53 protein-coding genes (2 of these 53 only partly in view) are annotated in these 55,787 nt (G+C 68.1%); 22 read left to right on the top strand and 31 right to left on the bottom strand.

Annotated features, from left to right (window positions below; all coding sequences use genetic code 11):
- Positions 1–771: the 5' portion of a recombination-associated protein RdgC gene (locus ASF16_RS20520; RefSeq protein WP_056171606.1), read on the bottom strand. It extends 306 nt beyond the left edge of the window; the window shows 771 of its 1,077 coding nt (coding positions 1–771); its start codon is at positions 769–771; the stop codon falls past the left edge of the window.
- A 339-nt stretch (positions 772–1,110) separates the two neighbouring features.
- Here ASF16_RS20520 and ASF16_RS20515 point away from each other — a divergent pair, with 339 nt between their 5' ends.
- Positions 1,111–1,716, top strand: a complete 606-nt coding sequence (locus ASF16_RS20515; RefSeq protein ID WP_056171604.1) for a Spy/CpxP family protein refolding chaperone — start codon at positions 1,111–1,113, stop codon at positions 1,714–1,716.
- 1,195 nt (positions 1,717–2,911) lie between these two features.
- Here ASF16_RS20515 and ASF16_RS20510 read toward each other — a convergent pair.
- A complete protein-coding gene (locus tag ASF16_RS20510; protein ID WP_056171602.1) occupies positions 2,912–7,798 on the bottom strand; it encodes an EAL domain-containing protein in 4,887 nt (1,628 codons plus the stop codon).
- Positions 7,799–8,075: 277 nt separating this feature from the next.
- Here ASF16_RS20510 and ASF16_RS20505 point away from each other — a divergent pair, with 277 nt between their 5' ends.
- Positions 8,076–8,564 (top strand): MerR family DNA-binding transcriptional regulator, encoded by a 489-nt coding sequence (locus tag ASF16_RS20505; RefSeq protein ID WP_056171600.1) that lies wholly within the window; start codon positions 8,076–8,078, stop codon positions 8,562–8,564.
- A gap of 95 nt (positions 8,565–8,659) precedes the next feature.
- Positions 8,660–9,049 (top strand): PaaI family thioesterase, encoded by a 390-nt coding sequence (locus tag ASF16_RS20500; RefSeq protein ID WP_200912377.1) that lies wholly within the window; start codon positions 8,660–8,662, stop codon positions 9,047–9,049.
- Positions 9,050–9,089: 40 nt separating this feature from the next.
- On the opposite strand, the gene ASF16_RS20495 is transcribed toward ASF16_RS20500, so the two are convergent.
- From ASF16_RS20495 to leuA, 3 genes are all read right to left on the bottom strand, one after another.
- The gene (locus ASF16_RS20495; protein WP_056171595.1) at positions 9,090–10,190 is read right to left on the bottom strand and encodes a 3-deoxy-7-phosphoheptulonate synthase; all 1,101 of its coding nucleotides are present in this window, start codon (positions 10,188–10,190) and stop codon (positions 9,090–9,092) included.
- A gap of 190 nt (positions 10,191–10,380) precedes the next feature.
- Positions 10,381–10,905, bottom strand: coding sequence for a C40 family peptidase (locus ASF16_RS20490; protein WP_056171593.1), 525 nt, complete (start codon positions 10,903–10,905; stop codon positions 10,381–10,383).
- Positions 10,906–11,043: 138 nt separating this feature from the next.
- On the bottom strand, positions 11,044–12,732 hold the full coding sequence (gene leuA, locus ASF16_RS20485; protein ID WP_056171591.1) for a 2-isopropylmalate synthase: 1,689 nt from the start codon (positions 12,730–12,732) through the stop codon (positions 11,044–11,046).
- 444 nt (positions 12,733–13,176) lie between these two features.
- Here leuA and ASF16_RS20480 point away from each other — a divergent pair, with 444 nt between their 5' ends.
- Entirely contained in the window at positions 13,177–13,542 is a 366-nt protein-coding gene (locus ASF16_RS20480) for a YciI family protein (protein WP_056171586.1), read from the top strand.
- Between the two features lie 80 nt (positions 13,543–13,622).
- On the opposite strand, the gene ASF16_RS26300 is transcribed toward ASF16_RS20480, so the two are convergent.
- The 4 genes from ASF16_RS26300 to ASF16_RS20460 all read right to left on the bottom strand — a co-directional run bounded on the left by ASF16_RS26300 (position 13,623) and on the right by ASF16_RS20460 (position 19,831).
- Positions 13,623–14,165: a hypothetical protein gene (locus tag ASF16_RS26300; RefSeq protein ID WP_156372150.1), complete on the bottom strand. Its 543-nt coding sequence runs from the start codon at positions 14,163–14,165 to the stop codon at positions 13,623–13,625.
- 104 nt (positions 14,166–14,269) lie between these two features.
- Complete coding sequence (locus tag ASF16_RS20470; RefSeq protein WP_235507458.1) at positions 14,270–15,070, bottom strand: hypothetical protein; 801 nt, start codon at positions 15,068–15,070, stop codon at positions 14,270–14,272.
- Positions 15,071–15,156: 86 nt separating this feature from the next.
- Positions 15,157–15,714 (bottom strand): hypothetical protein, encoded by a 558-nt coding sequence (locus ASF16_RS26295; RefSeq protein WP_156372149.1) that lies wholly within the window; start codon positions 15,712–15,714, stop codon positions 15,157–15,159.
- A 148-nt stretch (positions 15,715–15,862) separates the two neighbouring features.
- Positions 15,863–19,831, bottom strand: coding sequence for a WG repeat-containing protein (locus ASF16_RS20460; protein ID WP_056171579.1), 3,969 nt, complete (start codon positions 19,829–19,831; stop codon positions 15,863–15,865).
- A gap of 242 nt (positions 19,832–20,073) precedes the next feature.
- On the opposite strand from ASF16_RS20460, the gene ASF16_RS20455 reads away from it, so the two are divergent.
- From ASF16_RS20455 to ASF16_RS20435, 5 genes are all read left to right on the top strand, one after another.
- On the top strand, positions 20,074–20,487 hold the full coding sequence (locus ASF16_RS20455; protein WP_056171577.1) for a YciI family protein: 414 nt from the start codon (positions 20,074–20,076) through the stop codon (positions 20,485–20,487).
- A 29-nt stretch (positions 20,488–20,516) separates the two neighbouring features.
- Positions 20,517–21,056, top strand: a complete 540-nt coding sequence (locus ASF16_RS20450; protein WP_056171575.1) for an SRPBCC family protein — start codon at positions 20,517–20,519, stop codon at positions 21,054–21,056.
- A 65-nt stretch (positions 21,057–21,121) separates the two neighbouring features.
- On the top strand, positions 21,122–21,529 hold the full coding sequence (locus tag ASF16_RS20445) for a VOC family protein (RefSeq protein ID WP_056171573.1): 408 nt from the start codon (positions 21,122–21,124) through the stop codon (positions 21,527–21,529).
- A gap of 19 nt (positions 21,530–21,548) precedes the next feature.
- Entirely contained in the window at positions 21,549–22,841 is a 1,293-nt protein-coding gene (locus ASF16_RS20440; protein ID WP_056171571.1) for an RNA polymerase sigma factor, read from the top strand.
- Positions 22,842–23,008: 167 nt separating this feature from the next.
- Complete coding sequence (locus tag ASF16_RS20435) at positions 23,009–23,533, top strand: GFA family protein (protein WP_056171569.1); 525 nt, start codon at positions 23,009–23,011, stop codon at positions 23,531–23,533.
- Positions 23,534–23,655: 122 nt separating this feature from the next.
- Here ASF16_RS20435 and ASF16_RS20430 read toward each other — a convergent pair whose 3' ends face one another.
- Together ASF16_RS20430 and ASF16_RS20425 are read right to left on the bottom strand one after the other, a co-directional pair.
- A complete protein-coding gene (locus tag ASF16_RS20430; protein WP_056171568.1) occupies positions 23,656–24,159 on the bottom strand; it encodes a reverse transcriptase-like protein in 504 nt (167 codons plus the stop codon).
- 55 nt (positions 24,160–24,214) lie between these two features.
- Entirely contained in the window at positions 24,215–24,484 is a 270-nt protein-coding gene (locus ASF16_RS20425) for a DUF3297 family protein (protein WP_056171566.1), read from the bottom strand.
- Between the two features lie 131 nt (positions 24,485–24,615).
- Here ASF16_RS20425 and ASF16_RS20420 point away from each other — a divergent pair, with 131 nt between their 5' ends.
- The 4 genes from ASF16_RS20420 (at position 24,616) to ASF16_RS20405 (ending at position 29,969) form a co-directional block, all read left to right on the top strand.
- Positions 24,616–25,137: a sigma-70 family RNA polymerase sigma factor gene (locus ASF16_RS20420; RefSeq protein ID WP_056171565.1), complete on the top strand. Its 522-nt coding sequence runs from the start codon at positions 24,616–24,618 to the stop codon at positions 25,135–25,137.
- A gap of 14 nt (positions 25,138–25,151) precedes the next feature.
- Positions 25,152–26,201, top strand: coding sequence for a FecR domain-containing protein (locus tag ASF16_RS20415; RefSeq protein ID WP_056171563.1), 1,050 nt, complete (start codon positions 25,152–25,154; stop codon positions 26,199–26,201).
- 87 nt (positions 26,202–26,288) lie between these two features.
- The gene (locus ASF16_RS20410) at positions 26,289–28,736 is read left to right on the top strand and encodes a TonB-dependent siderophore receptor (protein WP_082517062.1); all 2,448 of its coding nucleotides are present in this window, start codon (positions 26,289–26,291) and stop codon (positions 28,734–28,736) included.
- 15 nt (positions 28,737–28,751) lie between these two features.
- On the top strand, positions 28,752–29,969 hold the full coding sequence (locus tag ASF16_RS20405; RefSeq protein ID WP_235507457.1) for a PepSY domain-containing protein: 1,218 nt from the start codon (positions 28,752–28,754) through the stop codon (positions 29,967–29,969).
- Between the two features lie 18 nt (positions 29,970–29,987).
- Here ASF16_RS20405 and ASF16_RS20400 read toward each other — a convergent pair whose 3' ends face one another.
- Positions 29,988–30,632 carry a PolC-type DNA polymerase III gene (locus ASF16_RS20400; RefSeq protein WP_056171557.1) on the bottom strand — a complete coding sequence of 215 codons (645 nt, stop codon included), beginning with the start codon at positions 30,630–30,632 and terminating at the stop codon, positions 29,988–29,990.
- A gap of 226 nt (positions 30,633–30,858) precedes the next feature.
- On the opposite strand from ASF16_RS20400, the gene ASF16_RS20395 reads away from it, so the two are divergent.
- On the top strand, positions 30,859–31,140 hold the full coding sequence (locus tag ASF16_RS20395) for a hypothetical protein (protein WP_056171556.1): 282 nt from the start codon (positions 30,859–30,861) through the stop codon (positions 31,138–31,140).
- A 58-nt stretch (positions 31,141–31,198) separates the two neighbouring features.
- Here the strand turns inward: ASF16_RS20395 and ASF16_RS20390 are convergent, their stop codons facing one another.
- The 7 genes from ASF16_RS20390 to dinG form a co-directional block, all read right to left on the bottom strand.
- Positions 31,199–32,563 carry a PHB depolymerase family esterase gene (locus ASF16_RS20390; RefSeq protein ID WP_056171555.1) on the bottom strand — a complete coding sequence of 455 codons (1,365 nt, stop codon included), beginning with the start codon at positions 32,561–32,563 and terminating at the stop codon, positions 31,199–31,201.
- Between the two features lie 38 nt (positions 32,564–32,601).
- Entirely contained in the window at positions 32,602–33,030 is a 429-nt protein-coding gene (locus ASF16_RS20385) for a hypothetical protein (RefSeq protein ID WP_056171770.1), read from the bottom strand.
- A 177-nt stretch (positions 33,031–33,207) separates the two neighbouring features.
- Positions 33,208–33,471 carry a hypothetical protein gene (locus tag ASF16_RS20380; protein WP_235507456.1) on the bottom strand — a complete coding sequence of 88 codons (264 nt, stop codon included), beginning with the start codon at positions 33,469–33,471 and terminating at the stop codon, positions 33,208–33,210.
- Positions 33,472–33,541: 70 nt separating this feature from the next.
- Entirely contained in the window at positions 33,542–34,048 is a 507-nt protein-coding gene (locus tag ASF16_RS20375) for a pyridoxamine 5'-phosphate oxidase family protein (RefSeq protein ID WP_056171553.1), read from the bottom strand.
- A 118-nt stretch (positions 34,049–34,166) separates the two neighbouring features.
- A complete protein-coding gene (locus tag ASF16_RS20370) occupies positions 34,167–34,652 on the bottom strand; it encodes a macro domain-containing protein (RefSeq protein WP_200926941.1) in 486 nt (161 codons plus the stop codon).
- 6 nt (positions 34,653–34,658) lie between these two features.
- Positions 34,659–35,018 (bottom strand): zinc ribbon domain-containing protein YjdM, encoded by a 360-nt coding sequence (locus ASF16_RS20365; RefSeq protein ID WP_056171551.1) that lies wholly within the window; start codon positions 35,016–35,018, stop codon positions 34,659–34,661.
- Positions 35,019–35,067: 49 nt separating this feature from the next.
- The gene (gene dinG, locus ASF16_RS20360) at positions 35,068–37,248 is read right to left on the bottom strand and encodes an ATP-dependent DNA helicase DinG (protein ID WP_056171550.1); all 2,181 of its coding nucleotides are present in this window, start codon (positions 37,246–37,248) and stop codon (positions 35,068–35,070) included.
- Positions 37,249–37,409: 161 nt separating this feature from the next.
- On the opposite strand from dinG, the gene ASF16_RS20355 reads away from it, so the two are divergent.
- A complete protein-coding gene (locus tag ASF16_RS20355; RefSeq protein WP_056171548.1) occupies positions 37,410–37,697 on the top strand; it encodes a hypothetical protein in 288 nt (95 codons plus the stop codon).
- Between the two features lie 145 nt (positions 37,698–37,842).
- Here the strand turns inward: ASF16_RS20355 and ASF16_RS20350 are convergent, their stop codons facing one another.
- The 5 genes from ASF16_RS20350 to ASF16_RS20330 form a co-directional block, all read right to left on the bottom strand.
- A complete protein-coding gene (locus tag ASF16_RS20350) occupies positions 37,843–38,550 on the bottom strand; it encodes an HAD family phosphatase (RefSeq protein ID WP_056171546.1) in 708 nt (235 codons plus the stop codon).
- Between the two features lie 173 nt (positions 38,551–38,723).
- A complete protein-coding gene (locus tag ASF16_RS20345; RefSeq protein ID WP_156370406.1) occupies positions 38,724–39,389 on the bottom strand; it encodes a hypothetical protein in 666 nt (221 codons plus the stop codon).
- Between the two features lie 160 nt (positions 39,390–39,549).
- Positions 39,550–41,430: a radical SAM protein gene (locus tag ASF16_RS20340; RefSeq protein ID WP_056171763.1), complete on the bottom strand. Its 1,881-nt coding sequence runs from the start codon at positions 41,428–41,430 to the stop codon at positions 39,550–39,552.
- Between the two features lie 239 nt (positions 41,431–41,669).
- The gene (locus tag ASF16_RS20335; RefSeq protein ID WP_056171542.1) at positions 41,670–42,218 is read right to left on the bottom strand and encodes a gamma carbonic anhydrase family protein; all 549 of its coding nucleotides are present in this window, start codon (positions 42,216–42,218) and stop codon (positions 41,670–41,672) included.
- A gap of 99 nt (positions 42,219–42,317) precedes the next feature.
- Complete coding sequence (locus ASF16_RS20330) at positions 42,318–42,971, bottom strand: TetR/AcrR family transcriptional regulator (RefSeq protein WP_056171540.1); 654 nt, start codon at positions 42,969–42,971, stop codon at positions 42,318–42,320.
- A 139-nt stretch (positions 42,972–43,110) separates the two neighbouring features.
- On the opposite strand from ASF16_RS20330, the gene ASF16_RS20325 reads away from it, so the two are divergent.
- Positions 43,111–44,187 carry an MBL fold metallo-hydrolase gene (locus tag ASF16_RS20325; protein ID WP_056171538.1) on the top strand — a complete coding sequence of 359 codons (1,077 nt, stop codon included), beginning with the start codon at positions 43,111–43,113 and terminating at the stop codon, positions 44,185–44,187.
- 59 nt (positions 44,188–44,246) lie between these two features.
- Here the strand turns inward: ASF16_RS20325 and ASF16_RS20320 are convergent, their stop codons facing one another.
- Positions 44,247–45,110 carry a hypothetical protein gene (locus ASF16_RS20320; RefSeq protein WP_156372148.1) on the bottom strand — a complete coding sequence of 288 codons (864 nt, stop codon included), beginning with the start codon at positions 45,108–45,110 and terminating at the stop codon, positions 44,247–44,249.
- Positions 45,111–45,271: 161 nt separating this feature from the next.
- Positions 45,272–46,813 (bottom strand): PLP-dependent aminotransferase family protein, encoded by a 1,542-nt coding sequence (locus tag ASF16_RS20315; protein WP_235507455.1) that lies wholly within the window; start codon positions 46,811–46,813, stop codon positions 45,272–45,274.
- A 100-nt stretch (positions 46,814–46,913) separates the two neighbouring features.
- Here ASF16_RS20315 and ASF16_RS20310 point away from each other — a divergent pair, with 100 nt between their 5' ends.
- Together ASF16_RS20310 and ASF16_RS20305 are read left to right on the top strand one after the other, a co-directional pair.
- Complete coding sequence (locus ASF16_RS20310; RefSeq protein ID WP_056171534.1) at positions 46,914–47,399, top strand: OsmC family protein; 486 nt, start codon at positions 46,914–46,916, stop codon at positions 47,397–47,399.
- 1 nt (position 47,400) lies between these two features.
- On the top strand, positions 47,401–48,039 hold the full coding sequence (locus ASF16_RS20305; RefSeq protein ID WP_056171533.1) for an FMN-binding negative transcriptional regulator: 639 nt from the start codon (positions 47,401–47,403) through the stop codon (positions 48,037–48,039).
- A gap of 233 nt (positions 48,040–48,272) precedes the next feature.
- Here the strand turns inward: ASF16_RS20305 and ASF16_RS20300 are convergent, their stop codons facing one another.
- The 5 genes from ASF16_RS20300 to ASF16_RS20280 all read right to left on the bottom strand — a co-directional run bounded on the left by ASF16_RS20300 (position 48,273) and on the right by ASF16_RS20280 (position 53,330).
- On the bottom strand, positions 48,273–49,664 hold the full coding sequence (locus ASF16_RS20300; RefSeq protein ID WP_056171761.1) for a homoserine dehydrogenase: 1,392 nt from the start codon (positions 49,662–49,664) through the stop codon (positions 48,273–48,275).
- Between the two features lie 144 nt (positions 49,665–49,808).
- On the bottom strand, positions 49,809–49,940 hold the full coding sequence (locus tag ASF16_RS27020) for a hypothetical protein (RefSeq protein WP_255354974.1): 132 nt from the start codon (positions 49,938–49,940) through the stop codon (positions 49,809–49,811).
- A 320-nt stretch (positions 49,941–50,260) separates the two neighbouring features.
- Entirely contained in the window at positions 50,261–51,109 is an 849-nt protein-coding gene (locus ASF16_RS20290) for a DUF72 domain-containing protein (RefSeq protein WP_235507454.1), read from the bottom strand.
- A gap of 137 nt (positions 51,110–51,246) precedes the next feature.
- Entirely contained in the window at positions 51,247–52,572 is a 1,326-nt protein-coding gene (locus ASF16_RS20285; protein ID WP_056171528.1) for an ATP-binding protein, read from the bottom strand.
- Positions 52,569–53,330 carry a response regulator gene (locus ASF16_RS20280; protein WP_056171527.1) on the bottom strand — a complete coding sequence of 254 codons (762 nt, stop codon included), beginning with the start codon at positions 53,328–53,330 and terminating at the stop codon, positions 52,569–52,571. The genes ASF16_RS20285 and ASF16_RS20280 overlap by 4 nt, the downstream gene beginning before the upstream one ends.
- A gap of 178 nt (positions 53,331–53,508) precedes the next feature.
- Between ASF16_RS20280 and ASF16_RS20275 the strand changes: the two genes are divergently transcribed.
- The 4 genes from ASF16_RS20275 to ASF16_RS20260 all read left to right on the top strand — a co-directional run.
- Positions 53,509–54,063: a DUF2147 domain-containing protein gene (locus ASF16_RS20275; protein ID WP_056171525.1), complete on the top strand. Its 555-nt coding sequence runs from the start codon at positions 53,509–53,511 to the stop codon at positions 54,061–54,063.
- The gene (locus ASF16_RS20270; protein ID WP_082517060.1) at positions 54,060–54,800 is read left to right on the top strand and encodes a cytochrome c biogenesis CcdA family protein; all 741 of its coding nucleotides are present in this window, start codon (positions 54,060–54,062) and stop codon (positions 54,798–54,800) included. The genes ASF16_RS20275 and ASF16_RS20270 overlap by 4 nt, the downstream gene beginning before the upstream one ends.
- Before the next feature lie 26 nt (positions 54,801–54,826).
- On the top strand, positions 54,827–55,408 hold the full coding sequence (locus ASF16_RS20265) for a thioredoxin family protein (RefSeq protein WP_056171523.1): 582 nt from the start codon (positions 54,827–54,829) through the stop codon (positions 55,406–55,408).
- Between the two features lie 82 nt (positions 55,409–55,490).
- A protein-coding gene (locus ASF16_RS20260) for a serine hydrolase (protein ID WP_056171522.1) crosses the window boundary here: on the top strand, positions 55,491–55,787 show its start. It continues 1,026 nt past the right edge of the window; only the first 297 of its 1,323 coding nucleotides appear in the window; the start codon lies at positions 55,491–55,493; its stop codon lies off the right edge, out of view.

Here is a 55,787-nt window from a genome sequence, read left to right as displayed (position 1 = left end):
CACCGTGTCGAGGAACGACACCTTCTTGATCTGGAAGCCCTCGGTGAGCATGAACGACACGCGGTCGTCCCAGGTCATCGCGAGCTTGGTGGGCAGCTTGCCGGCGTCGATATGGGCCTGCACCTCTTCGATGTCGAGCGCGTGGCGGGCGTAGCGCACCACGGACTTTTCTTCGCTGGCGCTTTTGAGCTCGCACTCGCGGTCCACGGTGAAGCCCACGGGTGGCTCCTGCTCCTTGAGCCAGTGGGACATGGCCGCCTGCGGGCTGGTCTGGGTGTTGATGAGCGACACCGACAGGCCGGGCAGCGACTCGACCAGCAGCGTGACCACCTCATCGGCGCGGCCCTGGCTGGAGGTGTCGAGCACCAGCAGGCGGGACGCCGTGTCGATCCAGATCCACATCGAGCCCTGCTTGGTGAAGGCCATGGGCAGCAGGTCGAGCTTGGCCTCGTCCTTGAGCTCCTTGCTTTCCTTCTTGCCGGGCTTGCGGCCGGTTTCCTGCTCGATGCGCTCGGCCTTTTCCTTCACCCTGCGCGCCAGCACGCTGCCGGGCAGCACCTTGGACTCGACCATGAAACGCAGGATCCACTGGCCCCCGACCGATTCGGCCAGCGGGCCGTGGGCGTCGCCGCGCGGGGGCACCCAGCCCAGCGACTTTTCCTGCGTGGCGCCGCACTCCATGAAAGGCGCCTTGGCCAGCGCTTCCTCGACCTGGGTCAACTCCACCTGCCATTGGGGGGCAATGCGGTACACGATCATGTTCTTGAACACGGGACAACCTTCTTCTCTTCTAGGCGTTGAGCGAACAACGGGCAAACGGCGAATCCGCCATTGTCGGGGCTGTGGGCGCCGGTCTCGCGCCGCACCGCAGGCTTCGCAACATCCACACGCAGCACCGCTACAAATTCAATAGCTGCCAGCGCTGGATAGACAGGCGGTAGAGGCTGATAACACCTCAAAACCCGCTCCGCGTACGGAGCTTCTTGTCACAACTTTACACAGCCTCACCCAGTGGGCACGGCGGCGATACATGGCGGGCGGACACTGACTCTCAACCGCTGACCAGCCTGGGTGCAGCGGATACCAACCCCCTGTGAAAGGACTCACACCATGGCTTTCCAACTTCCACGCCGCTTTGTTGCCACCGCTGTTCTGGCTGCCCTGGCCCTGCCCGCTCTGGCGCAACAGGCACCTGCCAGCCCTGCAACCGCCCCGTCGGCCACCAGCGCCACCGCCCCTGAAGCCCGCCAGACCCGCCAAGCCGGCGAGCCGCGCCGGGACCACCACGAACGCCACCAGGCCCGTCAGGCCCACCAGGCAAAACGCATGGCCGCCTTGAAGGACCAGCTCAAGCTGACGCCTGCACAGGAATCGGGCTGGACCACCTTCACCACGGCCCTGCAACCCGGCGAGCGCACCGCACGCCTGGACCGCAAGGACATGGACAAGCTGACGACGCCCGAGCGCATCGACCGCATGCGGGCCCTGCGCGCCCAGCATGCCGCCGAGGCCGACCGCCGTGGCGAGGCGACCAAGGCCTTCTACACCACGCTGACGCCCGAACAGCAAAAGACCTTCGATGCACAAGCCAGCCGCCACCACCGCGGCGGCCCGCACGGCGACGGTGAAGGCCGCCGCCACGGCAAGGGCGGCGACCGCCACCACCATGGTGACGCCTCAGGCAAGCCAGCGCCCGCCGCTGCACCGGCCAAGTAACGCCCACCGCTGCCCACCGGCAGCCCACCCGGAGCCCGGGGTCCTGTCCAGGACCCCGGGCTTTTTTGCGGGGGTAGCCGGACCAGCGGTTTTTGCGGGTCAAGGGGTCGTCGGCGACAGCGCACAGGCCCCAGGCCCCACTGTGGATAAGTCTGGGGGCAGTTCTGGCACAACCGGGCAGTTATCCACACAAAAATGCCGCGGCCCGAAGTTGTTGTCTGCGAGCCCCGAAGTTCAAGGCCTGCGTCCCACAGTGTTTGAAGCGACGCAAGTGCGCGCCAGCATTGGGGAAACCAGCCTTGTCCACAGAAACAGGCCTGCTCTACTACTACTGCTATTTATAAATAGAACTATCAATGAATAACAAGACACCCTAAATCCGGGGCAATGCAGCCGTTGGGTGGACACGTTGCCTCGCCCTTCGGCCAGGCCGTAGACGCTGAACTTGGATGGGGATGAGCGATGGGTTTCTGCCGTCCGCGACTTCATGAACGGGGAGCCGACGCTGTCCACGGTGCCGAAACCCATCAGGAAAAAGGGGCCGTCACCGCGTCGCAGCGGCGTCGAAAACCAGTGTTTGCTACAAATTCAGTAGCTATTAACCTTTACCAGTCAAGCGGTAGACCGGGTTTTTATGCAGATGTTTGCGACACCATCTGCCGGTGCGTAAAACTGGGGATAGTTTTTGCACAACTACCCGGTTGTCCACAGGCAGCGACGATTCCTGGTTGTTGTCCCCGCCGGTGCGACAGCGGAAAGAGGGGCTGACCCACAGGGTTGGGCGGCGCGCAAGTGCTTGCCGTGTCTGGGAAAAAGGCAGTTGTCCACACCAAAAGCCTGCCTCTACTACTACGACTATGTATTTATAAAGAAAATAAAGAAGAAAACAGGGACAACTTCCCGAAGCCCTGGCCCACGCTGAAGCTGGCGCCGGATGGGTACTGCAAGGGGGAAGGGGTCGACGGAGCAGAAGCTTCCAGAAGGGGTGGCGTTCAGCAAAGGCCGCTGGACACAGCCTGAGAGGCCGTGAAGGCCGGTAAGCCCTGGGGCAGACCCCTCCCCCCCGCAAGACGAGCCAAGGGCCCGACATGAGGCTCTCAGTGCGCCATCGCACTCCCTGCCATGGGCGGCAGCGGACGCAAAACACGCATAGACGCCACCCAGTGCCCTGGGCAGCGTCTGAAAAAACTATGGATCAGCCCGCGGCGGGCTTGAGAAAGGTCGCCAGCACGTCGGCCGAGAGCGGCCGGCTGAACAGATAGCCCTGGTAGTGCATGCACCCCGCATGGGCCAGCAGCTCGCGCTGCTCGGGCGTCTCCACGCCTTCGGCGATCACCTGCAGGCCCAGGCTGCGCGACAAGCCGATGATGGTGTCCACGATGGCCGCGTCGTTGGGGTCGGTGAGCAGGTCGCGCACGAAGCTCTGGTCGATCTTGAGCTGGTCGAGCGGCATGCGCTTCAAGTAACTCAGGCTCGAATAGCCGGTGCCGAAGTCGTCCAGCGAGAACCCCACGCCGTAGCTGCGCAGCGCGGCCATGGTGGCGATGGTGGTTTCCATGTCTTCCACCAGCAGGCTCTCGGTGAGCTCGAGCTTGAGCAAATGGGCCGGTGCGCCGGTGATGGCCAGCACCCGGGCCACGTCGTCCACAAAGCTGGCATGGCGGAACTGGCGCGAGCTCACGTTCACCGCCATGGTCAGGTGGGCCAGGGCGGGGTCGTCCTGCCAACTCGACAGCAGCTTGCACGCGGTGTGCAGCACCCAGCGGCCCAGCGGCAGGATCAGCCCGGTTTCTTCGGCCAGCGGGATGAACTGCGCGGGCGAGACCATGCCGCGCTGCGGGTGGGCCCAGCGCACCAGCGCCTCCACCCCCACGCACAGGCCCGTCTGGTGCATCTGCGGCTGAAAGTGCAGCAGGAACTCCTCTTGCGCCAGGGCTGCACGCAGGTCGGTCTCCAGGCCCGCGCGGGCCGTCACCACCGCCTGCATGTCGGGGTCGAAGAAGCGCAGCGTGTTGCGCCCCGCCGTCTTGGCCTGGTACATGGCCAGGTCCGCCTGTTTGAGCAGCTCGCCCACGCTGGTCTGCTCGCCGGTGAACGGCGCAATGCCGATGCTGGGCGTGCTGCGGTACTGGTAGCCTGCCAGCGCATACGGCACGGCCAGCATGGTGAGGATTTTTTCGCCCACGCCGCGCGCGTGCAGAGCCAGTTCGTGCGGCTTGGCACTCAGCTCTTCCAGCATCACCACGAACTCGTCGCCACCCAGCCGCGCCACGGTGTCCACGCTGCGCACGCAGGTGTTCAGGCGCTGCGCCACCTGCTGCAGCAGCAGGTCGCCCTGGTCATGGCCCAGCGTGTCGTTCAGCGTCTTGAAGTTGTCCAGGTCGATGAACAGCAGCGCCCCGCCGTGGTGGCGGCGGTTGGCGTTGGCCAGCGCGTGGCCGATGCGGTCCATCAGCAGCATGCGGTTGGGCAGGCCGGTGAGCGCGTCGTAGAACGCCAGGCGCTGGATCTCGCGCTCGCTGGCCTTGCGCTGGCGGATGTCGGTGTTGATGGCCAGGATGGACTGCGGGTGGCCGTCGTCGCCGCGCACCAGCGTCCAGCGGCCTTCCACCTCGATGGTGCTGCCGTCGCGGTGGTACTGCACGATCTCGCCCGTCCACTCGCCCTGCTCCAGCACCGCCTGCGTGGCATGCCGAAAATGCGCGGGGTCGTCGTACAGCAGCGTCTCGATGGACTGGCCCAGCGCCTGCAGCTTCGACCAGCCGTACAGGCGCTCGGCGCTCTTGTTCCAGAAGATGATGCGGTGGGTCAGGTCGCGCACCAGGATGGCGTCCTGCGCCTTGTCCAGCAGCGACGCCTGGTGGCGGATGCGCGCATCGGCCAGCTGCCGGTCGATCTCGGCCGAGGCGCGCGCGGCAAAGATCTGCAGCGTGGAGGTGATGAAATCCGTCTCGGCGATGGGCTGGCGGAACAGCACGAACACGATGCCCACCACCTCGCCGTCACCGTTGCACAGCTGCTGGCCCGCATAGCCCTGCGCGCCCACCAGGCGCAGCATGGGCGCGGACGGAAACGCCTGCTGCACCTTGTCGGCCACCACGTACTCGCGCTGGCTGAGCAGCATCTGGCTGGGCGTGCCCTCCAGCATGTACTCGTCGTTGGACAGCATGTGGCCGTCGAGCACGGCCGCCAGCGTGGTCACCCGGTCGGGCTGACCTTCGCTGCCGGGCAGCAGCCGCACCACGCAGCCACCTTGAGCGCCCAGCGCATCGGCCATGTTGCGCACCAGCTGCACGAAGAACTCGGTGCCCGTGCTGGCCGACACGGCCGCCGCCACCTTGAGCACAGAGGCCTGCAGCCGCTGCTGCGCCTTGTGTGCGCGCAGGCTGGTGATGCCGAAGGCCACGTCGTTGGAGAGCTCCTGCAGCAGCGCGGCCTCCTGCGCGCTGATCTGCAGGATGTCGGGCGCATACAGGTACAGCAGGCCGAACGTGCGGTCCTGGTCGCGGTCGCGCTGCTGCAGCGGCAGGCAGATCACGCCATGGAACCCGTGCTCCAGCATGCGCTCTGTCCAGTCGGCGAAGTCGCCCTCGGCGCGGATGTCCTGCACGATCACCGGCTTGCCCGAGCGCACCGCCGTGCCCGCCGGGCCCCGCCCGTACGGGTCGTCGGCCGACCACGACAGGTGCAGGTTCTCCAGGTAGTTCTGGTTGTAGCCGGCATGGGCCACGGGCTCGATGGACTTGCGCTCGTCGTCGCGTGCAAAGCCCACCCAGCCCATGCGGTAGCCGCCGATGTCCACCGCGATCTGGCAGATGGCCTGCAGCAGCGCGGTTTCGGACGTGGCGCGCACCAGGGTCTCGTTGCAGGCGCTGAGCAGGCGCTGCGCGCGGCCCATGCGCGCCAGCTCGCGCTCGGTGCGCAGGCGCTCGGTCACGTCGGTGGCCAGCACCTGGCGCGCGGGGCGACCATTGAAGCTGATGCTGCCGGCCGTGATCTCCACGTCCATCATCGAGCCGTCCTTCTTGAGGTGGCGGCTCACCACAGGCCGGTTGCGCTGGTCCATCGGGATCGCATCGATGCTGGCCTTGATGGCTGCGCGGCGCTCGGCGGGCCACAGGTCGGTCATCTGCATGGCCAGCAGTTCGGCCTCAGCGTAGCCGTAGTGCGTCACCATGGACTGGTTCACCGCCTGCAGGCGCAGCGTTGCTTTGTCGTACACCCACATCGGGTGCGGGTGCTCGTCGAACAGCATGCGGTACTGCTGCTCGGACGCGCGCAGCTGCGCGGCCACATGCCGCAGCTGCACCATGGAGCCGAGCGACTCGGTCAGGATCTCGAGGTGGGCCACATCGCGCCGCGAGAACGCCTGGGGCTGGTCCGACGTGACCTTGAGCGAGCCCACCACGCCCTCGGCCGTGCGCAGCGGCACTGCCATCACCGAGCGCACGCCCTGGCGGTGCGGCAGCGAGGCCATGTCCCAGCCCGCGGCCTCGGTGTCGTTGCACACCACGGTGCGGCCCTCGCGCAGCGTGGGCCACAGCAGGCTCTGGTCCACCGGCAGCAGGTGGCCCACCGGGCGCACATGGTCGCCCGCTGCCGCCTGCGCCACCAGCTGCTGGTCGCGCAGCAGCTCCACCAGCGCGCCGCGTGCCTGGGTCTGGTGCAGCACCGTGTCGGCCACGAGCTGAAGCGCCTCGTGCAGCGGCAGTGCCATCGACGAGATGCGCTGCTGCACCTGCAGCAGCTCGGCGTGGTTCTGCGCATCGCGCTGCGCATCGATCTCGGCAAGCTTTTGCCGGCTGATGTCGGCCATGCCGCCCACCATGCGTACCGCCTTGCCGCTGCCGTCGCGGATCACGAAGCCGCGGTCCAGCACCCAGGCGTAGCTGCCGTCGTGGCGGCGAAAGCGGTATTCGCTCGACCAGTGCGTGTCGTTGCCGTCGATCACCGCGTGGATGCCGGTGGTCACCGCACCGCTGTCCTCGGGGTGCAGGCGTGACGTCCAGGAGCTGCTGTCGGCCTGCAGCTGGTCGGGCGGCACGCCGAACAAGGTCTGCATGCCCTCGTTCCACCAGATGTGGTCGGTGAACAGGTTCCAGTCCCACACCGCATCGGCCGTGGCACGCGAGACCAGGTGAAAGCGCTCCTCGCTCTCGCGCTGTGCCTGGTGGGCGCGGCGCTGGGTGGTGATGTCCTGGAAGGCGCCCTGGATGCGCAGGATCTGCCCTTCGGCACCGCGCACCGCCTGCCCCGCGGTGCGCACCCAGAAGTGCCGCTCGCCCGGCATCAGCGCCTCTGCCTCGATGTCGAACGGCGTGCCGTGCTGCAGGCAGTCGTCCAGCACCCGCTGCATCACGCCGCGGTAGGGCGGCGTGTACAGCTGCAGCACCTGCGCCAGGCCGCTTTGCCGCTGCGCAAGCCCGTAGGTGGCCGCGATCTCCTGCGACCAGGTCCACTGCTGGCCGGGCAGCTCCACCGTCCAGCCGCCGATGCGCGCGATGCGCCCGGCCGCGCGCAGCGCCTCGCCCTGGGCCACCATCTCGGCGTGCATCTGGTCGCGCTCGCGCACCAAGTGGGCCAGCAGCCGCTTCTGGCGGCGCAGCTCCAACTGCACCATGGCCTGGCCCGCCAGCATCTTGAGGGCGTCGATCTGTGCGTCCTGCAGCGTGCGCGGCACGGTGTCGACCACGGCCAGGGTGCCCAGGGCAAAGCCCTCGGGCGTGACCAGCGGCACGCAGGCATAAAAGCGCACATGCGGATCGCCCACCACCAGCGGGTTGCTGGCCAGCACGGGGTGCAGGGCGGCGTCGGGCACCACCATCGGGTCGCGGCGGCCGTCCAGCGCATGCGCGCAGAACGCGATGGCGCGCTCGGTCTGCTGAAACGCCAGGCCCACCGACGCCTTGAACCACTGGCGCTCGCCGTCGAGAAAGTTGACCACCGCGATGGGGCAGCCGCACACCTGCGCGGCCAGGGCCGCCAACTGGTCGAAGCCTTCCTCGGCAGGGGTGTCGAGGATCGCGTAGGACTGCAGTGCCAAAAGCCGCGCTGCCTCTTCGGGTGCGTGGGCTGATGACATGGTCAGGCAGCTATCGTGCAGCGACCCAGCGGCGCGCACCCCGTCCCGGCGCCTGGAGCGGCCTGGGTGGCATTGCCGTGGAGCTCAAGCATCGTCAAGGGTCTTCGCAGTGGGGATGAAAACCGTCGCCGCAGGCCGCAGTGCCCAGGCCAGGACGGTAAAAGGTGAATGCTACACCGCGACGCGCTCTGCCCGCGGCGCTGGGCATGGGGGTTTGCCCCAAAAGCAGTCGCACAGGCAACCTTCGTGCAGCGCCAGGCTTGCTAGGCTTTGCGCCATGCAGATCTCTGAACTGGCCCAGCGCACCTCGGTCTCGGTCCATGCCCTGCGCCACTACGAGCGGCTGGGGCTGCTCACCCCGCGCCGGCGCGCCAACGGCTACCGCGACTATCCCGTGGCCCTGCAGCGCGAGGTCGTGTTCATCGCCATGTCGCGCCAGCTGGGCTTCACCCTGCCGCAGATCGCGCCGCGCCTGGCCGCCTACCGCGCCGGCACGCTGTGCATCGACGCCATGGTGCAAGACCTGCGCGAGCGCGCCCTGGCGCTGGACCAGCAGATCGCCGGGCTGCAGGCCCAGAAGCAGCGCGTGCTGGAGCACGCGGCGTGGTTTCGGGCAAAGCAGGCCACGGCGCGGCGTGCCCAGGCCGCGGCACCCAAAGCCAAGGCCCCGTGGCCCCGCGTGCGGCCCGCCCCTGCGCCGGCCGCACCCGCACCGCCACCACCACCGGCTTCACGATCCCCCCGCCCCACCAGGAAAGCACCATGACCCCCTCTGCACCTGCCACTGGTCCCGCCACGGCGTCCATTTCATCAGTCCCATCCTCCACTTCATTGACCCAGCTGCAATCGCTGGTGCTGGCCATGCCCATGGCGCGCACGCTGGGCCTGCGCTTCGTGCGCGTCGAGCCGGGCGCGGTGGAGGTGGAAATCCCGGTGAGTGACGCGTTCTGCTTTCGCCCCGGCCAGCTGCAGGCCACGGCCGTTTTTGCGGTGGCCGACTTTGCCGCGGTGGGCGCGGCCGGCAGCGTGCTGCCGCCGGGCTGGGTCAATGCCACGGTGGACGCCACCGTGAAGCTCGTGGCCCCGGCACGGGGCGTGTGCCTGCGGGCACGCGGGCGCGTGATCGACGCGGCGCGGCTGCTCACGGTGTGCGCGTCCGACGTGTTTGCGGTGGATGCGGACGGCCAGGAAACCCTGTGCGCCACGCTGCTGGCCACAGCGCGCAACATCGACACCACGGCAGCGCGGTAGTTGCTGCTGTCGGCCCACCGCAGAGCGCAGGGCCGGAAGGTCAGCCGCGTGCGCGCCGCGCCCGCACCGCCGCCGCCAGGCCTTCGAGCACCGGAATGGTCTGCGCCATGCTGATGCAGGCATCGGTCACCGACACGCCGGGCGCGAGCGGCTGGCCGGGCACGATGTCCTGGCGGCCTTCCTGCAGGTGGCTTTCGATCATGAGGCCGGTGATGCGCTGGTCGCCCGCGGCGATCTGCTGGGCCACTTCGCCCGCCACGGTGATCTGGCGCTGGTGCTGCTTGCTGCTGTTGGCGTGGCTCACGTCGATCATCACCTGCTCGCGCAGGCCCGCCGCCTGAAGCATGGTGCAGGCGGCATCCACATCGGCCTTCTGGTAGTTGGGCTGCTTGCCGCCGCGCAGAATCACGTGGCAGTCCTGGTTGCCGCGCGTCTCGAAGATCGCGGCCTGCCCCATCTTGGTCATGCCCATGAACGCGTGCGATGCCTGCGCCGCCTGGATGGCGTCGCTCGCCACCTTCACGCCGCCGTCGGTGCCGTTCTTGAAGCCCACGGGGCACGACAGGCCGCTGGCCAGCTGGCGGTGGCTCTGGCTCTCGGTCGTGCGCGCGCCGATGGCGCCCCAGCTCACCAGGTCGCTGATGAACTGCGGCGACAGCAGGTCCAGAAACTCCGTGCCCACTGGCAGGCCCAGCGCCAGCACATCCAGCAGCAGCTGGCGTGCCAGCTCCAGCCCTTCGTTGATGGCAAAGCTGCCATCCAGGTGCGGGTCGTTGATGTAGCCCTTCCAGCCCACGGTGGTGCGCGGCTTCTCGAAGTACACGCGCATCACGATGAGCAGGTCCTGCTGCAGCGCATCGGCCTGCACCTTCAGCTGGCGCCCGTACTCCATCGCCTGGCCATGGTCGTGGATGGAGCAGGGCCCCACCACCACCACCAGCCGGTCGTCCTGCCCATGCAGCACGCGCGAGATGGCGGTGCGGCTGGTCTCCACCAGCGTCTGGGCGGCATCGGGCGCGGGCAGCCATTCCTGCAGCAAAGCCGGCGTGATGAGCGGCCGCACGGCCTTGATGCGCGTGTCATCGACGCGCGTCGTATCGTGGGTGGAAATCGGGGTGGCGGAGCGGTGTGCGTGGGTCATGGTGGCCCCGATTGTCGCGCGGCGCTGGACAGCCGCTGCTGGCAGATTCGGGCGAACACCTTTCTACCCATGGGCGACATTGGTAAAGACTGGCGCGCCCCAGGCGAGAGACGCCGAGCAAGGGCCGCCCCGCAGCAAGGGCGTCGTCCCCCTCAGGGGGAAGGCGCCGAAGGCGACTCAGGGGGAGCCGCTACGGTCTGCGGAACGCCGCATTCTGCCGCGACCAATGCCGCGACTGCAGCTGGTCGAGCCGCACCGTGCCGCCGGTGGACGGCGCGTGCACAAAGCGCCCTTCGCCCACATAGATGCCCGCATGGTTAGGCTGGCGGCCGGTGCCGAACACCACCAGGTCCCCGGCGCGCAGCTCGCTGCCGTCGATGGGATACCCCCAGCTGTTGAGCTGCGCCACCGTGCGGGGCGGCGGGGTGCCCACCTGGTTGCGGTACACATAGCCGATCAACCCGCTGCAGTCGAAGCCAGAGTCCGGCGTGTTGCCGCCGTAGCGGTACGGCGTGCCCACCAGGCCCAGCGCGTGGATGGCGATGTCGTGCGCCTGCTCCGCGGTCAGGGGCGGCGTGGTGCGCACCGGCGCCGACGACGATGATGACGAAGGGAACGAAGAAGACGAGGGGGGCCGCGAGGTACCGCAGCCCGCCAGGGCCAGCAGGGCGGCGGTGCAGGCGGCCAGGGCCAGTCTGTGAGAAACAACGCGCATGGCCCGAAGGGTAACGGATGGACCCCGGTGCCTGCCCGGACTCCGCCCGCGGCCTGGGGCTATTGGTCCGGATGGCCACCAGCGATGGAAGGACCAGCGCTGGCAGCTATCCTTTTTGCAACGGCCGCAACCACAAGGTTACGCCGCTGTCACCGTCCCCGTGGCGGCCACGCCCTGGCGCCGCTCGGCCAGCCGGTTGGCCACGCTCACGATGGCCAGCACCGACGCCGTCACGATGTTGTGGCTCATGCCCGCGCCAAAGGTGGAGCCTGCCACGCCTTCCATCGCAGCCTCCACGATGGCCAGCGCCTGGGCGTTGGCGCCCGTGCCGGTGGCGCGCTCTTCGTAGTGGTCCACGCGCAGCGGCAGGCCGAGGGCATCCACCGTGGCGGCGATCGGCCCGTTGCCCTGGCCGCGCAAGTGCTGGCGCGTGCCGTCGATGGTCACGTCGAGCTCGATGCCCTGCCCGTCTTCATCGAGCCGGTGGCTGTGGCAGATGATGGCCGCCTGGGCCGGGGCGCGCAGGTAGGTGGCCTGGAACAGGTCCCACAGTGCCTCGCCGCTCATCTCGCCCTCGCTCGCATCCGTCTGGCGCTGCACCACGGCGCTGAACTCCACCTGCATGCGGCGCGGCATCACCACGCCGTGTTCGCGCTCCAGCAAGAAGGCGATGCCGCCCTTGCCCGACTGGCTGTTCACGCGGATCACGCTGTCGTACGTGCGGCCCAGGTCCGCAGGGTCGATGGGCAAGTACGGCACTTCCCACAGCGCGCTCGGGTCCTGCGCGGCAAAGCCTTTTTTGATCGCATCCTGGTGCGAGCCCGAGAACGCGGTGAACACCAGGTCGCCCGCGTAGGGGTGGCGTGGGTGCACGGGCAGCGAGGTGCATTCCTCGGCAATGCGCGCCACCGAGGTGATGTCCGAAAAATCGAGGTTCGGGTGCACGCCCTGCGTGTACATGTTGAGCGCCAGCGTCACGATGTCCACGTTGCCGCAGCGCTCGCCGTTGCCAAAGAGGCAGCCTTCCACGCGGTCGGCACCGGCCATCATCGCCAGCTCCGCCGCGGCCACGCCGGTGCCGCGGTCGTTGTGCGGGTGCACCGAGAGCGTGATGTGCTCGCGGGGGGCGAGGCGCCGGTCCATCCATTCGATCTGGTCGGCGAACACGTTGGGCGTGGCGTTCTCCACCGTGGTGGGCAGGTTGATGATGATGGGGCGGCCGGGGCCGGCGTTCCAGGCCCCGATGGCCGTCTGGCAGGCCTTGAGCGACACGTCGAGCTCGGTGGCGCTGAAGGTCTCGGGCGAGTACTGCAGCGTCCACTGCGTGGCGGGCTGCGCGTCGGTGAGCTGCTTCAAATAGCCCACATGGTGCGCGATCAGCTGCATCACCTGCGTCACGTTCATGCCGAAGACGATGCGCCGCCAGGCAGGCGCGGTGGCGTTGTACAGGTGCACGATGGCGCGGGGAGCGCCGTTGACGGCCTCCACAGTGCGCGCGATCAGGTCCTCGCGCGACTGGGTCATGACCATGATGGTCACGTCGTCGGGGATCAGGTCCTCGTCGATGAGGCGGCGCACGAAGTCGAAGTCGGTCTGCGACGCGGCGGGAAAGCCGACCTCGATCTCCTTGAAGCCGATGCGCACCAGCTCGTGAAAGAGCTTCATCTTGCGCTCGCCGTTCATCGGCTCGAACAGTGCCTGGTTGCCGTCGCGCAGATCGGTGGAGAGCCACACGGGTGCGCGGGTGATGCTGCGGGTGGGCCACTGGCGGTCGGTCAAAGCGACCGGGGCGATGGGCTGGTACTTGGTGGCGGGCTTGGCAATCATGAGAGGCTCCACGAACGGTGTGTGCGGTGCGCTGAAAGAAAACAGGCGCGGTGCACGGGTCAGACGAAATGAATGAAAAAACAAAACGTGTGACATCCCCTGCAGCCCTTTGCGTGTGCAAAGGCTGGTTCGCGGGCCGGGGTCAGGGGGAGATCAGGTGTTGCGCTGAGCGAGTCAGGCAACGGTGGCGAACGCAGGCAGACCCCGGCCAAGCACTAGTAGGCTTAGCGATAGGGTGGATAGGATCATGCTGCGTTGCATAGGGTGCCTAAGATAGCACAGGCTTGCTGCAGTGCGCAAGAATACAAATGAAAATGGCCGCTACCGCTCGCTGGGCAAGCGCAAGCAGCTACTGAAACAATAGCAAATTACCGCTGTTAGCATGGCGCACTCCCGCCAGCACAGTCTGCTGCACGCCCCCGTCGTCATCTTTGGAGACCTTTCATGCCCTACATGCTGCTCATCATGGAACCCCACGGCCAACGCGCCGAGCGGGGGCTGGCCGGCGGGCAGCAGGCCTATGCGCGCATGGTGGAGTTTGGCGACAGCCTCAAGGCCCGCGGCCTGCTGCGCGCCACCGAATCACTGGCCTCCACCGACCAGGCCGTGCGCCTGCAGGTGCGCGACGGCCAGTCGCGCCTGGTGGACGGGCCGTTTGCCGAAACGAAGGAAATGGTGGGCGGCTTCTTCCTGATCGACTGCGCCACCCGCGACGAGGCTGTGGCCATCGCGCAGGCGTGCCCCGCGGCGGAGTGGGCGACCATCGAGGTGCGGGAAGTGGCGCCTTGTTCTCACGGGGCTGAGAGCTGAAATCCGGCCCACCGCGGCTGCCAAGCCTTGGTGGCCGAATGCCCTGAGCAGCTGCGTGCAAGCCCCGCAGCATCGAGACGTCAGCGCCTGCCCTTTCGCGGAGCCGTGATGGTCACGGTCCGGCCGGTCTTGTGGCATGCGCTCACGATGCGCTCGACCCAGGCGCGGTCCACCAAAAAAGTGCTGCCGGCGATTTGCTCTTCGGACTCGACGACGTCGGTGGCCAGATTGACTGACTTGGCAAGCGCCTCCGCTTGTCCCAGTGACGCTGCCTCGTCTCCGGTAGCAACACGGCCTCTACTGTTGAGTATTTCCCCCCCGTTGTGCCAGATCATCAACATGTTGCCCCTAGAACCTTGCAAGCCAGTACGGGGCGCAAGCTTTAGAAAGCAAAAGCGGTTGGTTTGCTGTGCATACCGGCTGTTTCGGACTTCATCTTTGGTACGCAGATAGGCCCGAAGTACGGCAGGAGAACTGATTTCCGCAAGCGATGGGCGGGAGATGGCTGCCTCAGGAATAGCAGCGGCAGGCTGTTCGGCAGAGACCGCTGATGCTGCGCTCGCGACACTGCATAGAGCAGCACAGGTTGCGGCCAGCCAGGTTCTGGCGTGAATGGTGTTCATGGGATTCACTTGGCGCCGTGGACTTATCGCATTGAGCGAGCAGCTTTGCGCACATGGAAAAAGCAGACAGCGACTGCCTCTACGCCCGGGCCGAAAGCGCGGGCTCAGTCCTTCTTCTTCAGCCGGGTGTGGGTGTAGAAATCGTTTCCTGCAGCCATCGCAAAGAGCTTGAACTCCGCGCTGGGTGAGGTGGCGCGTCTGGTCCGCCACGCGAACAGGCCGTTGGGTGAAGGGTCCATGGGCAGGGCTTCGTTGGCCACATCGATTGCGCTTTGTACGAACTGCGCATATGCCGCGCGCTTCGGATGCGTTCCGTCATTGGCGATCGATAGCGAGTCGTCTAGGTTCTTTGCGATCCCTTCTTCCAGACGAGGATATTGATTGAAGCCGTGAAACTGTACTGAGCCTTGGTCGTCAGCCCTGACGATGTCGACAATGCCGCTGGCACCTCGGGCCATGAACTCCTCCGGCTTGTCGCTGCGCAACCGGTTGACGATCACCCTGCGCATCCACTGCATGCCCTTTTTGACTTCCTCGGCCGTGGCACTGCCCATTTTTTCGGGAGAGCGACTTTCCGCAAGCAGGAGCCGCACCAGCATGCCCTCTTCGGTGTCGAGCGGCGGGAGTTTCATAGCCGCTTCCACCTGGATCGTGATGGCAGAGGGAGAGATCGACAGTGCGGAAGAGCCCTGGCTGGAGATGATGCTGATGCGCGCCAGGCCCGCCTGTTTGGCGATGAACTCGAATTGCCAACTATCGGCACGTGCGTTGTGTTTGGTATCGCCTGCTGCCACGATGGGCGGCTGGTCCACCAGGGTCTTCAGCACATAGGCTTTGGGAATGCCCTCCAGCTTCAATTTGAGCGTGTTGCCTTCCACCAGCGTGAGTACGCTCGGCGCAGTCATGTTGTTCGTGAATTTGAGAAGCGCGCTTGGCACTTAGGTTCCTTGATGTGATGCAAGCCTGATGTAGCGCACCGTGCAGGCGAGAGTCAGTGCCTGGTTTTTCGAAGTGGTGCAATGCTGACAGTGCGGCCCGTGGTTTTGCACGCATTGATAATGTTGTCCACCCAGGCACGGTCTATCAGAAAGGTGCTGCCAGCGATTTGTTCTTTGGACTCGACCACGTCCGTGGCCAGATTGATCGATTTGGCCAGCGCTTCAGACCGCCCCCGCAATGCCGCATCGTCTCCGGGCCCAATGCTTCCAGCGCTATCTAAAATTTCCCCGCCTTCGTGCCAAATCATCCACAGGCTGGCAGTGTCCCCCTCCACGTCGCTGCGGGGAGGTTGCTTGACGAAGCAAAAGCGGTTGGTTCGCTGCGCATACCGGCTGTGGTGTACCTCGTCCTTGGTCCGCAGGTAGGCTCGTAGCGTTGCGGGATTGCTGATCTCCGCCGTCGAAGGCCGTAAAAAAACGTTCGCTGAGCGGTGCGTGTCACCCGCTGACCTGGCCACGGCAGCTTGATCGCCTTGGGCTGACACTTCTGCCAGGCTGCTGGCTGCAAAGCAAACTGCAGTCAGCCATATTCTCGTGCGCGCGTTCTTCATTGAGTCCCTAAGAGCATCGGTTGGGGCTTGGAGCGCAAGGGATTATCCGGGCGGTGGTGTAACCCAACGCGCGGGTTGCAATGTCTTACTCCACCGTTGTGATGCCAGGGCGCCATGCCCAGACATGCGGACACGGAGCGTGCCAGGGTCAGTCTTTCTCCCCCCGCGCCGCATACGCCAGCCCCACGCGCCGGTACAGCCGCCGCCAGCCGAACACATACACCACGACCACGATGGCCGTCACGGCCAGTGCGGCGCTGGCGGGCGTGGCAAAGAGGAAGCGCCAAGCCCAGTACGCGTCGGCAAAGCCCATGAGTGCAAAGGTGAGCAGCCCCATCCACGGCCCTTCGGCGCGCCAGGCGGCCACCGACACGAAGGCGTGGCCGACCAGTGCGGCCAGGCCCAGCAGCAGGTTGGTCACCAGCGCCAGCACCGCGCGCTGCTCGAACCAGCCGGCCAGGCCGCGCAGCGTAGGCGGTTCGCTGGATCGGGCGGTCACGGCGGCCTGCACCATGAACGCGGCCACCATGCCCTTGTGCTGCAGGCGGCGTGCGGCGGTGTCCTGGCCCTTGAGGGCGGACTCGACGAGGCGGCGGCTCAGCCAGTGGCCGGCTCCGCTGGAGCGGGGGCTCTCGTCCTCATCCTCATCCCTGTCGCGCGGCAGGCGTGCGGCGGCTTCCTGGGCGTCGCTGCGCAGGGGTTCGGGCACATGCTCCAGGGCGCTGTGGCTGTCGCGCAGCGCATGGGCGCAGACCGCCACGGTGCGCAGCGCGGGCGGCACCTCGGCCAGGCGCCAGCCGCTGTCCTGCACATGCGCAATGCAGGCGTCCTCGCTCAGCATGTCGACAGGAATCTGGTCGAACGCTTTCACGCCCTGCCGCAGGGCTGCCGCGTACCGCGCGGGCGTCATCAGGCGCTTGGGCACGAAGCGCACCGTGTCTTCGTCGGCCGCCAGGGCGGCATCGACCATGGCGTGGGTGATGCGTTCGCGCGGCACGTCGGCCAGCGTGCGCGGGTGCGAGGCCAGCTGTGCGATCAGCGTGGCGTCGTCGGCCGCGTGGGCCTGGGCTTGGGCCAGGGACTGCAGCCAGCGAGTGTCCTCATCGCTGTCCCACTGCGCGCTGTAGGGCGACTGCAGCGACAGCACGGTCGAGGCTTCCAGGGCCGCCTCCTGCGTGCGGCCCAGTGCGCGCAAGGCGCTGGCCAGGATGTAGTGCGCATGCTCTGCGTGGCGCACGCGGCCTTGGCCCATTCGGGCGTCGGCCACCGCGCCTTCGTGGTCGCCGGCCCACAGCCGCGCCCAGGCGCGCTGCACGTGCCAGTGGCTGCCTTCGCGCGGCTCGCCATCCTGGCGCGCCTGCGCGAGGTCGTCGTCGATCAGCCGCGTGGTCACCGCCTCGCGCAGCGCATCGGGCACTGCGGGGAACATGTCCCAGCGGTCCTGCAGCGCGGCCACGCACACCTCGGTGGTGCGCAGCGCCGCAGGGATCTTGTCCAGCGACAGGCCGTTGGCGCGCGCCGAGGCCAGGCACAGCGCGGGCGTGAGCATGTCGGCGGGAATGTGCTCGATCAGGCAGCCGTAGTCGTGCCGCACGGCGCGCTCGGCGAGTGCGGGCGTGATCTTGCGCGGGTCGATGTAGCTGATGTTGTAGATGTCGGCCTGCAGCGCGGCCTGCTCCACCGCATCGGTGCGCAGCCAGTGCGCCAGGTCCTTGAGCGGCGCCTGGGCGCGCACGGCCTTGAGCGCCAGCTCGGGCGTGAGCAGGCAGCCCCACACGTCGCACAGGCTGTTGTGGTCCCAGGCGGTGGGGATGCGGCTGTTGCGCTCGTCGCGCCAGTCCCACTCGGGCTGGCCGGCATACAGGCTGCGGGCCAGGGCCAGCGCTTCGGCGGTCATGCATTCGGGCGGGATGTCCGCCGCCTCGCGCAGGCCGCGGCGCACCAGGGCTGCGAGCCGCGCGGGCGTCTGCCAGGCGGGGGGCACGGACTCCAGCGCCGCGACGTTCGCGGCCAGCGCGGCGTCCACCAGGGCGTCGTCCAGCCATTCAGCCGGCACGTGGGCGATGGCGTAGCGGTCGTCCTGCACGGCGCGCAGCCAGTCGCCGCGGGTCTGGGGCAGCGGCGTGCCGGGCTCGTCATCGTGCGGCTGGCTGTGCGGTAGCGCCGGGCCATCGCTGGCCGGGCTTTTACGCACGTCGCTCTGGGCGGGCAGCGCGGCCGGCGTGGCGGGGGCTGCCGTGCGGGTGCGCTGCGCCAGCTGCAGCGCATCGATGCTGGGCGCGGCCATGAGCCACAGCTCCCACCACACATCGCCGTCGCCCGAGTCCGAGTGCTTGTACAGCGTGAGCCATTGTTCGCGCGCTTCGTGCAGCGTGCCGCTGTCGCCCGGCAGCGGCTTGGCCAGCGCCACGGGCCAGGCCTGGGTGTACTCGCCCCGGCGGTGCCACGGGGCGGCGTGCTCCGGGTTGGGGTCCGCGGCGCCCAGGCGCTCGGTCAGCTGCTGCACCATGGCCACGCGGGCTTCGTCGACCGCGCGGTTGAGGTCGGTGCACAGGAATTCGTACGGCCCGTTGTGCGACTCGCTCAGGTAGGCGCGCATCACGCGGCGCACGACCACCGTCCGGTCGGCCTGCACCTGGCAGGGCTCCTGGTCTTCGTCGGAATCACCGTCGTCGCCATCGCCGTCCTCACCGTCCACGGGCCCGTCGGGCGCGAGTTCATCGCCCGCGGCCAGTCGGTGCAGCCGCGCCTCCGCGTCGGCCAGCAGGTCCAGTGCCAGGGGCACGATGCCGTCCAGCGTTTCCAGGTTTTCGAGGTGGTCGGTCAGCGGCGCGTTGAAGAACGGGCCCGGGGGCCAGCAGTTCTCGCGCACGCCGCTGCGCCACAGCGGTGTGCCGGCTGCATCGAGCAGCGCCACCTGCTGCCCGTCGTAGTGGGCGCGCCAGGTGATGGCCCCTTCGCCGTCGATGAAGGCCAGCTGCCCGTCGCGCGTGAGAAAAGGTACCAGCGGCGTGTCCGGCGGGTGCGCCACCATCCAGCCGTCGCCATCGGTCAGCGGCTCCAGCAGGTGCTCGGGCGCGGGCACGAAGCGGCCCTCGGGGTGCAGCAGGCCCCAGTGCGCCGGGGCGGTGGCACCGCTGCGGGCGGCGGCGGTGCGTGCCACGGCGTAGCAGCTCTCGGTCGAAAAATCCGTGCCGTAGCTCAGCGGCGGGGTGGGCAGCGGCGTGCCGTCCGCCATGAGGAAGCTCGTGCCGTCGTAGCTGTTGGCGGCCACGCCGCACGCCATGCGCGGCGAGAGGTGGCGCCCGCCCTTGACCACCACCTTGCCGCGTTCATTGAGGTAGCCGTGGCCGTTGTCCCAGGCGTTGGGTTCGTCGAAGAAGGCCAGGCCCTCGGCGTTGAAGGCGTCGATGCGCGGGTAGCGCGGCTGCAGTACCCAGTGGCCCTTGGCGTCGATGAGGCCGTAGAGGTCTCCGTCCAGCGTGGCCGCGGTCGTGGCCGACTCGCCGAAGGGCCGCGCGTCGCGAAATCGCGGCTCGATCACCCAGCGGCCCGTGCCGTCCACGAAGCCGTGGGTGCGTTCGTTGCGGGACTTCTTCCACAGCGTGGCGCGCGCCAAGCCGTTGGCACCGAAAGCGCCCAGCTCATGAAAGACCTCGTCGCAGGTGGTGCGGCCGGTGCGGTTGATGATGCGCCAGGCATCTTGCCCTACCTGCACCGCGCTCAGGCCGTGGCGAAACGGCTGGGCATTGTCGAAGGCGGGCGGGATGACCACCGCGCCGGTCAGGTCGATGAAGCCCCAGCGCCCGCCATCGCAAAAGCGCGCCAGGCCGTCTTCGGAAAAGCTGCGGGCGTTGTGCAGCGTGGGCGGCACGCGCCAGCGGCCCTCCCCGTCGATGTAGCCCCACAGCCCGTGGGCGGCCCGTGCCGCGCCGATCCATCCTCCGCGGCCGTCGGCCCAGAAACGCAGCACCTCGGCCAGGCCCTCGGGCGGCACCACCGCCCGGCCCGGGTGGACGATGAGCACTGCCAGGGTCTGGTGGCTGGGTTCCAGCGGAATGCTGGCCAGCCACGGGGGTGTCGGTTCGGTGTCGTTGTTGTTGCTGTCGCTGGTCATTGTTGGTGGGGGTCCCTCGCGGGGCATCCTAACGATGCATCCGGGTGCGGCCGGTAACCATTTGCACGGCTTGGCAGATACGCCACAGCAGCCCCTTGCGCAGGGGCGCGCAGAGTTTTTTTCTACGTAGAAACCCGCAATCTGCCGACAGCGTGTCGATCTGGCGCAGGTTCGTTCGTCGTGCAGATGAAGGCCAGCGATTCGCCGCGGCCCGCACCCCGAACCCTTGCCAGGAGAACCCCATGCGATTCATGATCATCGTGAAAGCCACCGCCGAGTCCGAGCGCGGCGACATGCCCACCGAACCCCTGATGGCCGCCATGGCCCGCTACCACGAGGAGCTGGCGCAGGCCGGCGTGCTGCTCGATGGCAGCGGCCTCAAACCCAGCGCGCAGGGCTGGCGCGTGCACTACGGTGCCGCCGGTGCACGGACCGTCACCGACGGCCCGTTCACCGAGACCAAGGAGCTCATCGCCGGGTACACGCTGATCCAGGTGCGCAACCGCGACGAGGCGCTGGAATGGACGCGCCGCTTCCCCAACCCCCGCGGCGAGGGCCTGGCGGCCGAGATCGAGGTGCGCCCCCTGTACGAGATGGAGGACTTCGCCGCCGTGCAGGGCGTGGAGCACTTTCGCGAACTCGAAGCCCGCGGCTGACACGACCCGCCAGCCCTGGAGCCATCACCATGATCAAGACCATCGCCCTCGTGCTGCTCGCCGCCCTGGCGCTGCTGCTGGCCTACGCTGCCACCCGCCCCGACACCTTCCGCGTGGAACGCAGCCGTGTGATCACCGCCCCGCCCGAGCGCGTGTACGGGTTGATCCACGACCTGCGCCAGTTCAATACCTGGAACCCGTACGAACGCAAAGACCCCGCCATCAAGGGCGAGTACAGCGCCACCACGGCCGGCCCCGGCGCGCGCTACGCCTGGCAGGGCGACAAGGTGGGTACCGGCAGCATGGAGATCGTGGAAGCCACGGCGCCCCGCCGCGTGGGCATGAAGCTCGACTTCGTCAAACCCTTCGAAGCCCACAACCAGGTCGAGTTCACGCTGCAGCCCGAAGGCGCGGGCGCCACCCGCGTCACGTGGGCCATGCAGGGCCCCGTGCCCTACCTCGCCAAGATCGCGCACCTGGTCTTCAACATGGACCGCATGGTGGGGCAGGACTTCGAGGACGGCCTGGCCAATCTGCAGGCCGTGGCGCTGGGCAAACCCGCAGCGTGAAACCCGCCACCCCTTTGCCAAAGCTTTCGTTTCCCTTTACCTTCACACCCCTTCAGGAGCCTCTCATGCACCAACAAATCTTCGTGAACCTGCCCATCGAGAACATGGCCCGCTCGCAGGCGTTTTTTCGCGCCCTGGGCTATGAGTTCAACCCCGACTTCACCAACGAACAGGGTGCCTGCCTGGTGGTGGGCGAGAATCTTTTTGTGATGCTGCTGGTCAAGGACTTCTACCAGACCTTCACCAGCAAGGCGATCGCCGATGCGCGCACCACGTCGGAAGTGCTGCTGTGCTTCTCGTGCGATAGCCGCGAAGAGGTCGACGCCCTGGTGGCCAAGGCTGTGGCGGCCGGCGGCACCTCGCCCCGCCCGGGGCAGGACCTGGGCTTCATGTACTCGCGCAGTTTTGACGACCTCGATGGCCACAGCTGGGAATTCGTGCACATGGTGGATGCCAGCAAGGCGCTGGGCTGAGCGTTCACCGAGGCCACCGATGCACGACCCCCGCAGTCCCGATGCCGATGCCCTGCACCGCACCATCGATGCCGTCTGGCGCATCGAGGCCGCCCGCATCATCGCCAGCGTGGCGCGCATGACGCGCGACGTGGGGCGGGCCGAAGAGCTGGCGCAGGACGCGCTGGTGGCCGCGCTGGAGCACTGGCCCGCCACCGGCCTGCCGGCCAACCCTGCAGCATGGCTCATGACCACGGCCAAGCGCCGTGCCATCGACCACCTGCGCCAGCAGGCCCTGCACGCGCGCGAGCACGAGGCGCTGGGCAAGGACCTGGAGGCGCTCGAAGCCCAGTACGCGCCCGACGTGGTGGACACACTGGTGGCCGCGCAGCAGGACGATATCGGCGACGACCTGCTGCGCCTCATCTTCACCGCCTGCCACCCGGTGCTGCCCACCGAGGCGCGCGTGGCGCTCACGCTGCGGCTGCTGGGCGGCCTGACCACGGCCGAGATCGCGCGGGCGTTTCTGGTGCCCGAGCCCACGGTGGCGCAGCGCATCGTGCGGGCCAAGCGCAGCCTGTCGGCCGCCCACGTGCCCTTCGAGGTGCCCGGCGAGGCCGAGCGCGCGCCGCGCCTGGCGTCGGTGCTGGAAGTCATCTACCTGGTCTTCAACGAAGGCTATGCCGCCACGGCGGGCGACGACTGGATGCGCCCCGCGCTGTGCGGTGAGGCCCAGCGCCTGGTGCGCGTGCTGGCCAGCCTGGTGCCCGACGAGCCCGAGGTGCATGGCCTGGTGGCGCTGCTGGAGATCCAGGCCTCGCGCCTGCCCGCACGCACCGATGGCGAGGGCAAGCCCGTGCTGCTCATGGACCAGGACCGCGCGCGGTGGGACCAGTTGCTGGTGCGCCGGGGCCTGGCCGCCCTGGACAAGGCCGAACAGCTGGCGCGCGCAGGCCATGCCTGGGGCCCCTACGCCCTGCAGGGCGCCATCGCTGCCTGCCATGCGCGCGCACGGCGCGCCGAGGACACCGACTGGGCCCACATCGTGGCGCTGTACGACGCGCTGGTGCAGGTGGCGCCCTCGCCCGTCGTGGCGCTGAACCGCGCCGTGGCCGTGGGCATGGCCGAAGGCCCGGCGGCCGCGCTGCGCCTGGTGGACGAGATCGCGGCCGACCCTGTGCTGGCCCAGTACCACTGGCTGCCCAGCGTGCGCGGCGACCTGCTGGCCAAGCTGGGCCGCGTGGCCGAGGCGCGCGCCGAGTTCGAGCGTGCGGCGGGCCTCACGCGCAACGCGCAGGAAAAGGCCCTGCTGCTGGCGCGCGCGGGCGGCTGACAGGCGTCGCGCTGCATGCGTCCATCCCAACCCCGCCCGTACGCACCTCGAACCCACCACGCAGGCGCTCAGCGGCGGTGGTGTCAGCGTGTGCGTTGACCGCGTGATTTTGTGGCGCGTTTTCGCCAGAATGGGGCCATCCCGGGCCACCCCATCATCGCTGCGCCATGACACACCCTGACACTGCGTCGTTCCCCCTGGAAGGCGGCTGCGCCTGCCGCCATGTCCGCTACCGCATGCTCACCGCACCGCTGTTCGTGCACTGCTGCCACTGCCGCTGGTGCCAGCGCGAGAGCGGCGCGTCGTTTGCATTGAACGCCATGATCGAGTCCGACCGCATGGCGCTGCAGGTGGGCGCGGTCGATCTGGTGGACACACCGTCGGACAGCGGCTTCGGCCAGAAGATCGCGCGCTGCCCGCACTGCCGCGTGGCGGTGTGGAGCCACTACTCCGGCGCGGGCCCGCTGGTGGCCTTTGTGCGCGTGGGCACGCTGGACGCGCCGGACCTGTTGCCGCCCGACATCCACATCTACACCCAGTCCAAACAGCCCTGGGTGGTGCTGCCGCCCGGCACTCCCGCCGTGCCTGAGTACTACGAGCGCGACACCCACTGGCCGCCCGACAGCCTGGCACGCCGCCAGGTGCTGCTGCCGAGGATCACGGCGTACCGGGAGGCGCTGGGGCTGGATTGAGGGGGCCTGGGGTTTCGCACACAGAACGTGTCACGCGGGACTTGTCTTCACGCTCTCTTCCCTTGCGGGAGAGGGAACAAGGCAGGGGCGCGTGCAGATGGCATGCGCCAGCCCCCGGCTCCTCACCGCCGCTTCTGTCGTTTCTTCTTCGTACGGGTGTGATGCCCCGTGGACGGCTTGGGCGCCAACCCCAGCGCCCCACGTGCCAGTGCATCGGCCTGACCGTTGCGATGGCGTGGAATCCACTGCACGCTCACATCGCCGCAGGCCTGCATCATCGCGCGCACTTCATCGAACAAGCCGGCCAGCCTGGCGATGGGAGGCACCCGCGGACTCCCGGCGGGGCGGGTGGTGCCCAGTTGCTCCACCAGCACGCTGTTGTCGCTGTAGGCCATCACGGCGCTGCCGGCAGCGCCACCCTGGCTTTGCAGCCAGCGCAGCGCCAGGGCCAGCGCCCGCAGCTCGGCCTCGTTGTTGCAGCCGGTGAAGGTGGTGGCCTCGGACAGCTGCTGCGCCACCGTGCCATCGGGCGCACACACCACGGCACCCAGGCCCATGCGCCCCGGGTTGGGCACCGCACTGCCGTCGCAATGGATCACCCAGGGTGCGGCGTTGTCGTCAGGCATGGAAAAAAAAGACGCGCGGCAGATCCCGGCGCGGCGCAGCCGCGCGGGCCCCGTGTCACTTGTAGAAAGCCTCGACCTTGCCTTTGAGCTTGATCATCAGCGGGTGGCCCTTGCGGTCCACCGTCTTGCCCGCAGGCACCTTCACCCAGCCCTCGCTGACGCAGTATTCCTCCACATCGGTGCGGTCCTTGCCGTTGAAGCGGATGCCGATGTCATGCTGGAACACCGCAGCCACGTGGTGCGGGCTGCGCGGGTCCACGCTCAGGTGGTCGGGGAGTGCGGGACGGCCGGTGGCGGTCGTGGCGGCTGGCGTGGTGTCGGTCATGCGGTGGTCTGGTTGCAAAGCAAAAGCGCGTATTTTCTTTGATTCGCTGGCGGGCCTGCGAGATGCCACATACCGTCGAGGGCATGGCGATACAATTGTGAATAATTCTCATTCGTTACAACACGGGCCCCATGCCAGCCGCCGAGCCTGCCCTGCAGCAGGAATTGCACGCTCTGTACAGCAAGCACCATGGCTGGCTGTTCGGGTGGTTGCGTGCGCGCATGGGCTGCGCGCACAACGCGGCCGACGTTGCGCAGGACACCTTCGTGCGCATCATTGCCTCGCGCGATGCTTTGACGGGCATGCGCGAGCCGCGCGCTTATCTCACCACCACCGCCAAGCGCTTGCTCGTAGACCGTGCTCGCCGCCAGCAGGTCGAGCAGGCCTACCTGGCCGAGCTGGCGCACGCCGCGGGTGCCGCAACCGGCCACCACTCCCCGGAAGACACGCTGATGGCGGTGCAGGCGCTGGTGCAGATCAGCACGGCGTTGCAAGGAACACCTGCCAAGGCGCGAGAAGCTTTTGTTCTGCATTACCTCGACGGTGAGAGCCATGCCAGTGTGGCGGCACGCCTGGGTGTGTCCGATCGCATGGTGCGCAAGTATCTGGTGCAGGTTCTGCTGCAGTGCCGTGCCAACGGTGCCCCGGTCTGATCGCGGGCATATCCATGCGCACCCCTATCCCTGATCCTGTCGCTCAGGAGGAGATGGCCCGCCAGGCTGCCGAGTGGATCGTTCAGCTCACGGCCGATGGTGCAGACGAGCGGGATCGGGCCCGGCGCGGTTTTGAGGCCTGGAAGGCCACGGACCCCCGGCATGCGGCCGCCGCGGCCGAGATGGAATCCCTGCTGGGCCAGGTCCAGTCTATGCGTGAACGTGCCGGTGGTTTCCCCCAGACCACCCAGGCTGCCAAGGCCGCCTTGCGCGCCGGCTTGGCACGCCCGCGCAGCGGTGCGCGGCGTGTTGGTGTGGCCATGGCCTGCGCGCTCGCCGTGTCGGCCTGGTGCGCGCTGCAGGCCTGGCCTGCTGGCTATCTGCTGGCGGGCCTGCGAACATCCACGGGACAGTGGCAGTCCCACATCCTGGCCGACGGCAGCCACCTCACCCTCGGCAGCGCCAGTGCCGTGAATGTCCGCTATGGCGCGGACGGCCGCACCGTGGAGTTGGTGCAGGGCGAGATCCTTGTGGACGTGGCCCGCGACGGCCAGGCGCTTGCAGGTCCGCGCCCCTTCGATGTGGAGACGCCCGAGGGCCGCATCCGCGCGCTGGGCACCCGTTTCGCTGTGCGGCGCATGGATATGGCCGAAGGACCGGTCACCGAACTCACCATGCTGGAGTCCACCGTCGCAGTGCAGCAGGCTGATGGCCACCCAGCCGGCGGCGAGGGTACCCGCGTGCATGCTGGCGAACGCGTGCGCATCACCCGCCACGGCGTCGGCGCAGTGCAGCCCGTCGATGTACGCAGCGCCGCGCAGGCCTGGGCCGCGCACCAACTGGTGGCCAACGACCGGCCGCTGTCCGAGGTGCTGGACGAGCTGGCCCGCCACCGTCCCGGTCACCTCCGCTATGACCGCAGTGCCATCGAGGGCATCCGCGTTTCGGCCGTGCTGCCACTGGACGACACCGACCAGGCTTTGCAACTGCTGCTCACCAGCTTCCCGCAGCTGCGCGTGCGCACCCTCACTCCCTGGCTGGTTCTGGTAGACGTCCAGTCCTGATTTTTTTGGATTTTTGGGAGTTTCCGGTTCCGCTGTGGCGTTCTCGTGCGTCATGCAGTGAACAACGTCACCCCAGGAATCCCTTCTATGCTCTTCACCCTCCCCGCACGCCCGGTTCTGAGAGCCCGGCTCGCCCCTTTGGCGCTGCAGATGGCCCTGGCCGGGCTGGCGGCGGCCGCGTTGCCCGTACAGGCGCAACCTGCCGCCCAGGCAGCGCGGTCTTACGACATTCCCGCCGGCCCCCTGGCGGAGGCGCTCAACCGATTTGCCCAGCAGGCGGGCGTGGCGATCGCGGTGGACGCGGCACGTGTGCAGGGCCTTCGCACCCCGGGCCTGCAGGGCAGCTACGGTGTGGAGGACGGATTCTCCGAATTGCTGCGAGGCAGTGGCCACGCCATCGGCCGTACGCCGGCGGGCTATGTGCTGGTGGCCGCACCGCAAAAAGCCGGAGTACAAGACTCTCTGCCTGTCGATGCGGGAAAGACGCTTCCCCAGGTGCGCGTCACCGCCGCCGCCGAGGTAGAGACGGCCACCAGCCCGCTGCGCGGCTACACGGCCACCCGTAGCGCCACCGCCACCCGCACGGACACCCCGCTGATCGAGACGCCGCAATCGATCTCGGTCGTGGGCAGCCAGCAGATGCAGATCCAGCACGCGCAGACGCTGCAGGACGCCCTGGGCTACACCGCCGGCATCGCCTCCGGGGCTGCGGCGATCAACCCCAGCCAGGGTGATTCGTTCTTCCTGCGCGGTTTCCAGGCCGACATGCAGTTCGGCAGCTTCTACCGCGACGGCATGCGCTACATGGCCAACATCTACAACGGCAAGCAGGAACCCTATGGCCTGGAGCGTGTGGAGTTTCTCAAAGGCCCATCGTCCATCCTCTACGGCGCCGCGGCACCGGGCGGAGTGGTCAACACCGTGACCAAGCGGCCCCAGCGCGAGGCCTACCGCGAAGTGAATCTCGAAGTGGGAAGCCACCAGCGCCGCCAGGTGTCGGCCGACCTCACGGGCCCCATCGGCGCCGAAGGCGTGTGGTCCTACCGCCTCACGGCCCTGGCACGCAAGAGCGACACCTTCATCGACTTCGGCCGGGACGACCGCATCTATGTGGCGCCAGCGCTCACCTGGCGCCCGTCGGCGGCCACAGCGGTCACGCTGCTGGCCAGCCACCAGAAGTCGCGGCAGAGCGATGCCGGCACCTTGCCCATCATCGGTACGTTGCAAGACCACCCGCTTGGCGAGATTCCCCGCAGCCGCTACCTTGGTGAGCCGGGCTACAACCGTTTCGACACCACTATCAGCACCCTGGGCTACGTCGTCGAGCACGCGCTATCGGACACCCTGCAACTGAGCCACGCATTGCGCCGTTTTCAGTCCAGCCTGGACTCGAACTACTTCCTGAGCGGAGGCTGGGTGGCCGGGCCGACTCGCCAGAGGCTCGCCCGCCAGTCGCGCATGCACGACGATCACACGGCGGTGTTCACCACCGACACCCACCTGCAGTACCGCCTGGGCAGTGGCGCCGTGCAGCACGCGCTGCTCGGCGGCGTGGACTATGCCCGCTCCGAATACGACACCGTGCGCGAGCGCGGCACGCTGGCGCCCATCGACGTCTTCGCTCCCGTTTATGGCGCGCCCTTCACCACCAGCACCTGGCGGCATCTGAAGGACAACCGGCGCCAGTTCGGCGTCTACCTGCAGGACCAGATCAAGATCGACGGCCGCTGGGTGCTGCTGGTGGGCGGGCGCCACGACCGCTTCCGCAACGACGATGTCTTCAACGGCGCAGGCCAGACGCAGAAGAACACCGCTACCACCGGTCGCGCGGGTCTGGTCTACCTGACCGATAGCGGGCTCGCGCCTTACCTGAGCATCAGCCAATCGTTCAACCCTACGGGCGGCACCGACCGATCGGGTAAGTCCTTCGCACCCGACAAGGGCCTGCAGTACGAAGCCGGCGTTCGCTACCAGCCCGAAGGACGCGATACATCCGTGTCGGCTGCCGTTTACCAGCTCAAGCGCAAGAACGTGCTCACGCCCGATCCGGTAGAGCCGGGCTTTTCCGTACAGACCGGCGAAGTGGTGTCGCGCGGCCTGGAAATCGAAGCGCACACCCGCCTCGGTCAGGCCGTGCAGCTGATGGCCGCCTACACCTACACCGACGCGCGCGTGGCCCGCAGCAATGTGCCCGGCGAGGCCGGTGGGCGGTTCTTTGCGTCGCCCTACCATGTGGCCTCGCTGTGGGCGGACTACCGGCTGGGCAACTGGGGGCTGCCCGGTTGGACACTGGGTGCGGGCGTGCGCTACGTGTCCGCCAAGCCTGGCAGCGCGGCCAGTGCCAGCACCGGCGTGCCAGGCTACACCTTGGCGGATCTGCGGCTAGGCTATGAACAGGGTCCGTGGCACTACGCAGTCAACGTGAGCAACCTGGCTGACAAGCGCTACATACCTTCGGTCTGCTACAACGGTGTCACCGGCTGCGACTACGGCGCGCCGCGTTCGGTGGCCGCCAGCGTCGCTTACCGCTGGTAGCAAAGAGTGGCTGGAGTGCGCGTCCTGGCTGGGCGGCTGCACCGCTGGGCAGGCTTGGCAACGGCGTTGTTTCTCGCTGCGGCGGGCCTTACGGGCAGCGTGCTCGCTTTCAAGAACGAGCTCGAGGCCCTGCTCAACCCGCAGCTGTTTCAGGTCGCAGTGCCGCACGGTTCAGACACGGTTCGCAGCCTGCAGGACCCGTTCGTGCTGCGCGAGCAGTTGCAGCAGCGTTACCCCGCGGCACGGGCAGACTACCTGGGCTTTCCGCAGCCGGGTCACTCGCTGATGTTCTTCCTCATGCCGCGGCCCCACGCCATCTCGGGCGATCCCATCGTGCCCACGCGGGATCAGGTTTTTGTCGACCCGTACACCGGAGCGGTACTGGGCGACCGGCAATGGGGTGTGTTGTGGTCCGAAGGCCGATGGCACGCCGAAAACCTCGTGCCCTTCGTCTGGCGCCTGCACGAGGCATTGGCCCTGCCGCATCCGTGGGGCAAGTGGTTCATGGGCGCCGTCGCGCTCGTGTGGACGCTCGACTGCTTCACAGGCCTGTGGCTGACCTTGCCTCGGGGCCAGCCATTTCTGCGCAAATGGCGTCCGGCATGGGGCATCAAGCGCGGTGCCTCCGCCTACCGCTTCACACTGGACCTGCACCGTGCATTCGGCTTGTGGCTGTGGGTTGCATTGCTCGTGTTCGCCTGGTCCAGTGTCATGCTCAACCTGCGCGAGGCTGTCTACCGCCCGGTGATGTCGACCGCTTTTTCTTTCCAGGACGAAGCGCGGCAGCGGCCGCCCCGCCTGCCAGCGCCGCGGTGGGAGCCCCGGCTGGACTGGCGCGTGGCGCATGCCCGCGCGCGCGACAGCCTGCAGTCCCTGGCATCGAGCCAGGGGTTCCAGGTGCTGCGTGAGGACAGCCTGTGGTACCGACCCGCCCAGGGTGCCTACCTGTACCGCACACGCACTAGCTGGGACCTGCGCGACGAAGTGGGCCGCTCCGATCTCTGGATCGACGGGGACACCGGGGCGGTGCTGCTCACGAACTTCGAGGGCCGGGGACTGGGAGGCGACCAGGTATCGGCCTGGCTGCGCGTGTTGCATACCGGAGAAATCGGGGGCCTGGCCTACCGCATTGCCGTGGGCTTGGTGGGTGTCGTGGTCGCCATGCTCAGCGTGACCGGCATCATGGTCTGGGCCCGCAAGCGCCGTGCAAGGGCGCACCGCCGCGCTGATTGACCAGCGTTGGCAGAACGATCACGCGGCCGGCACCGCCTGCAGCGCGGTCGGCGCAATCTCGCCATGCTGCGCCAGCAGTTTTCCTATGCCCGGCTTCGCACAGCGCTGCAACGCCATCAGCAGCGCATGGCCTGGCTCGGCCACGCGCCACTGCGTGCGCAGGTCGTGCTGGATGCGCGCCAGCAGCGCGGCGGCCATCTCGGCATCGGCGAGCGCGCGGTGGGCCTGGCCGGTGCGCGGCAGGCCGTGGTAGTCCACCAGCGTCCCGAGCTTGTGGCTGGGCGCCTGGGGATACAGGCGGCGCGACAGCAGCACCGTGCAGGCAAACGGGTGCGGTGCGGCCACGCCGGCGAGTGCCAATTCGGCCTGCCAGAACTTGCTGTCGAACGCCGCGTTGTGCGCCACCATCGGTGCATCCCCCACAAACCGCGCCGCGTCGGCCATGACGCCTGCAGCATCGGGCGCGGCGTTCACCATGGCGTTGGTGATGCCGGTCAGTTGCGTGATGAATGCCGGAATCCACGCGCCCGTCTTCATCAGGCTCTGAAAGCGGTCCACCACCTGGCCTTTTTCCAGCAGCACGATGGCGACTTCGGTCGCGCGTGCGCCCTGGCCGGGCGAGACGCCGGTGGTTTCAAAGTCGATGACGGCGATGGGGGGCATGGGTGTGGATGCGAAAAAGAAGGATTGTGCCGCCGTGTTTGCCGCAGGTCCCGCCAGCCGGTGCGTGCTGTGTGCCCACCCCCGCGTGTCTGGAGTGCGGCTTTATGCAGAGCCCGGCGCGGCGCCATGTAATCGCCTGTCATCGCCATTCCGATCTCGCCTGCCTACATTGGCTTTCCGGGCCTGGCACGTCGCCGGGCTTCCCTCAACTTCCAGGAGATCCTCTATGCCTACTACCGTCAACATCGCCCAAGACGACTCTAAGGAGATTGATCTCGGCAATTCCACCGGCATGCACATTGCCGCCCCTGGCGCCCAGGCCAGAGTGCATGTCGACTATCTGCCCGCCGGCTCAAAAACCTACAGCAGCGCCATCAAGGCATCAGCCGGTTATGGCAATCCGTTTAACGTCTCTGCTGGCGGAACCAAGGACGTTCTCAAGACAGATCTGGAATCCGAGCATGTCAGGGTCGGCGCCCGGAATGCCAACATCACCGTGACCTATTGAGGCAGCCCGTCGCCAAGACGCGGCGCGGACTCTCGCACCCGGGGCGTGTGCCCCGATGTCAACCTTGGGCCGCAAGCCGCTGCTCCAGAAAGAACCGCAGCATCTCGCCCGTGGCATCCACCCCGCGCGGGTCGGTGTGGCTGCCCTGCGCGTTGCCACCGGCCCAGGCGTGGCCTGCGCCATGCAACACCCAGTGCTCTGCCACCACGGGGCCTGCGTTGACGGACTCACCGCCAGCGGCCGCCGCGCGGCTGTGCACCGCCCGCGTGTAGCGCTGTCCGCTGCCCGACTGCCCTTGCTGCACGGTTTTGTGCAGCACTGCAGCGCCGCCAGCCACGGCGCCCAGTGCGGCTTGCACCACCTGTTCGCCGTTGCGCGCGCTGACCGTGGGGTCTGCATCGCCATGGAAGACGATCACCGGGGTGACTGGCTGGCCCGGTGCCGCCACAGGCGTGCCGCGGGGGTGGGGCTTGGCGCCCGTCTTCATGGCCGACAGTGCGCCCATCACGTTGTGCGCGGCGCCGGCCGAGAGGCCCGAGTGCACGCCCACGGCGGCAAACACGTCCGGGTACTCGCGGCCCAGCAAGGCGGCCATGGCGCCGCCGGCGGACAGGCCTGCCACGTAGACGCGCTGGGCATCCACCGGGTGGCGTGCCATCACGTCGCGCACCATGGCCACCAGCAGCGCGGGCTCGCCGCTGCCGCGGCGCTGGTCTTCGGGGCGGAACCAGTTCCAGCAGCCGTTGGGGTTGGCGCTGTTCGGCTGCGCGGGGTACAGCACCAGTGCGTTGGCGGGCGCGGCAGCGTGGTTCATGCCGGTGCCGGTGGCAAAGTCCGTGGGGTTTTGCGTACAGCCATGCAGCATCAGCACCAGGGGCATGGGCGTGCCGGTGGCCGCGCCGGGCGGCACGTACAGGTGGTAGTGGTGCAGGTTGTGCGGCGCGCCGGGGTGGCTGAAGGCCACGCGGGTAAAGCTGCCCGGTGCCTCGGCGCTGGCGGAGTTGCCCGCCGGTTCAGCCTTTGAGGGGCCCGAGAGCGTTGCAAAGGGCGCAGTGGATAGAGCGCTGGCTGGGCTGGCTTGCCCGGTGCTCGCGCTCTGGCGGCCTGTGTGGTCGGTGGCGGCGCGGCCCTCGCCGGGGCGGGTCTCTCGCTCGATAACCACGGCGTCTTCCACATCCTGCGCCACGCCGGTGCGCCACGGCGTGGCGGTGCGAAAGCTGGCACCGGGCGCTGGCGGCTGCCCCGCGGTGGTGCTGGGGGCGGGGGCATTCGGTGTGCCGGGGGTACCTTGCGCCGCGGCAGGCGCCGTCGCTGGTTGGCCCAGCGCCTGTTGAATGGCCCGGGTGGCATCCGCCAGATGGCCGGTGCGCACCAGTTGGGTGGCTTCACCCATCAGTTGCTTGAGTTTGTGGTTCCAGTCCATCGGGGTTCCTTGGGGTTGTGGGGTGGGCGGCGCTGCCGTCAGTGGATGCGCCCGGCCAGCGCCGCCTTGACGGCGGTGCTGGCATGAAAGGCACCCAGCACCGTGACGGAGGCGATGGTGGCCTCCGCCAGCGGGGCGGGTACGTCGTTATCGATGCTGACAAGGCCCAGCACGCGGATCTCCAGCACCTGCCCTGCCGCCTGCACGGCTTCCAGCTCGGCGCGGCCGAATCGCTGCAGACCGAGCACAAGCATCTTGCGGGCCACCACCTGCCGCACGGCGTCGCCCTGGGCAGTCAGCTGGTTGCGGATGGCCGTGCGGATGAAGTCCGTGCGGTTGGCATAAAAGCCTTCGGACACCAGCAGGTCGATGTGGCCCAGGTCCACGAACCCCAGGTTGATGGTGATTTTTTCCGAATCAGGGACTTTGCCGCGCACGGCCACAGGTGCAGGTGGGGTGGATGCCATGGTACTCTCGGTTGCTGAGTTGCCATCCATATGGATGTTTATTGGATGGTGTATGGATGTCAATTGGATGGCTTCGACATCTTTTCAAGAGCTCGTCCCCAAATAAAAAAAGAGCCCGGAGGCTCTTTTCGTAGCGGGCCATGGAAACCCGGATGTGGAGCGCTGCGCGGCGCCGCCTCAGCCCGCGCCGCGGCTACCGCCGCCACCGGTGCTGCCAGCGGAGCCCCGGCGCGATTGCACCTGGTTGCCGCTGCCGATGTGGGCGTCGCGGTCGTGGCGGCTCTCGGGGGAGCGGCGGCCCTGGTTCAGCTGCGTGGCGGGTTTGTCGCCGGTGCTGTTGTGGGCCAGGGCAACCTTGCCGGAGCCTTCGTTGTCCTGGGTGGTGCGGTCGGCATCGGTACTGATATCGCCGTCTTCACGGCGGTTTTCTTTGCTGCTCATTAAAGCCTCCTGGTGGGGTGGATGATGTTGAAGCAGGGTTGGCGCGCCGGCATGCGGCAGCGCCGGCGGATCAGGACAGGGTCAGTTCCTTGTGCTCGCCCAGCTCGCGCGGAGGCTCGCCGGTGACGGCCGCCTTGGCCATCTTGAACAGCTGGACCATCTTGCTTTCCTTGACGTCCCAGTACTCGGCGTGGCGGATGCGCACGGCCAGCAGGGCCAGGTCGGCATCGGTGTAGCCGCCCGGGAACCAGGCCTTGGCCATGGGCGACCACAGCGCTTCCTTTTGTGCCAGGTCGTCGATGAAGCGGGCCTGGCCCGACAGCGAGACATAGCTGTCGTCGCCTGGGTCGGCGTACGACACGTTGACTTCGCCATCGGTCAGCAGGCGCTCGTACAGCTCGCCGGACTTGGAGATGAAGAAGTACAGCTCGTTGTGCTCATCGATGCTGCGGTTTTGCGTGGTCAGGGGGTGTGCATGCAGCATGCCCGACGCGGTGCGGTGGGTGAGCATCCCGAAGCGGATGTCCTTGATGAGTTTCCACAGGGTGTCGTGGGCGGGTGTGCTGTTGCTAGGCATGAAAGGGCTCCAGTGCGATGAGGTATGAAGCGACTGTCCGCCCGTTGGCGTGTGCCCGGCGTCGTCTGCCTGCCCGCCTGTGCGTGGGCGCTTGTCTGACATGCGCCGCAGCACCGCGTCACCGCCGCGCGGTGTACTTCACGATGGTCACTGCAGCCGCGTAATCCACGCTCTCAAGACTCTGCAGCATCCACTGCAGCGCCTGGTCTGCGCGGGTGCCCCCGGTCCCGCCGCCGATGATCGGAAACGCCACCGACCCGAAGCCATGCTGCTGAACCAACGCCATGGCCGACAGCACGGACTGCTGGATGGAGCGCTGCGACGACACCCACCACAGGCTGATGCCCGCCACGTGGATGATGCCCTGGTGGGGCAGCCGGCCTGCCCCCGTCAGCACGGCACCGCCCAGCGGTATGGGGCCATGGCGGGCCAGTTCACGAAACGGCTGGTACCCAGCCCGCCGCTTGATCGCGCCCGAGACGCCCTGCGGCAGCAGCAACCACCACGGGATGATGTTGCGGTTCCAGGCGTTGACGATCACGTCGGCGTGCTGGTCCAGCAGGTCGCCCTCCACCACCTTCACTGCCGCGGTGCTGCGTTGCACAGGGGCTCACGCCTTCTTCAGAAACTCGGACTTCAGCAGCATGCTGCCCAGGTCCGTCTTGCAGTCCACGTTGTGGCCGTCGGCGCCGTCCACCAGGCGGATGCTCTTGATCTTGGTGCCCTTCTTGAGCGTCGATGACGAGCCCTTCACCTTGAGGTCCTTCACCAGGATCACCGCATCACCGTCGGCCAAGGGGTTGCCGTTGGCATCGCGCACGGTTGCGTCGCCCGCGTCCGCAGCCTCTTCGTCGGTGGCTGCAGCGGCCTGGGGCCACTCCAGCCCGCAGTCGGGGCACACGTACAGGCTGGCGTCGGGGTAGGTGTTCTCCTGGCCGCATTGGGGGCAGGCGGGGGTGGTGTGGGGCATCGGGGTGTCAGGTCAGGGAATCGGTGGATGGTCGTCGGGGCCGTTGGCGCTACAGCGGCGCACGCTGCTGCAGTGCAAAGGGCGGCAGGCCCTTGAGCAGGCGCTGGCCGTAGCTCGTACGCATCAGGCGCTTGTCGTAGCAGTACACGTGGGCCTGGTCGTCTTCGGTGCGGATGGCGCGTCCCACCCATTGCGCCAGGCGGATGGCGGTGGCGGGCACCACCAGTTCGCTGAACGGGTCGCGCCCCACGGCGCGCAGCCACTCGGCACGGGCTTCGCCCACGGGGTCGTCGGGCGGGGCGAACGGCAGCTTGGTGATGAACACCGACTCGCACAGCCGCCCGGGCAAATCCAGCCCTTCACCGAAGGACTGCATGCCGAAGATGACCGAGGGCTCGCCGTTCTCCACCCGCTCGCGGTGGCGCTTGAGCAGCTGCGTACGCGGCAGCGCGTTCTGCACCAGCACCACGCTGCGCATGGCGGTGGGCAGCGCATCCACGGCCTGGCGCATCTGTTCGCGCGAGGTGAACAGCACCAGCGCGCCGTATTCCACGCGGGCGATGTCGTGCAGCAGCGCATCGACCATCTCGGCCGTGAACTGCGCGGCGTTCTTGGGGTCGGCGCGCGTCTCGGCCGCGATCAGCGTGCCCTGCGCGGCGTAGTTGAAGGGGCTCGGCACCTCCAGCGTGGTCGTGGTCTCGTCGCCGTGCAGGCCCGCTTCGCGCAGGAAGAAGTCGAAATTGCCGCAGCTGTTGAGCGTGGCCGACGTGAGCACCGCGCCGCGCACCGCGTTCCACAGGTGGTTGCGCAGCGTGGTGCCCGGCAGGATGGGGCTGGCGTGCCCCTTGACCACGATGAAGTCGCCGTCGACCTCCAGCGTGAACCACTTGGCGGCCGGCACGAAGCTGCGGTCGGCGCCCGGCGGAGCATCCTGCAGCAGCAGCTGCGCGGTGGCGTGCAGCTCTTCCAGCCGCGGCGCGAGCATGCCGATCTGCGCGTACAGCGTGGACAGGCGCTTGGCCTCTTCCGGCTTGTCGCGCATCTCGGCCCGCAGGGCCTTGCTGATGGCGCGCAGGGCCTCGAGAAACCCGTCGGCGCTGGCGGCCAGCAGGCCCAGCGGTGCGATGAGCGGCTCGGGCAGCTCGCCGCGCGGCACCCGCACGCGCGCCGGGCCCCAGGTGTCCTTCTGGCTCTTGAGCGCCGCGCCGTACACGTCCATCACGATGCGCGCCAGGTCCTGCAGCGTCTGGCGCAGCTGCGCCGCGTGGCGCGGGATGTCGGCAATCTCTTCGACCTCCAGCAGCGCACCGATGCGCAGGCCCCGGCTGGAGAGGCGGTCGATCCAGGTCAGGCGCGACATGTCCATGCTGCACGCGAACTGCTGCAGCGCTGTGGCGGGCAGGTGGTGGGCTTCGTCCAGCACCAGCAGGCAGTTGTCCAGCTCGGGCAGCACGCGCGCGCCCAGCGACGACAGCAGCAGGTCGTGGTTGGCCACGATGACTTGTGCGCCCACCAGCTCCTTGCGCTTGTCGTAGTAGGTGCACTGGCTGAACGCGGGGCAGTGCTTGCCGGTGCACGATGCGCCCTCTGCCGCCACGGGGCTCCACACCTCGGGCTCGGGCGGGGTCTCCAGGCTGTCGCGGTCGCCGTCCCACGCGCCCTTGGCCAGGGTCTGCGCCATGGCACCGTAGAACTGGATGCGCGCCTCGGTCTCCTGCCGCGGGCGCTTGGCGCGGGCGGCGGCTTCTTCTTCGGCAAACAGATCGTCGTCGTCGGATTCGTCCTCGGCCTCGCCCGTGCCCGCAAGGCGGTCGAGCTTGAGCTTGCACACATAGCGCCCGCGCCCCTTGGCCAGCGCGAACTTGAAGGGCTGGGGCATGAGCGCGGCCAGCGCGGGCAGGTCCTTGTTGACCAACTGCTCCTGCAGCGCCACGGTGGCGGTGGAGATCAGCACCCGCGTGCCGCGCGACAGCGCCAGTGCAATGGCGGGGGCGCAGTAGGCCAGCGACTTGCCCACGCCCGTGCCGGCCTGGATCACCGCGATGGCGCGCGTGGGCGCGGCGGCGTCGCCGTCTTCGCTGTCCACCTTGCCCAGCGTGGCGGAGCTGAATGTGTGCGCCACCTGCTCGGCCATGCGCCGCTGGCCGGTGCGGCTGCGAAAACCCGGCGTGGCCTGCACCACCGCATCGAACGATTCAAGGGCCTGCGCGGCCCACACCTGTTGAGACATACAGTAGTGTCGCATGCCGCGCGGGCCGCAGATCGGTCACCGCCCCGCGCCGGGTGGGCGCACCCGCCTACATGGGCGCGCGATTGCGCTGCATAGCATGGTGCATCGGCCTCTCAGGCCGCCCCGTCGCAGCGCGACGCCCACCAGTATCCGGAGGCTCCATGGCCCAATCCCCCAGCCAAGAAAAAGACGTCACCCCATCCGCCCCCGTGCCGGCCCGCACCGAGCGCCGCACGAACACCACCAACCCGACAGAGCAGCCCGGCAGCGGCCCTGAAGACCTGGGTGGCCCGGAAGCCCGCCTGCCCCACGAACGCGACCAGTCCACCGACATGACCGATGGCGAACGCCACCCGGAGATCGAGCAGGCGTACAAGGATGTCAAACGCGGGCTGCAGGACACGGACCGCGGGGTGCCTGCGCACAACGCATACCAGAAGCAGAAATAGAAATAGCGCGGTGGGGTACCGCTTTGCTTCACATTTGATAGCTGGTGGCGGTGCACACAAGCGGGCAGGCCACTTTCTGAGTGCCAGAACATGCCGCCCGGATGTGCTCCGGTCTTCCAGAGCGCCCTCCCTTCAAGGCCTGTTTTCACAGGCGCTTCTGCGTTGCTCTGTTATCGATAAACCACTGCCCTACATGTCCGTACGCCACCTCCAGCGACGCGAGCACGCCGTGGCAGCGTGCTGCGATGTCGTCCGCAGGGTGCTTGAGGTCGGGCACGACCACCACTGCCACGCCCGCCGCCTGCGCTGCACGCGCCCCGTTCTCGCTGTCTTCGAAAGCCAGGCACTGCGCCGGGTCCACGCCCAGCCGCGCTGCGGCCAGCCGGTAAAGCGCCGGGTCGGGCTTGCCGCGCTCCACCTCGTTGCCGCCCGCCAGCGCCTGGAAGTGGTGCAACACACCCACGCGCGCGAGGCGGTGCTCGATCTCATCGCGGCGTGAAGACGAAGCCACTGCGCACGGCACTCCGGCATCGCGCAGAGTTTGCAGCAGCACGGCGGCACCCGGCTTGATGGGAAACAGCGGCTCGCTGTCGGTGTCTGCGAGCCGTGTGGCGACCTCGCGCAGCACCTGTTCGAACATCCGCCGCCCTCCCAGCATCGCAGTCAGCAGGGCGTCCGAATCCGGCGACGCGCGACCCACGACCTGCAGGTAGTCCGCCTCCGCCAGTACGCAGTTCAACGTTTTTGCCGCATCGATCCAGGCGCGAAGGGTCACGCGCTCGGAGTCGATGAGCAGGCCGTCCATGTCGAAAATGGCGGCTCGGAAACGGGGTGCGCGTTGTGGTTCAGTCATTGAACTGCGTTGCTCCGCAGTGGGCAGCCATTTTGGATAGCCGTAGTGGATACCACGGGCATGCACTCTGTACTTCTACGCTGTCGCCATCTTGGATGTTGATACCCCTTCCTCGCGGCCAGTGCGGCCAATGTGCGGCACTCCAGCCGGCTCGGCATGCCATACCGAAGGTTCTAGCCCATGCGCGAAGGAAGTGTTTCAAGCGGCACGCCGTCGCGTGCTCTCGCGATGAAATGGAGGGCTTGTTTTGATCGGTCGAAGAACAGCTTGCGCCCATCATCCAATACGACGAGAAATCCCTGCGAAATGTTGTTGAAGGACTCTTTGGAGTACCCCGCACCCCATTGGTTGGTGCCGACGACAGCGGCGATGGTGCCGAGCGAATTGTCAAGGTCCGTCAGGGACACCCGATCGCCAACCTGAATGTCAGTTCCGTCAGCGTAGTGGCAATCAGACGCCGGAGCCGGGGGTGGGCTGCTGGGTAAAAATGCCGGAAGTACACCCAACAGCAGCGTGCCGATAAAAAGTGCCCAGGGACCCAGGAAGAGTGTTCCGAGCAGGCCTTTATCGCTCAAGCAGATCAGCGCAATCAAAGCGCCCAAACAACCGACCGTAATACCCCACGCGCCCGCTTTCCCTCGCAAAGCCATGACCACACCAGTCGCGGCCAACCCCAGCATGGGCAACCCCCACAGTTCCCACAAGACGCTGCCTCCGAAGCCGGGGCCTCCGGCCGCCAGCAATGAGCTCGGAAGCGACAGAAAAATGGATGCTATCGCAGCCCCAACAGTTGGCCTGATCCCGTTGACACAGGCCGTGGGCTGACGGGCAAGAAGCAATGGTTCTCTCCGATCCTTCATCATTTCGGCCTCCGCCGGTGCCTGGATGGGAGGCACATAGTTTTGGGCGGATTATGCGTTCTTCAAGCGCGCGCACTGCATGCTGGTGGCGAACCTCGGCGAATGGTGGAGACGACCGTCGAACAATGCTGCGTCTGCACTAACCCCGCTCCCGCAGCGCCCGCTCGATCCGATCCCGCTTTACCGTCGTCTTGGGCACCTTGAACGGGAACCACATGCGCACGTCCTCTTCCACCCCGATGCCGTGCATGTAGTTGTAGATCGCCTTCTTGAGGCCCGCGCCCAGCGCATCGTGGTCCACGCCCGTGGGGTCGATGAAGGCCACGTCGTTCTTCGCAAAGTCGCCCGGCGGCAAAGGTGCCAGCGTCACGCCGTACTCTTCGGGGTTCTTGCCGACGGGTGAGTGCACCGTGCACGCAAAGCGGTGGAAGAACCCGCTCTGGATGCAGCCGTTGGCGAACAGCTGGCGCACGTATTCGAGCGCGTCCACCGTGTCCTGCACGGTCTGCGTCGGAAAGCCGTACATCAGGTACGCATGCACCAGGATGCCCGCGTCGGTGAACGCCTTGGTCACGCGCGCCACCTGGTCCACCGACACGCCTTTTTTCATCAGTTGCAGCAGCCGGTCGGACGCGACTTCCAGCCCGCCCGATATCGCGATGCAGCCGCTGTCGGCCATCAGCTCGGCCAAGTCGGGCGTGAAGGTTTTCTCGAACCGCACATTGCCCCACCAGCTGATGCCGGCGTTGCGCGCGATCAGCTCGGTCGCCAGGGCCTTGAGCGCCTTGGGCGGCGCGGCTTCGTCCACGAAGTGAAAGCCCGTCTGGCCCGTCTCGCGCACTATTGATTCGATGCGGTCGGCCAGCACCTCGGCGCTCGCGCCCTCGTAGCGGCTGATGTAGTCCAGGCTCACGTCGCAGAAGCTGCACTTCTTCCAGTAGCAGCCGTGCGCCACGGTGAGCTTGTTCCAGCGCCCGTCGCTCCACAGCCGGTGCATGGGGTTGAGCATGTCCAGCAGCGACAGATAACGGTCCAGCGGCAGGCCGTCCCAGGTGGGTGTGCCCACCTCGGCAAAGGCCACGTCGGCTTCCATCATGTTGATGTACTGCACCGCGCCATCGCCGCCCTCGCCGTCGTTGCGCACGAAGGTGCGCACCAGGCGCTGGCGGCCGCGCTGGCCCTGCAGGTGCTCCAGCAGCGCCAGCAGCGGGCGTTCGCCCGCGTCCAGCGTCACGTAGTCCACATGGTCGAACACGCGCGGGTCGGCCAGCTCGCGCAGCTCGGTGTTCACAAAGCCGCCGCCCAGCACCGTGGCGATGTGCGGCCAGCGGGCCTTGACGGCCTGCGCGATGCGAAACGCCGCGTACACGGACCCTGGAAACGGTACCGACAGCAGCACCACCGTGGGCTGGTGGCGCTCGATGGCCTCGTGCGTGAGCTGCACCAGCAGGTCGTCCACCAGCGTGGGCGGCGCGGCCAGCGCCGTGGCCAGCGGGTCGAACGTGGGCTGGCTGCCCGCCAGCGACTCGGCGTAGCGCACGAACTCGAAGCGCTCGTCCACCGCGTCGCGCAGCACATCGGCCAGGTCGTTCAGGTACAGCGTGGCCAGGTGCTTGGCCTTGTCGTGCAGTCCCAGAGCGCCGAACGCCCAGCCCAGCGGGTCGCCGCCTTCGTCGTCCACATAGACGTCCAGCGTCGCGAAGCGCGGCCCCTCGGGCAGGTAGTGCCGCCCGGCAATGCGGTGCGCCAGCGTGCTGTCGCGGCCCTGCAAAAAGGCAATGGCCGGGCCGATGGTCGCCAGGTACCGGTCCTGCTGCGCGGCAAACGACTGCACGGCGGGGCTGCGCTGTTTGGCAGGTAGGGCCGCCACGCGCGCCGCCACGTCCTTCAGGCCGTCGGGCGACAGCAGCCGCAGCACCAGGGCCAGCGCCAGGTCTTCCTGGAACGCGGTGATGCCGCGCGAGCGCAGAAAGCCCGTGAGGTACGCGGTGGACGGATAGGGCGTGTTCAGCTGCGTCATCGGCGGGATGACGGCGAGCACGCGCGTGGTGGTGGGGGAGAGGGCGGCGGCAGGCATGGTGGGGGCCGCCATGGGGCGGATGCCGATTATCGGCGCAGGCGAAAGACATTGGCTGGGTGCACACATCGCTATGCGATCGCGGAACGGGCTGCCCAGCGGCAAACGCTGGCTGGTGCGGGCATCGTGATGCGTGCGGACCCGCGGGGCGCCTGGGCGGCGGGACCCTGTCCGTCCGGTGGCTAGGTCCCCATCGCGGTGCCGCCCGCAAGGTAGTTGTTCTTCACCCGCACATAGTGCTCGGCCGAGTATTTGAGGTACGCGATCTCAGCCTCGGTCAGCGCGCGCTGGCGCACCGCGGGCCGGCCGATGTAGAGGTAGCCGCTTTCCAGCACCTTGCCGGGCGAGACTAGGCTGCCAGCACCCAACATCACGCGGTCTTCGATCACCGTGTCGTCCATGACGATCGAGCCCATGCCGATCAGGCACTCGTCGCCGATGCGGCAGCCGTGCAGGATGACCGAATGGCCGATGGTCACGTAGTTGCCGATGACGAGCGGCGAGCCCTCGGGCTTGGCTGGATTGCGGTGCGACACGTGGCCCATGGTCAGGTCCTGCACATTGCTGCATTCGCCCACCACGATGCGGTTCACGTCGCCGCGCAGCACCGCGTTGCACCACACCGAGCTGTCGCGGCCCAGGGTGACATCGCCGATGACCTGGGCGGAGTCGTGCACGAAGACGCCGGTATCGACGGTGGGGAAGGTATCGAGGTAGGGGGCGAGGGGCATGGCGGCGCTGCGGGTGAGTGGATGAAGAGACCGGTGGAGCGGCGAGCGTAACGGCTCGCGGTTTCAAAAAGGCAGGATCAAGGCGCCATCAAAACGGCTTCAAACGGCTGCAGCGCCCTGGCGCGGTACCGCATAGAAGCCCAGGAACATGTCCACCGCATCGCCCAGTACCTGCTGCTGCTCGGGCGCGGTGAGCGGTGCGCCGCCCATGGCCAGTTGGGGCCAGAAGGCGAACGACTTGACCATGCCGTGCAGCTGGTGGGCGGCGTACTGCGGGTCCACGCCCGCGCGCAGTGCGCCGTCCTGCTGGGCGGCGCGAATCCAGCGGGGCAGGCCCTCCTCCTTCTCGGACAGGCGCGCCACCATGGCCCGGGCGCGCTCGGGGGTGTGCATCATCTCGGCCATCGCCATGCGCGACAGGTCGATGAAGCTCGCGTCGTTCAGCAGCTCCATCTTCTGGTCCAGCACCGCCAGCAACTGTGCGCGCAGCGGCTGGTGCGCGTCGTAGGCCACGTCGGGCAGCGAATGGCTGCGGTCCCACAGGTGGTCCAGGATGGCGCCGAACAGCTCGTCCTTGCTGGGAAAGTGGTTGTACACCGTGCGCTTGGACACCTCGGCCGCCGCGGCCACGCGGTCCATGCTGGTGCCGTTGAAACCATGTTCGCGGAACTCGCCGATGGCGGCCTGCACGATGGCCTCGCGCTTGCGGTCGGTCAGGCGGGTGGGGGCAATCACTGTGGCAGGCTCGGTCATGGCCCCATTTTACACCGGGGAGTTTACTTTTTATAAAAGTGAACTACACTGTGCAGTGCACTTTTCGGAAAAAGCACTTATGCTTCGCCGCATTCCACCAATTCCCCGCATCTTCCTCATCCTTACCGTCGTCACCGCCATGGCCTACAGCATCCTTTCCTGCACCTCCCTGCCGGCAACATCGTATGAACAGTCGCCCCAACAGGTGGACGGCAAGTTCCGCAACGCCGCGCCGCGCCAGGCGCCGGGTTTTGCCAAGACGATGGGCATCATGTGGCGCTTCATGACCGACAAGCCCGCCGATGCGGTGCCCGCAAAGCCGCCCCAGGTGCTGCCGCTCACGCAGACCGACCTGCTGGCCGCGCCGGACCTGAGCCTGTGGCGCCTGGGCCACTCGACCATGCTGCTCAAGCTGCAGGGCCAGTTCTGGCTGACCGACCCGGTGTTCTCCGAGCGTGCCTCGCCGTTTTCCTTCATGGGCCCCAAGCGCTTCCATGCGCCGCCGATTGCCATCGACGAGCTGCCGCCCATCACCGGCGTGGTGCTGTCGCACGACCACTACGACCACCTGGACCACGCGGCCATCCTGCAGCTGGCCCCCAAGGTCGCGCACTTCGTCACGCCGCTGGGCGTGGGCGACCGCCTCATCGCCTGGGGCGTGCCGGCGGCCAAGGTGCAGCAGTTCGACTGGTGGCAAGGCACCACCATCGCCGGCGTGAAGCTGGTAGCCACGCCCGCGCAACACTTCTCGGGCCGCACGCTGTCCGACGGCAACCGCACGCTGTGGGCGTCGTGGGTGATGGAGGCAGGCGAAGGCACCGATGCGACGCGCATCTTCTTCAGCGGCGACACGGGCTACTTCGACGGCTTCAAGGCCATCGGCGAGCGCTTCGGCCCGTTCGACCTGACCATGATCGAAACCGGCGCCTACGATGCCCAATGGCCCGACGTTCACATGCAGCCCGAGGAAAGCCTGCAGGCCCACCTGGACGTGAAGGGCCACCATTTGATGCCCATCCACAACGGCACGTTCGATCTGGCGATGCACGTGTGGACCGACCCGTTCGACCGCATCACCGCACTGGCCGACAAGGCGGGCGTCCCGCTGGTGGCGCCCGTGATGGGGGAGCGGCTGGATATTCGGCGGCCTGCGCTGTCGAAGCAGTGGTGGCGCGGGGCGGCGGTGGACGCAGGCGCGGGCACTGCAGCGCGGTAGCGCGGTAGCGGGTTAACTGCGGTACTGCGATGGCTGGGCCTGGCAACCGCCCGTGGGTGTCAGGCGCCCGGTACCGGGTCGCTGATGTCGCCCTGTCGCCGTCCGTCCTTGAAGAACTGCACGTTGGGAGGCAGACCATCCTGAAGGGTGATCAGCCCGAACTGGCGCTGGGCTGTCACAGGAATGTTGGCTGGGAAAAACCCGGCGAGCAACGGTGGAGCGAAATCCACTGCCGCCCCGGAGGCGATGTACTCGTGCAGCTGGCGCCCACCCTTTTCCGTCCATGTGGCCTTGCGATCAATCTCGTGGATGTCTCCGCTGAGCACGCGCACGTCATACGTTTCGGCCAACGCCAACAGCCACCTCAGGTCTTCGGGATAGTGCTTCCAGCCGTTGATCTCCCAGCCGTTGATGGTCGAACCGCTGGCCACCAGATGCCGCGCGTTCGGATAGTCGGCCATGCGCGCCTGCATCGTGGCTTTTTGCTGGGTGCCCAACAGCGTCGGCCCGTCGCGCCACGAGCGCCCGTCCGTCAGGTGCAGCACCACCGACCCGGCAAACAGCACCTGGCAGCGGTAGCCAGGCATGGCGTCGTTGAAGCGCACTTGCCCTCGCGGCACGCCGATGTTCTTGAGCACCCGCGGGTCCATCGCGGTGACTGGGAACGGCGCAACACCCGCCAATGCGTCGCGCCAGCACTGAAACAGATTGCTGGAGTAGACCGCGTGCTCCAAGTGGCTCAAGGCCTGCTGTTGACGCGCGTCGTTCCACAGGAAGTCGTGGTCATCCCAGATCGCGTAAGTGGCCAGTCCGTCTTGCTGCAGCAGTGTCCGAAACTCGGGCACTGCCAGTTGCTTGCGGTACAGGCGGTGCACATGCGCCGCAAAATCGCTTGGGTTCAGCAATGCGGGTTCGGTGACCATGCCGTCGGGTCCTTTGGGCCAGGGGCAATCGATGTAGATCGAGTCGCCCAGCAACACCAGCACGTCGGGCTTGTGCCAGCCTATGTCTTCCCAGACGGGCTGGCGTGCGGAAAAAACCTCGGTCGACATGCACGAGGTGAACGCGATTTTCTTCAAAGTGGTCATGCCGTCTTTCTGCGGGTGTGTGGCGGGGTGGACGACACGTTTGTATGCGGCGCGCGCACGTGTGGCAAGGACAAAGCTGCCACCACCCGGGCCGCGGCCACGATCTCGGCCTCGCTGTAGCCCGCATAGCCGAACAGCCAGCCGCGCCGGGTCGACTCCATCGCGTAGCGCGACAGGGGCGCCAGCATCACCCCGGCGGTGAGCGCGCTGCGGCTCAGGGCTTCGTCGTTGCTGCCGGGCGCGCTTTCCAGCAGCAGGTGCATGCCCCGGTCGCTGGGCGCCAGTTGCAGTGCGCCGCCGCTGGCATCGGCCAGGGCATCAATCAGCACCTGCTGGCGATGCTGGTACAGCTCGCGCATCTGGCGCAGGTGGCGCAGCAGGTGGCCTTCGGCGATGAAGCGCGCCAGCACCGCCTGGGCGTCGCCCGGCGCGTGCCGGTCGGTGATGGCGCGGGCCATGGCAAAGGCTTCCACCAGCGCGGGCGGCACGACCACGAAGCCCAGGCGCAGCCCGGGGTGCAGGGTCTTGGAGAACGTGCCCACGTACAACACCCGCTCCGAGCCCGGCAGGCTGCACAGGGCGGGCACGCGCTGGGCCTTGCCATCGTGCTTGCCGTACTGGAATTCGCCGTCGTAGTCGTCCTCCACCACCCAGGCGTCGTGCGTGCGGGCCCACTGCAGCAGGGCCTGGCGCCGCGCCAGGTGCATGCACACGCCGGTGGGGAACTGGTGCGTGGGCGTGACCACGGCCATGCGCGCACCGGGCCACTGCGCGGCGCCCTCGGCGATGCGCAGGCCCTGCGCATCCAGCGCAACGGGCCGCGCCAGCACGCCGTGACCCAGCAGGCTGGCGCGGATGCCGGGGTAGCCGGGGTCTTCCACCAGCACCTCGTCGCCCGCGTCCAGCAGCAGCCGGGCGATCAGATCGATGCCCTGCTGCGAGCCCGAGCACACCACCACCTGCGCCGCATCGCAGCGGATGCCGCGCGACGCCCACAGCCACAGCGCAATGGCCTGGCGCAGTTGGGGGTCGCCCGCAGGGTCCAGGTACTGCGCGCGGGCGCTGCGCTGGCCGGGGCTGGCCTGGCGGGCCAGGCGGTCCCACAGCGCGAACGGAAAGGTGTCCACCTCGGGTGCGCCGATGCGGAACGCCCGCGCCGCCACATGCGGCGGCCGCCAGCGCGCCGCCGTCTCTGCGATGAGCTGCCCGCGCTTCGACAGCCCGCGCGGCGGCGCCACCAGGCCTTGCGTGGGCGCCGTACCCGCGGCCTGCGACACATAGGTGCCGTCGCCCACACGGGCCTCCACATACCCTTCGGCCTGCAGGCGCTGCACGGCCCACAGCACGGTGTTGCGCGACACGCCCAGGCCGGCCGCATGCTCGCGCGACGGTGGCAGGCGCGTGCCTGCGGGCAGCCGCCCTTGCTCGATGGCGCCGCGCAGCTGCTCGTACACCTGCTGGCGCAGCAGGCCCGGGCGAGCGCTGGATGTACCAGCGGGGGCGGTGGGCGTCTTGGGATTGGCTCTGGCAACCGGCATGAATTGGCCCCTTGGTTGTGGCAATGCCGCCATAAACTGAAGAACCATTTTAGAAACCATCCGGGCTGCCTGCGAGGCCCGGACCCACAAGAAAGATCCTATGGCCGAGCACACCGCCACCATCGCCTGGTCCCGTGGCAGCGACGACTTTCTGGACAAGCGCTACCACCGCGCGCACAGCTGGCAGTTCGATGGCGGCGCCGTGGTGGCCGGCTCGTCGTCGCCGCATGTGGTGCCGCTGCCCTACTCCGACGCCGCGGCCGTGGACCCGGAAGAAGCCTATGTGGCCGCGCTGTCGAGCTGCCACATGCTGTGGTTCCTGGACTTCGCCTGCCGCGCAGGCTGGCGCGTGGACAGCTACACCGATGCGGCCGTGGGCACCATGGCCAAGGACGCGCAGGGCCGCCTGGTGGTCTCGCACGTGCTGCTGCGGCCCGTCACACGCTTTGATGCCGCGCACGCACCGACCGCAGAGGTGCTGGCCGACCTGCACCACCAGGCGCACGCGGCATGCTTTTTGGCCAATTCGGTCAAGACGCAGATCGACTGCGCGCCCGTGCTGGAAGTTGAAGGGGAAGGAGCCTGACATGACCATCGCCAACCGCCAGTTCCAGGTGACCGACGCCGCCGTCCTGCAAGGCCTGGTGCGGGACCAGCCCCTGGCTACCCTGGTCGTGTCGCACGAGGGCGCCCTGCACGTCAACCACGTGCCGCTGTACCTGGACCCCACGCGCGGCCCGCACGGCACGCTGGTGGGCCACGTGGGCCGTGGCAACGGCGTGTGGCCGCTGCTGCCGCAGCACGCGGTGGCCGTGTTCCACGGCGCGCAGGCGTATGTGTCGCCGTCGTGGTACCCGTCCAAGGCCATCGACGGAAAGCAGGTGCCCACCTGGAACTACGCCACGGTGCATGCTCACGGCACGTTGAGCGCCATAGACGGCAACCCCGAGCGCCTGCGCGCCATCCTGCACACCCTGACCGAGGCGCATGAATCGCACCGCCCGCACCCCTGGCACGTGGACGCCGCGCCCGCCGACTACCTGCAGAAATTGCTGGGCGCCATCGTGGGCGTGGAGCTGGCGGTGGAGCGCTGGGAAGGCATCTGGAAGGTGAGCCAGAACCGCACGGACACGGACCGCGCCGGCGTCGTCGAGGGGCTGACGGCGGAAGGCACGCCGCAAGCGCTGGCCATGGCGGCGCTGGTGGAACGAGGGCCTGGCATCTAGCCACTGTTTGCTATGCCATTCATAGCTCTTGGCGCTTGATAGGCAAGCGATGGGGCCTGCTGGGGTCTTCAAGCACCGTCAAACCCACCCATACCGTTCGGGCTGGGCTTGCCGAAGCCTTGCGCGGCGCCACGACAGGCTCAGCGTGAACGGTGGGGGGTGGGGGTGGGTGCGGGGTGGTGATGGCAGGGTGCGACGTGCAGCTCGGCACCACCCGCGGCAACCCCTCGGCATCACCCCTCCAGCATCTCCACCCGCAGCGACACCACCGGCCCGGCCACTGCCGGGTGCGCGCCCAGTGCGTGCACGGCCAGGTCCACCGTGGCCTGCGCCACCGCGTCGGTCAGCACCAGCACCTGGGGCGTGCCCCCGGCGGGCACGTGCTGGGCGCATGCCAACTGCACCTGCGCCACGGGCACGTGCTGGGCCGCCAGCCACGCGCCCACGGCCTCGATCTGCTGGGCTTGGTGCACGGGCACGCGCAGGTAGTGGAGCGTGCGCACGGCGGCGCGGGGCAGCACGGGCAGGTCGTCGCTGATGGCGTTGGCATGAAAGCCCAGGTGCGGCACACGCTGCGCCGCGTGGGTGCCGTGAAGCCGCGCCACGTCCACCAGGTCGGCGATCACGGCCGATGCGGTCTGCTCGGACCCTGCGCCTGCGCCGTAGTACATCGTCACGCCCGAGGCGTCGCCCTTGACCATGATGCCGTTCATCGAGCCGTTCACATGCGCCAGCAGGTGCGTGGCGGGCACCAGCGCGAGCTGCACGCGCAGCTCCACGCCGTCGGCGTCCCCATCTTGGCGGCGGCGGGCCACGCCCAGCAGCTTGATGCGAAAACCCAGCTGCTCGGCGCAGGCCACGTCCAGGCCCTGCAGCGCGGTGATGCCCTCCACCTGCGCGTCGGCAAAGCGCAGCGGCATGCCGAACGCGTTGGCCGCCAGCAGCGTGATCTTGTGCGCCGCGTCGATGCCCTCGATGTCGAAGGTCGGGTCGGCTTCGGCATAGCCCAGCGCCTGCGCCTGGGCCAGGGCCTCGGCAAAGCCCACGCCTTCATCGCGCATCTTGCTCAGGATGAAATTGGTGGTGCCGTTGATGATGCCCGCCACCCATTCGATGCGGTTGGCCGTGAGGCCCTCGCGCAGTGCCTTCACGATGGGGATGCTGACGGCCACCGCGCCCTCGTACGCCACGGCCACACCGTGCTGGCGCGCGGCGGCGAAGATCTCGTTGCCGTGTTCGGCCAGCAGCGCCTTGTTGGCCGTGACCACATGCTTGCCCGCGCGGATGGCGGCCAGCACCCAGTCACGCGCCGGGCCCGTGCCGCCCGCGGCCTCCACCAGCACGTCCACGTCGGGGTGCGTGGCGACCTGCATCGGGTCGTTGGTCAGCGCCACGTCCTTGCCCACCACGCTCACGGCGCGGGCCAGGTTGCGCGCTGCGACCACCACCACCTCGATGCCCCGGCCCGCGCGGCCCGCGATCAGCGCCTGGTTGCGCGCCAGCACGCGGAAGGTGCCCGCGCCCACGGTGCCAATGCCGATCATGCCCACGCGCAGGGGGCGCATGGCCGCAGCTGTGGGCTGGAACGACGGGTCTTCTAGGGACTGGACGGGATCGCGGAACATGGGCTTCTCCAAACGACTGCAAAACAATCAATCAAACGAACAAACAAAAAAACCCAGCTGCCAGAGCTGGGTTTCATTCACATTCGTCTTGGGGGAGAAGAGAGCGATCACCAGGTGGCTGCCGAAACGGCCACCTGCGCGTGCTCAGGTGGCCGCGGGGGTAATGGTGGTAATCATTCGTGCAACCACAGCCCGCGCGAAGAACGCGCGCTGCATCATGCCCATGCCTTGGAAGGCAGTGGCGCGTGCGGCGAGGGCGGGGGTGGTGTACGGCATGAAGAGGCGCAGTGTACCTGACGGGCTTGGGAGGACGTCAAGCGCCGGCGCCCTGCGAGTGTTGCGCGCAAGCGCCGGCACGGGGCTGTGGTGTCAATGCACTCGTGCGGATTTGCCATGAAAAATATAGCTGTTAGCGCTTTGCAGGCAAGCGTTAGGGGCCGATTTGGTTTGTAAATGACGTCGTACGCTGTGCCGAAGCCCCCAAGGTTTTACCTGCCCACCCCMCCCCMCCCCACCCCACCCGTTCGGGCTGAGCCTGTCGAAGCCAGGGCCCGCACGCATGCCGCGGACACGCCCCGACGCAAGGCTTCAGACACTCACTCCAACCCCCGCACCCCCAGCTGCGCCATCAGCTCCATCGCCCCTGCCGGGGCCCGCTCTTTCGCGCCGTTGATGAAGTACACGAACACATCGCGCGGCCGCTCGCCACCCGTCCACGCGCGCACGCCATCCGCCCACTGCGCAATCGCCTCGGGCGTGTAGCCGGTAGGCACATCGGCCTGGCTGCGCATCAGCCGCAGGTAGGCAAAGTCTGCCTCGGCATCGGCGATGGCCGGGAATTTGTCGGAGTCGGTGTGCACCGGCACACAGCCGTAGCGGCGGGCCAGCGTGATGAAATCTGGTGTGGCAAAACTCTCGTGCCGCACGTCGAGCACATGGCGCAGGCGGTGGCCATCGACCTGCTGGGGCAGCAGCGCAAGGAAGGCCTCGAAGTCGCCGGGCTCGAAAACCTTGCCGGGCATGAACTGCCACACGATGGGCCCGAGCTTGTCCTTGAGTTCGGAGATGCCGCTCTCGACAAACCGCGTGATCGAATCGCCCGCCTCCGCCAGCACGCGGCGGTTGGTTGCAAAGCGGTTGGCCTTGAGCGAGAACATGAAGCCCTCGGGCGTCTCGCCATGCCACTTGGCGAACGTCGGCGGCTTGAAGGTGCTGTAGTAGGTGCCGTTGACCTCGATGGCGGTGAGCTGGCGGCTGGCGTACTGCAGCTCTTTGCTGTGCGCGAGGCCCCCGGGGTAGAAGTTGTCGCGCCAGGGCTCGAAGGTCCAGCCGCCGATGCCGATGCGGATTTGAGGGCTGCTGCTGTTGCTGCTATTGCCACTGCCACTGCCACTGCTTGCGTTGGTAGTGGTGCTGCTGGTGCTGCTAATGCTGGTGCTGTCCACGGCGTTTCCCCTGCTGAGTCCACGGAACAGGCACTGTAGCAGCGGCCTGGGTCTTGGCGTGAGCGTGGGGCGGGTGCGCGCGGTGGCGGCGGCGCGCCTGCACACGCGCTTCGAACTTTTGGGGAAGTTGCCGCGCGCTACGGCTGCTGCCCGGGCAGCTCGACCCGCGCCTCCAGCCCCGGCCCCTCGGCGCGCGGCCCGAGCACCAGGCGGCCGCCCAGCGCCTTGGCGAGCTCGTTCGCAATCGCCAGGCCCAGCCCCGTACCGCCCGTGCCGCGGTTGCGCGAATCCTCCAGCCGCACGTAGGGCTGCAGCACGGCGGCCAGGTCGGCCTGCGCAATGCCGGGGCCGCGGTCCAGCACGCGCAGCAGCCACGGGCCTTGCGCTTGTGCCTCTGCCTGCGCCTCCAGGCTCAGTTCGGCTGCGCCTGCAAACTTGATCGCGTTGTCCACCAGGTTGCACACCAGCCGGCGCAGCGCCCGCGGTCGCGTGTCGCAGGTGCCCGGGTCGGCGTGCAGCAGCGTCACCGGCAGGCCCGCATCGGCGTAGTCGAACGCAATGCTCTGCAGCAGCGCGCGCAGGTCCACGCGCTGCAGCGGCTCCTGCACGGCCTGGGACGAGCGCGCGTAGGCAATGCCCTCTTCCACCAGCGACTGCATCTCGGCCAGGTCCGCGTGCAGCTTGCCCTGCAGCGCGGTGTCGTCTAGCAGGTCGGCGCGCAGGCGCAGGCGGGTGATGGGCGTCTGCAGGTCGTGCGAGACAGCGGCGAGGATGCGCATGCGCTCCTCCAGGTGCGCCTGGATGCGCTGCTGCATGCGGTTGAAGGCCTGGGCGGCGCGCTGCACCTCGCGCGGGCCGTCTTCGGCCAGGGGCACGGCGGGGCGGTCGGCACCCAGCGCATCGGCCGCGTCGGCCAGCGTGCGCAGGGGCCGCGTGGCCGCGCGCACGGCCCAGGCGCACAGGCCCACCAGCAGCGCCAGCTGCAGCGCCAGCGCGCCCAGCACCCAGGGCGAGACCTGCAGCCGGGGCTCTGCCATGTCCACGGCCAGTGGGGTGCCGTCGGCCAGCTGCAGCTGCAGGCGCAGCTCGGTGCCGGGCATGCGCGGGTCGATCACGCGCACCGAGCGGCCGGGTGGCAGCGTGGCACCCACGGCGCCGGCAATCAGGCGGGCCATGGCGGACGGGTCCTCGGACGCGTCGAGCGGCGCGGTCAGCGTGAAGCGGTAGTTGCGGCGTGCCAGCCGATCCACCCATTGCGCGCGCTCTGCGGCGGGCAGGCGGTCCAGCATGGCCAGGGAGCTGGCCACGTCGCTCGCCATGTACGACACCATGGCGCGGCGCATGGTCATGCTGCGCTCGGTGATGGCCAGCACGAAGGTCAGCGCATGCGCCAGCGCCAGGCCCAGCGCCAGCACCAGCAGGATGCGCCCGAACAGCGAGCGGGGCCACCAGCGCAGCGTCATGCGGCGGCCTCTTTGGGTATTGCCGTGGGCAACACGTCGGCGCAGAACACGTAGCCCTCGTTGCGCACGGTCTTGATGTAGCGAGAGCCCCGGGCACCGTCCCCCAGCCGCTGGCGCACGCGGCTGACCAAAAGGTCGATGGACCGGTCGAAGACATCGGCATCGCGCCCCTGCGTGAGCTGCAGCAACTGGTCGCGCGTGAGGATGCGCTGCGGGTGGTCCAGCAGCACGCGCAGCAGCCGGTATTCGGCGCCCGACAGCGCCACCACCGCGCCCGTGGCATCGAGCAGGTGGCGCGCCGTGGTATCGAGCCGCCAGTCGCCAAACGCGAGGTGGCGCGCGGGCTCGGCCACCGCCAGGTTGGGCGGCAGCATGCGCGTGCGCCGCAGCACCGCGTGGATGCGCGCCAGCAGCTCGCGCGCGGCAAAGGGCTTGGTCAGGTAGTCGTCCGCACCCAGCTCCAGGCCCAGGATGCGGTCGGCTTCGTCGCTGCGTGCGGTGAGCATGATGATGGGCAGCGCTGGCGCGCCGGGGCTGCGCAGCTCGCGGCACAGCGTGATGCCGTCGGTACCCGGCAGCATCAGGTCCAGCACCAGCAGGTCGATGCGCTGCGTGGCCAGCACCTCGCGCATCTGCCGGCCGTCGGCCGCCACGCTGACCTGCAGGCCCTGGCGCTGCAGGTACTCGGCCGCCAGCTCGCGGATGCCCGCGTCGTCATCGACGATCAGGATGTGGTCGGGCGGGGGCGTGGTCGTCATGGGCGTTGATTGTCCAGACTTTGGCGCCGCGTGGTGATGCCCCAGCAGGCCCGCATGTATCTGAACTTGTCTGGCGCCGCTGCCGACAAGCGCGCATACCAAAAGGCCCGCGCACGACAAACCGCCGATACGTGCGCTGGCTTCAATGCAGTCTTCCTGAACTTCACGAGGACTTGCCATGAAACCCACTATCGCCATGGGTACCGCTGCTGCGCTGGCCATGGGTCTGGCGCAGGCTGCCAGCGCGCAAGAGGCCGCCGCGCAGCCCGCCACTGCCGGGCAGTCGGCATCGGCACCAGCCCCCCACCCCCAGGCCCCGCTGGGCCGCTGGATCACCGAAAGCGGCAACCTGGAAGTGGACGTCGCTCCGTGCGCCGCCGACGCAAAAAACACTGCTACTTCCATCAGCGCAAAACCCGGTGGCAGCCCCACCCTGTGCGGCAACGTCGTGCGCGTGCTGGCCCACCGGTCGATGAGCGCCCCCGGCACCGACATGGCCGCCGCCGATGCCCGCCCTGCGCTGGGCATGACGCTGCTGTCTGGCCTGCGCGACACCGGCAGCGGTGACTACCAAGGCGAGATCTACCACCGCGAAAACGCCAAGACCTACCGCGCCACCCTCACCCCCGCCGAGCCCGACCAGCTGCTGGTGCGCGCCTATGTCGGCATCCCGCTGTTCGGCAAGACGCAGGTGTGGCGCCGCCCGGCCGCAGAGCACGGGGGTGCGCCATGACCATGGCCGCCACCGCCGTTGCCACATCGCCCTGGCTGGCCGTGGCCGCCGGCATGCTGACCGTGGGCGCGCCCTGCGTACTGCCCATGCTGCCGGTGGTGCTGGGCGCATCGGTGGCGGGCGGCCCCGCGCAGCGCACGCGCCCGCTGTTCATCGCGCTGGGCTTTGCGTTGTCGTTCGCGGCCGTGGCACTGCTGTTCAGCAGCTTTACGCAGGTGCTGGGCGTATCGCCCGAGGGTTTGCGCCGCTTCGCCGCCGTGATGCTGCTGGTGTTCGGCGTGCTCACGGTGTGGCCCCGGCCCTTCCAGTGGCTCAGCCAATACGCGGGGGGCGTGCTTCACCGCATGGGCAGCGTGGGCAGTGTGGGGATGGGGTCATCGGGCGGCAACTGGGGCGGACTGCTGCTGGGGCTGAGCCTGGGCGCGGTGTGGACGCCCTGCGCCGGGCCGGTGCTCGCGTCCATCCTCACCCTGATCGCCACCGAGCCGCCCGGTGTGGGCACCGCCGTGCTGCTGCTGGCGTATTCCACCGGCGCCGCGCTGCCCATGCTGGCCATCGCCTACGGCGGCCAGGCGGCGGCCAACCAAGTGCGCCGCCTGTCGCGCCACGCGTACTGCGTGCAGCAGGTCGTCGGCGTGGTGGTCATCGCCGTCGCGCTGGCCATGTTGCTGGAGATCGATGGCCAGGTCACGGCGTGGCTGTCGCAGTTCTACCCATCGTTTTCTGGCGGGCTGTGAGCGGCCCGCAGCAAGGAGTTTTCACCATGACATCGCACCCTTCTTCACCCTTTGCGCTGCAGCGCCGCGCCTTCCTCGCGTCTGCCGCTGGCGTGGCCGCAGCCGTGGCGGCACCCGCCACTACCCACGCGGCAGGCTCCGCCATGCAGGCCGCCACGCTGCCCGACCTGGGCCCCGCGCCCGAGTCCACCGGCATCGAGCGCTGGCTCAACTCCGATCCCGTCACCCTGGCCCAGCTGCGCGGCCGCGTGGTGCTGGTGGATTTCTGGACGTATGCCTGCATCAACTGCATACGCACCCTGCCCCACGTGAACCGCTGGGCCGAGATGTACGCGCCCCAGGGCCTCACCGTGGTGGGCGTGCACACGCCGGAGTTTCCGTTCGAGCGCACCACCAGCAACGTCGAGGTCGCCATGCGCCGCCACGGCGTGAAGCACCCCGTGGCGCAAGACAACCGCTACGGCACCTGGAAGGCCTACAGCAACCAGTACTGGCCCGCCGCCTACCTCATCGATGCGCAGGGCCGCATTCGCTACAAGCACTTTGGCGAAGGCGAGTACGACCGCACCGAGGCAGCGATCCGCGCGCTGCTGGCGGCGCGGGGCTAAGGCCTGCAAACCAGCAGCTCACCCTTTCTTGTCACCTCGTTGCTCTGCCCCATCCCACCCACCTTTGCAGGACTTTTGCACCATGCCCTACCCCCGCCTTCACTTCGCCCTGGTCACGCTGGCTGCCACCGCAGCCGCTGTCTGCATGGCCTCTGCCGGCCACGCCCAGGCGCCCCAGTTGCCGCCGCCCGATGTCACCCAGCCTGCCGCGCTGCGGCTGATGCAGGGCTTTCCGCCGCCGCCCGACAAGGTCGTGCGCCTGGCCAACATCCTGCAGTACCCCAACGTGCGCTGGGCCGCGCACCACCTGCGCGAGCTGGGGCCGACGGCGACTGTGTGGCGCGGTGCAGGCACGCCCAGCGCACTGCCCGCGGCAAAC

Origin of the sequence: Acidovorax sp. Leaf78, assembly GCF_001422735.1 — a bacterium.
GTDB lineage: Bacteria > Pseudomonadota > Gammaproteobacteria > Burkholderiales > Burkholderiaceae_C > Acidovorax.
Note: the sequence above shows the minus strand (reverse complement) of the source record. Positions and strands in the feature narration are given on the sequence as shown.

Bases quoted from the DNA above. Each gene is read 5' to 3' on its own strand.
- ASF16_RS20515 (WP_056171604.1), top strand. From the start codon at position 1,111: ATGGCTTTCCAACTTCCACGCCGCTTTGTTGCCACCGCTGTTCTGGCT.
- ASF16_RS20510 (WP_056171602.1), bottom strand. From the start codon at position 7,798: ATGTCATCAGCCCACGCACCCGAAGAGGCAGCGCGGCTTTTGGCACTG.
- ASF16_RS20505 (WP_056171600.1), top strand. From the start codon at position 8,076: ATGCAGATCTCTGAACTGGCCCAGCGCACCTCGGTCTCGGTCCATGCC.
- ASF16_RS20500 (WP_200912377.1), top strand. From the start codon at position 8,660: ATGCCCATGGCGCGCACGCTGGGCCTGCGCTTCGTGCGCGTCGAGCCG.
- ASF16_RS20495 (WP_056171595.1), bottom strand. From the start codon at position 10,190: ATGACCCACGCACACCGCTCCGCCACCCCGATTTCCACCCACGATACG.
- ASF16_RS20490 (WP_056171593.1), bottom strand. From the start codon at position 10,905: ATGCGCGTTGTTTCTCACAGACTGGCCCTGGCCGCCTGCACCGCCGCC.
- leuA (WP_056171591.1), bottom strand. From the start codon at position 12,732: ATGATTGCCAAGCCCGCCACCAAGTACCAGCCCATCGCCCCGGTCGCT.
- ASF16_RS20480 (WP_056171586.1), top strand. From the start codon at position 13,177: ATGCCCTACATGCTGCTCATCATGGAACCCCACGGCCAACGCGCCGAG.
- ASF16_RS26300 (WP_156372150.1), bottom strand. From the start codon at position 14,165: ATGAACACCATTCACGCCAGAACCTGGCTGGCCGCAACCTGTGCTGCT.
- ASF16_RS20470 (WP_235507458.1), bottom strand. From the start codon at position 15,070: ATGACTGCGCCGAGCGTACTCACGCTGGTGGAAGGCAACACGCTCAAA.
- ASF16_RS26295 (WP_156372149.1), bottom strand. From the start codon at position 15,714: ATGAAGAACGCGCGCACGAGAATATGGCTGACTGCAGTTTGCTTTGCA.
- ASF16_RS20460 (WP_056171579.1), bottom strand. From the start codon at position 19,831: ATGACCAGCGACAGCAACAACAACGACACCGAACCGACACCCCCGTGG.
- ASF16_RS20455 (WP_056171577.1), top strand. From the start codon at position 20,074: ATGCGATTCATGATCATCGTGAAAGCCACCGCCGAGTCCGAGCGCGGC.
- ASF16_RS20450 (WP_056171575.1), top strand. From the start codon at position 20,517: ATGATCAAGACCATCGCCCTCGTGCTGCTCGCCGCCCTGGCGCTGCTG.
- ASF16_RS20445 (WP_056171573.1), top strand. From the start codon at position 21,122: ATGCACCAACAAATCTTCGTGAACCTGCCCATCGAGAACATGGCCCGC.
- ASF16_RS20440 (WP_056171571.1), top strand. From the start codon at position 21,549: ATGCACGACCCCCGCAGTCCCGATGCCGATGCCCTGCACCGCACCATC.
- ASF16_RS20435 (WP_056171569.1), top strand. From the start codon at position 23,009: ATGACACACCCTGACACTGCGTCGTTCCCCCTGGAAGGCGGCTGCGCC.
- ASF16_RS20430 (WP_056171568.1), bottom strand. From the start codon at position 24,159: ATGCCTGACGACAACGCCGCACCCTGGGTGATCCATTGCGACGGCAGT.
- ASF16_RS20425 (WP_056171566.1), bottom strand. From the start codon at position 24,484: ATGACCGACACCACGCCAGCCGCCACGACCGCCACCGGCCGTCCCGCA.
- ASF16_RS20420 (WP_056171565.1), top strand. From the start codon at position 24,616: ATGCCAGCCGCCGAGCCTGCCCTGCAGCAGGAATTGCACGCTCTGTAC.
- ASF16_RS20415 (WP_056171563.1), top strand. From the start codon at position 25,152: ATGCGCACCCCTATCCCTGATCCTGTCGCTCAGGAGGAGATGGCCCGC.
- ASF16_RS20410 (WP_082517062.1), top strand. From the start codon at position 26,289: ATGCTCTTCACCCTCCCCGCACGCCCGGTTCTGAGAGCCCGGCTCGCC.
- ASF16_RS20400 (WP_056171557.1), bottom strand. From the start codon at position 30,632: ATGCCCCCCATCGCCGTCATCGACTTTGAAACCACCGGCGTCTCGCCC.
- ASF16_RS20395 (WP_056171556.1), top strand. From the start codon at position 30,859: ATGCCTACTACCGTCAACATCGCCCAAGACGACTCTAAGGAGATTGAT.
- ASF16_RS20390 (WP_056171555.1), bottom strand. From the start codon at position 32,563: ATGGACTGGAACCACAAACTCAAGCAACTGATGGGTGAAGCCACCCAA.
- ASF16_RS20385 (WP_056171770.1), bottom strand. From the start codon at position 33,030: ATGGCATCCACCCCACCTGCACCTGTGGCCGTGCGCGGCAAAGTCCCT.
- ASF16_RS20380 (WP_235507456.1), bottom strand. From the start codon at position 33,471: ATGAGCAGCAAAGAAAACCGCCGTGAAGACGGCGATATCAGTACCGAT.
- ASF16_RS20375 (WP_056171553.1), bottom strand. From the start codon at position 34,048: ATGCCTAGCAACAGCACACCCGCCCACGACACCCTGTGGAAACTCATC.
- ASF16_RS20365 (WP_056171551.1), bottom strand. From the start codon at position 35,018: ATGCCCCACACCACCCCCGCCTGCCCCCAATGCGGCCAGGAGAACACC.
- dinG (WP_056171550.1), bottom strand. From the start codon at position 37,248: ATGTCTCAACAGGTGTGGGCCGCGCAGGCCCTTGAATCGTTCGATGCG.
- ASF16_RS20355 (WP_056171548.1), top strand. From the start codon at position 37,410: ATGGCCCAATCCCCCAGCCAAGAAAAAGACGTCACCCCATCCGCCCCC.
- ASF16_RS20350 (WP_056171546.1), bottom strand. From the start codon at position 38,550: ATGACTGAACCACAACGCGCACCCCGTTTCCGAGCCGCCATTTTCGAC.
- ASF16_RS20340 (WP_056171763.1), bottom strand. From the start codon at position 41,430: ATGACGCAGCTGAACACGCCCTATCCGTCCACCGCGTACCTCACGGGC.
- ASF16_RS20335 (WP_056171542.1), bottom strand. From the start codon at position 42,218: ATGCCCCTCGCCCCCTACCTCGATACCTTCCCCACCGTCGATACCGGC.
- ASF16_RS20330 (WP_056171540.1), bottom strand. From the start codon at position 42,971: ATGACCGAGCCTGCCACAGTGATTGCCCCCACCCGCCTGACCGACCGC.
- ASF16_RS20325 (WP_056171538.1), top strand. From the start codon at position 43,111: ATGGCCTACAGCATCCTTTCCTGCACCTCCCTGCCGGCAACATCGTAT.
- ASF16_RS20320 (WP_156372148.1), bottom strand. From the start codon at position 45,110: ATGGTCACCGAACCCGCATTGCTGAACCCAAGCGATTTTGCGGCGCAT.
- ASF16_RS20315 (WP_235507455.1), bottom strand. From the start codon at position 46,813: ATGCCGGTTGCCAGAGCCAATCCCAAGACGCCCACCGCCCCCGCTGGT.
- ASF16_RS20310 (WP_056171534.1), top strand. From the start codon at position 46,914: ATGGCCGAGCACACCGCCACCATCGCCTGGTCCCGTGGCAGCGACGAC.
- ASF16_RS20305 (WP_056171533.1), top strand. From the start codon at position 47,401: ATGACCATCGCCAACCGCCAGTTCCAGGTGACCGACGCCGCCGTCCTG.
- ASF16_RS20300 (WP_056171761.1), bottom strand. From the start codon at position 49,664: ATGTTCCGCGATCCCGTCCAGTCCCTAGAAGACCCGTCGTTCCAGCCC.
- ASF16_RS27020 (WP_255354974.1), bottom strand. From the start codon at position 49,940: ATGCCGTACACCACCCCCGCCCTCGCCGCACGCGCCACTGCCTTCCAA.
- ASF16_RS20285 (WP_056171528.1), bottom strand. From the start codon at position 52,572: ATGACGCTGCGCTGGTGGCCCCGCTCGCTGTTCGGGCGCATCCTGCTG.
- ASF16_RS20280 (WP_056171527.1), bottom strand. From the start codon at position 53,330: ATGACGACCACGCCCCCGCCCGACCACATCCTGATCGTCGATGACGAC.
- ASF16_RS20275 (WP_056171525.1), top strand. From the start codon at position 53,509: ATGAAACCCACTATCGCCATGGGTACCGCTGCTGCGCTGGCCATGGGT.
- ASF16_RS20270 (WP_082517060.1), top strand. From the start codon at position 54,060: ATGACCATGGCCGCCACCGCCGTTGCCACATCGCCCTGGCTGGCCGTG.
- ASF16_RS20265 (WP_056171523.1), top strand. From the start codon at position 54,827: ATGACATCGCACCCTTCTTCACCCTTTGCGCTGCAGCGCCGCGCCTTC.